At 41.3% G+C, this 57,671-nt stretch carries 56 protein-coding genes and 3 tRNA genes (2 of these 59 cut by a window edge); 35 read left to right on the top strand and 24 right to left on the bottom strand.

The genetic code is table 11. From position 1 onward, the window contains the following. Together ACFQZX_RS04120 and ACFQZX_RS04115 are read right to left on the bottom strand one after the other, a co-directional pair. On the bottom strand, positions 1 to 179 hold the beginning of the coding sequence (locus tag ACFQZX_RS04120) for a 3-keto-disaccharide hydrolase (protein ID WP_377111616.1). 526 nt of this gene lie to the left of the window's left edge; 179 of the gene's 705 nt are visible here — the first part of the coding sequence; the start codon lies at positions 177 to 179; the stop codon falls past the left edge of the window. A 1-nt stretch (position 180) separates the two neighbouring features. Continuing rightward, entirely contained in the window at positions 181 to 1,551 is a 1,371-nt protein-coding gene (locus ACFQZX_RS04115) for a Gfo/Idh/MocA family protein (RefSeq protein WP_377111614.1), read from the bottom strand. Positions 1,552 to 1,725: 174 nt separating this feature from the next. Here ACFQZX_RS04115 and ubiE point away from each other — a divergent pair, with 174 nt between their 5' ends. Together ubiE and porT are read left to right on the top strand one after the other, a co-directional pair. After that, on the top strand, positions 1,726 to 2,457 hold the full coding sequence (gene ubiE / locus ACFQZX_RS04110; protein ID WP_377111611.1) for a bifunctional demethylmenaquinone methyltransferase/2-methoxy-6-polyprenyl-1,4-benzoquinol methylase UbiE: 732 nt from the start codon (positions 1,726 to 1,728) through the stop codon (positions 2,455 to 2,457). Further along, complete coding sequence (gene porT, locus ACFQZX_RS04105) at positions 2,454 to 3,182, top strand: type IX secretion/gliding motility protein PorT/SprT (protein ID WP_377111608.1); 729 nt, start codon at positions 2,454 to 2,456, stop codon at positions 3,180 to 3,182. Before ubiE ends, porT begins: the two co-directional genes overlap by 4 nt. Here the strand turns inward: porT and ACFQZX_RS04100 are convergent. Both ACFQZX_RS04100 and ACFQZX_RS04095 read right to left on the bottom strand, forming a co-directional pair. Continuing rightward, complete coding sequence (locus ACFQZX_RS04100; RefSeq protein WP_377111606.1) at positions 3,163 to 3,681, bottom strand: GNAT family N-acetyltransferase; 519 nt, start codon at positions 3,679 to 3,681, stop codon at positions 3,163 to 3,165. The two genes, porT and ACFQZX_RS04100, sit on opposite strands and share 20 nt — an antisense overlap. Before the next feature lie 106 nt (positions 3,682 to 3,787). Beyond that, positions 3,788 to 4,480 (bottom strand): S24 family peptidase, encoded by a 693-nt coding sequence (locus ACFQZX_RS04095; protein WP_377111603.1) that lies wholly within the window; start codon positions 4,478 to 4,480, stop codon positions 3,788 to 3,790. 181 nt (positions 4,481 to 4,661) lie between these two features. On the opposite strand from ACFQZX_RS04095, the gene ACFQZX_RS04090 reads away from it, so the two are divergent. Together ACFQZX_RS04090 and ACFQZX_RS04085 are read left to right on the top strand one after the other, a co-directional pair. Continuing rightward, positions 4,662 to 4,844 (top strand): hypothetical protein, encoded by a 183-nt coding sequence (locus tag ACFQZX_RS04090; RefSeq protein ID WP_377111600.1) that lies wholly within the window; start codon positions 4,662 to 4,664, stop codon positions 4,842 to 4,844. 37 nt (positions 4,845 to 4,881) lie between these two features. Next, positions 4,882 to 5,280 carry a hypothetical protein gene (locus ACFQZX_RS04085; protein ID WP_377111598.1) on the top strand — a complete coding sequence of 133 codons (399 nt, stop codon included), beginning with the start codon at positions 4,882 to 4,884 and terminating at the stop codon, positions 5,278 to 5,280. An 86-nt stretch (positions 5,281 to 5,366) separates the two neighbouring features. On the opposite strand, the gene ACFQZX_RS04080 is transcribed toward ACFQZX_RS04085, so the two are convergent. From ACFQZX_RS04080 to ACFQZX_RS04065, 4 genes are all read right to left on the bottom strand, one after another. Beyond that, entirely contained in the window at positions 5,367 to 5,693 is a 327-nt protein-coding gene (locus ACFQZX_RS04080) for a hypothetical protein (protein WP_377111596.1), read from the bottom strand. Between the two features lie 238 nt (positions 5,694 to 5,931). Next, positions 5,932 to 7,272 (bottom strand): sensor histidine kinase, encoded by a 1,341-nt coding sequence (locus ACFQZX_RS04075; protein ID WP_377111594.1) that lies wholly within the window; start codon positions 7,270 to 7,272, stop codon positions 5,932 to 5,934. 152 nt (positions 7,273 to 7,424) lie between these two features. Then, positions 7,425 to 7,703 carry an RNA recognition motif domain-containing protein gene (locus ACFQZX_RS04070; RefSeq protein WP_377111592.1) on the bottom strand — a complete coding sequence of 93 codons (279 nt, stop codon included), beginning with the start codon at positions 7,701 to 7,703 and terminating at the stop codon, positions 7,425 to 7,427. Between the two features lie 118 nt (positions 7,704 to 7,821). Continuing rightward, the gene (locus ACFQZX_RS04065) at positions 7,822 to 8,406 is read right to left on the bottom strand and encodes a hypothetical protein (RefSeq protein WP_377111590.1); all 585 of its coding nucleotides are present in this window, start codon (positions 8,404 to 8,406) and stop codon (positions 7,822 to 7,824) included. A gap of 275 nt (positions 8,407 to 8,681) precedes the next feature. Here ACFQZX_RS04065 and ACFQZX_RS04060 point away from each other — a divergent pair, with 275 nt between their 5' ends. The 7 genes from ACFQZX_RS04060 to ACFQZX_RS04030 all read left to right on the top strand — a co-directional run bounded on the left by ACFQZX_RS04060 (position 8,682) and on the right by ACFQZX_RS04030 (position 16,143). Further along, positions 8,682 to 9,128, top strand: coding sequence for a terminase small subunit (locus tag ACFQZX_RS04060; protein ID WP_377111588.1), 447 nt, complete (start codon positions 8,682 to 8,684; stop codon positions 9,126 to 9,128). Between the two features lie 25 nt (positions 9,129 to 9,153). Then, a complete protein-coding gene (locus tag ACFQZX_RS04055) occupies positions 9,154 to 10,377 on the top strand; it encodes a PBSX family phage terminase large subunit (RefSeq protein ID WP_377111585.1) in 1,224 nt (407 codons plus the stop codon). 63 nt (positions 10,378 to 10,440) lie between these two features. Continuing rightward, a complete protein-coding gene (locus ACFQZX_RS04050; RefSeq protein WP_377111582.1) occupies positions 10,441 to 11,142 on the top strand; it encodes a hypothetical protein in 702 nt (233 codons plus the stop codon). After that, the gene (locus ACFQZX_RS04045) at positions 11,085 to 11,279 is read left to right on the top strand and encodes a hypothetical protein (protein ID WP_377111579.1); all 195 of its coding nucleotides are present in this window, start codon (positions 11,085 to 11,087) and stop codon (positions 11,277 to 11,279) included. The genes ACFQZX_RS04050 and ACFQZX_RS04045 overlap by 58 nt, the downstream gene beginning before the upstream one ends. A gap of 145 nt (positions 11,280 to 11,424) precedes the next feature. Continuing rightward, entirely contained in the window at positions 11,425 to 11,865 is a 441-nt protein-coding gene (locus ACFQZX_RS04040; RefSeq protein WP_377111577.1) for a hypothetical protein, read from the top strand. Between the two features lie 24 nt (positions 11,866 to 11,889). Further along, positions 11,890 to 13,983, top strand: a complete 2,094-nt coding sequence (locus ACFQZX_RS04035) for a hypothetical protein (RefSeq protein WP_377111575.1) — start codon at positions 11,890 to 11,892, stop codon at positions 13,981 to 13,983. 99 nt (positions 13,984 to 14,082) lie between these two features. Beyond that, entirely contained in the window at positions 14,083 to 16,143 is a 2,061-nt protein-coding gene (locus ACFQZX_RS04030; RefSeq protein WP_377111572.1) for a hypothetical protein, read from the top strand. Between the two features lie 64 nt (positions 16,144 to 16,207). Here ACFQZX_RS04030 and ACFQZX_RS04025 read toward each other — a convergent pair whose 3' ends face one another. Next, the gene (locus tag ACFQZX_RS04025; protein WP_377111570.1) at positions 16,208 to 16,873 is read right to left on the bottom strand and encodes a hypothetical protein; all 666 of its coding nucleotides are present in this window, start codon (positions 16,871 to 16,873) and stop codon (positions 16,208 to 16,210) included. 92 nt (positions 16,874 to 16,965) lie between these two features. On the opposite strand from ACFQZX_RS04025, the gene ACFQZX_RS04020 reads away from it, so the two are divergent. The 11 genes from ACFQZX_RS04020 (at position 16,966) to ACFQZX_RS03970 (ending at position 28,085) form a co-directional block, all read left to right on the top strand. Continuing rightward, positions 16,966 to 19,296: a hypothetical protein gene (locus tag ACFQZX_RS04020; RefSeq protein WP_377111568.1), complete on the top strand. Its 2,331-nt coding sequence runs from the start codon at positions 16,966 to 16,968 to the stop codon at positions 19,294 to 19,296. Between the two features lie 90 nt (positions 19,297 to 19,386). Beyond that, positions 19,387 to 19,617 (top strand): hypothetical protein, encoded by a 231-nt coding sequence (locus ACFQZX_RS04015; protein WP_377111565.1) that lies wholly within the window; start codon positions 19,387 to 19,389, stop codon positions 19,615 to 19,617. 521 nt (positions 19,618 to 20,138) lie between these two features. Then, positions 20,139 to 21,323 (top strand): head maturation protease, ClpP-related, encoded by a 1,185-nt coding sequence (locus tag ACFQZX_RS04010; protein ID WP_377111562.1) that lies wholly within the window; start codon positions 20,139 to 20,141, stop codon positions 21,321 to 21,323. Between the two features lie 97 nt (positions 21,324 to 21,420). Next, a complete protein-coding gene (locus ACFQZX_RS04005) occupies positions 21,421 to 22,629 on the top strand; it encodes a hypothetical protein (protein ID WP_377111559.1) in 1,209 nt (402 codons plus the stop codon). Between the two features lie 77 nt (positions 22,630 to 22,706). Further along, positions 22,707 to 23,291: a hypothetical protein gene (locus ACFQZX_RS04000; RefSeq protein WP_377111556.1), complete on the top strand. Its 585-nt coding sequence runs from the start codon at positions 22,707 to 22,709 to the stop codon at positions 23,289 to 23,291. A 66-nt stretch (positions 23,292 to 23,357) separates the two neighbouring features. Continuing rightward, a complete protein-coding gene (locus tag ACFQZX_RS03995; RefSeq protein ID WP_377111553.1) occupies positions 23,358 to 23,591 on the top strand; it encodes a hypothetical protein in 234 nt (77 codons plus the stop codon). 15 nt (positions 23,592 to 23,606) lie between these two features. Beyond that, positions 23,607 to 24,881 carry a hypothetical protein gene (locus ACFQZX_RS03990; protein ID WP_377111551.1) on the top strand — a complete coding sequence of 425 codons (1,275 nt, stop codon included), beginning with the start codon at positions 23,607 to 23,609 and terminating at the stop codon, positions 24,879 to 24,881. A 54-nt stretch (positions 24,882 to 24,935) separates the two neighbouring features. Further along, complete coding sequence (locus ACFQZX_RS03985; RefSeq protein ID WP_377111548.1) at positions 24,936 to 25,550, top strand: DUF6712 family protein; 615 nt, start codon at positions 24,936 to 24,938, stop codon at positions 25,548 to 25,550. After that, entirely contained in the window at positions 25,550 to 26,845 is a 1,296-nt protein-coding gene (locus tag ACFQZX_RS03980; protein WP_377111545.1) for a hypothetical protein, read from the top strand. Before ACFQZX_RS03985 ends, ACFQZX_RS03980 begins: the two co-directional genes overlap by 1 nt. Next, a complete protein-coding gene (locus ACFQZX_RS03975) occupies positions 26,845 to 27,279 on the top strand; it encodes a hypothetical protein (RefSeq protein ID WP_377111542.1) in 435 nt (144 codons plus the stop codon). The genes ACFQZX_RS03980 and ACFQZX_RS03975 overlap by 1 nt, the downstream gene beginning before the upstream one ends. A gap of 5 nt (positions 27,280 to 27,284) precedes the next feature. After that, complete coding sequence (locus tag ACFQZX_RS03970; protein ID WP_377111539.1) at positions 27,285 to 28,085, top strand: hypothetical protein; 801 nt, start codon at positions 27,285 to 27,287, stop codon at positions 28,083 to 28,085. Here ACFQZX_RS03970 and ACFQZX_RS03965 read toward each other — a convergent pair. Continuing rightward, entirely contained in the window at positions 28,082 to 28,951 is an 870-nt protein-coding gene (locus ACFQZX_RS03965) for a hypothetical protein (RefSeq protein WP_377111536.1), read from the bottom strand. The two genes, ACFQZX_RS03970 and ACFQZX_RS03965, sit on opposite strands and share 4 nt — an antisense overlap. Before the next feature lie 85 nt (positions 28,952 to 29,036). Between ACFQZX_RS03965 and ACFQZX_RS03960 the strand changes: the two genes are divergently transcribed. From ACFQZX_RS03960 to ACFQZX_RS03945, 4 genes are read left to right on the top strand one after another with little or no spacing between them, the layout of a single operon-like run. Then, positions 29,037 to 29,288, top strand: a complete 252-nt coding sequence (locus tag ACFQZX_RS03960) for a hypothetical protein (protein ID WP_377111534.1) — start codon at positions 29,037 to 29,039, stop codon at positions 29,286 to 29,288. Between the two features lie 50 nt (positions 29,289 to 29,338). Next, on the top strand, positions 29,339 to 29,914 hold the full coding sequence (locus ACFQZX_RS03955; RefSeq protein WP_377111531.1) for an N-acetylmuramidase domain-containing protein: 576 nt from the start codon (positions 29,339 to 29,341) through the stop codon (positions 29,912 to 29,914). A 3-nt stretch (positions 29,915 to 29,917) separates the two neighbouring features. Beyond that, positions 29,918 to 30,163 (top strand): hypothetical protein, encoded by a 246-nt coding sequence (locus ACFQZX_RS03950; RefSeq protein WP_377111528.1) that lies wholly within the window; start codon positions 29,918 to 29,920, stop codon positions 30,161 to 30,163. 4 nt (positions 30,164 to 30,167) lie between these two features. Further along, positions 30,168 to 30,557, top strand: coding sequence for a hypothetical protein (locus tag ACFQZX_RS03945; protein WP_377111525.1), 390 nt, complete (start codon positions 30,168 to 30,170; stop codon positions 30,555 to 30,557). Positions 30,558 to 30,571: 14 nt separating this feature from the next. On the opposite strand, the gene ACFQZX_RS03940 is transcribed toward ACFQZX_RS03945, so the two are convergent. Continuing rightward, positions 30,572 to 30,658 (bottom strand) — tRNA-Leu (locus tag ACFQZX_RS03940). 73 nt (positions 30,659 to 30,731) lie between these two features. Further along, a tRNA-Leu gene (locus ACFQZX_RS03935) sits at positions 30,732 to 30,815 on the bottom strand. 258 nt (positions 30,816 to 31,073) lie between these two features. Between ACFQZX_RS03935 and ACFQZX_RS03930 the strand changes: the two genes are divergently transcribed. Further along, on the top strand, positions 31,074 to 32,222 hold the full coding sequence (locus tag ACFQZX_RS03930; RefSeq protein WP_377111522.1) for a glycoside hydrolase family 130 protein: 1,149 nt from the start codon (positions 31,074 to 31,076) through the stop codon (positions 32,220 to 32,222). A 5-nt stretch (positions 32,223 to 32,227) separates the two neighbouring features. Here the strand turns inward: ACFQZX_RS03930 and ACFQZX_RS03925 are convergent, their stop codons facing one another. The 3 genes from ACFQZX_RS03925 to ACFQZX_RS03915 all read right to left on the bottom strand — a co-directional run bounded on the left by ACFQZX_RS03925 (position 32,228) and on the right by ACFQZX_RS03915 (position 36,904). After that, positions 32,228 to 33,289: a metallophosphoesterase family protein gene (locus ACFQZX_RS03925; RefSeq protein ID WP_377111519.1), complete on the bottom strand. Its 1,062-nt coding sequence runs from the start codon at positions 33,287 to 33,289 to the stop codon at positions 32,228 to 32,230. A gap of 33 nt (positions 33,290 to 33,322) precedes the next feature. Continuing rightward, positions 33,323 to 34,198 carry a glycerophosphodiester phosphodiesterase gene (locus tag ACFQZX_RS03920; protein WP_377111516.1) on the bottom strand — a complete coding sequence of 292 codons (876 nt, stop codon included), beginning with the start codon at positions 34,196 to 34,198 and terminating at the stop codon, positions 33,323 to 33,325. Positions 34,199 to 34,309: 111 nt separating this feature from the next. Further along, positions 34,310 to 36,904: a glycoside hydrolase family 2 protein gene (locus ACFQZX_RS03915; protein ID WP_377111513.1), complete on the bottom strand. Its 2,595-nt coding sequence runs from the start codon at positions 36,902 to 36,904 to the stop codon at positions 34,310 to 34,312. 244 nt (positions 36,905 to 37,148) lie between these two features. On the opposite strand from ACFQZX_RS03915, the gene ACFQZX_RS03910 reads away from it, so the two are divergent. Then, complete coding sequence (locus ACFQZX_RS03910) at positions 37,149 to 37,628, top strand: ankyrin repeat domain-containing protein (RefSeq protein ID WP_377111510.1); 480 nt, start codon at positions 37,149 to 37,151, stop codon at positions 37,626 to 37,628. 43 nt (positions 37,629 to 37,671) lie between these two features. Here ACFQZX_RS03910 and ACFQZX_RS03905 read toward each other — a convergent pair whose 3' ends face one another. The 4 genes from ACFQZX_RS03905 to ACFQZX_RS03890 form a co-directional block, all read right to left on the bottom strand. Beyond that, entirely contained in the window at positions 37,672 to 39,837 is a 2,166-nt protein-coding gene (locus ACFQZX_RS03905) for a catalase (protein WP_377111507.1), read from the bottom strand. Positions 39,838 to 39,839: 2 nt separating this feature from the next. Next, on the bottom strand, positions 39,840 to 40,391 hold the full coding sequence (locus ACFQZX_RS03900) for a YciE/YciF ferroxidase family protein (RefSeq protein ID WP_377111505.1): 552 nt from the start codon (positions 40,389 to 40,391) through the stop codon (positions 39,840 to 39,842). 153 nt (positions 40,392 to 40,544) lie between these two features. Continuing rightward, the gene (locus ACFQZX_RS03895) at positions 40,545 to 41,390 is read right to left on the bottom strand and encodes an ROK family protein (protein ID WP_377111502.1); all 846 of its coding nucleotides are present in this window, start codon (positions 41,388 to 41,390) and stop codon (positions 40,545 to 40,547) included. A 194-nt stretch (positions 41,391 to 41,584) separates the two neighbouring features. Then, positions 41,585 to 42,697, bottom strand: coding sequence for an acyltransferase family protein (locus ACFQZX_RS03890; protein ID WP_377111499.1), 1,113 nt, complete (start codon positions 42,695 to 42,697; stop codon positions 41,585 to 41,587). A gap of 160 nt (positions 42,698 to 42,857) precedes the next feature. Here ACFQZX_RS03890 and ACFQZX_RS03885 point away from each other — a divergent pair, with 160 nt between their 5' ends. Both ACFQZX_RS03885 and ACFQZX_RS03880 read left to right on the top strand, forming a co-directional pair. Then, on the top strand, positions 42,858 to 46,481 hold the full coding sequence (locus tag ACFQZX_RS03885; RefSeq protein WP_377111496.1) for an ABC transporter permease: 3,624 nt from the start codon (positions 42,858 to 42,860) through the stop codon (positions 46,479 to 46,481). 80 nt (positions 46,482 to 46,561) lie between these two features. Next, positions 46,562 to 47,506, top strand: coding sequence for a hypothetical protein (locus ACFQZX_RS03880; protein WP_377111493.1), 945 nt, complete (start codon positions 46,562 to 46,564; stop codon positions 47,504 to 47,506). Between the two features lie 573 nt (positions 47,507 to 48,079). On the opposite strand, the gene ACFQZX_RS03875 is transcribed toward ACFQZX_RS03880, so the two are convergent. The 4 genes from ACFQZX_RS03875 to ACFQZX_RS03860 form a co-directional block, all read right to left on the bottom strand. Beyond that, on the bottom strand, positions 48,080 to 48,421 hold the full coding sequence (locus ACFQZX_RS03875) for a hypothetical protein (protein ID WP_377111491.1): 342 nt from the start codon (positions 48,419 to 48,421) through the stop codon (positions 48,080 to 48,082). Between the two features lie 173 nt (positions 48,422 to 48,594). After that, entirely contained in the window at positions 48,595 to 48,906 is a 312-nt protein-coding gene (locus tag ACFQZX_RS03870; protein ID WP_377111489.1) for a DUF4348 domain-containing protein, read from the bottom strand. 116 nt (positions 48,907 to 49,022) lie between these two features. Then, positions 49,023 to 49,095: transfer RNA gene (locus ACFQZX_RS03865), tRNA-Lys, on the bottom strand. Positions 49,096 to 49,227: 132 nt separating this feature from the next. Beyond that, positions 49,228 to 50,259 carry a WD40/YVTN/BNR-like repeat-containing protein gene (locus tag ACFQZX_RS03860; protein ID WP_377111486.1) on the bottom strand — a complete coding sequence of 344 codons (1,032 nt, stop codon included), beginning with the start codon at positions 50,257 to 50,259 and terminating at the stop codon, positions 49,228 to 49,230. 113 nt (positions 50,260 to 50,372) lie between these two features. On the opposite strand from ACFQZX_RS03860, the gene ACFQZX_RS03855 reads away from it, so the two are divergent. The 4 genes from ACFQZX_RS03855 (at position 50,373) to ACFQZX_RS03840 (ending at position 55,935) form a co-directional block, all read left to right on the top strand. Then, positions 50,373 to 50,900 carry an OmpA family protein gene (locus ACFQZX_RS03855; RefSeq protein ID WP_377111483.1) on the top strand — a complete coding sequence of 176 codons (528 nt, stop codon included), beginning with the start codon at positions 50,373 to 50,375 and terminating at the stop codon, positions 50,898 to 50,900. Between the two features lie 235 nt (positions 50,901 to 51,135). Next, positions 51,136 to 53,628 (top strand): M1 family aminopeptidase, encoded by a 2,493-nt coding sequence (locus ACFQZX_RS03850; RefSeq protein ID WP_377111481.1) that lies wholly within the window; start codon positions 51,136 to 51,138, stop codon positions 53,626 to 53,628. Between the two features lie 110 nt (positions 53,629 to 53,738). Beyond that, the gene (locus ACFQZX_RS03845) at positions 53,739 to 54,767 is read left to right on the top strand and encodes a DUF2157 domain-containing protein (protein WP_377111479.1); all 1,029 of its coding nucleotides are present in this window, start codon (positions 53,739 to 53,741) and stop codon (positions 54,765 to 54,767) included. Further along, positions 54,754 to 55,935: a hypothetical protein gene (locus ACFQZX_RS03840; RefSeq protein ID WP_377111477.1), complete on the top strand. Its 1,182-nt coding sequence runs from the start codon at positions 54,754 to 54,756 to the stop codon at positions 55,933 to 55,935. The genes ACFQZX_RS03845 and ACFQZX_RS03840 overlap by 14 nt, the downstream gene beginning before the upstream one ends. Before the next feature lie 5 nt (positions 55,936 to 55,940). On the opposite strand, the gene ACFQZX_RS03835 is transcribed toward ACFQZX_RS03840, so the two are convergent. After that, positions 55,941 to 57,254, bottom strand: a complete 1,314-nt coding sequence (locus ACFQZX_RS03835; RefSeq protein WP_377111474.1) for a hypothetical protein — start codon at positions 57,252 to 57,254, stop codon at positions 55,941 to 55,943. Positions 57,255 to 57,421: 167 nt separating this feature from the next. Here ACFQZX_RS03835 and ACFQZX_RS03830 point away from each other — a divergent pair, with 167 nt between their 5' ends. Continuing rightward, positions 57,422 to 57,671, top strand: the 5' portion of a protein-coding gene (locus tag ACFQZX_RS03830; RefSeq protein ID WP_377111471.1) for a hypothetical protein. Its footprint extends 587 nt past the window's final position; 250 of the gene's 837 nt are visible here — the first part of the coding sequence; it begins with the start codon at positions 57,422 to 57,424; the stop codon falls past the right edge of the window.

Genomic DNA, 57,671 nt, shown 5'->3' with positions numbered 1-57,671 from the left:
GCACCGTTTTCAATTTCCCAGTTTTTAACCGGCCCTGTTTTGTTAAAGCTATGCCAGCCTTTTAAATCTCTACCATTAAATAAACTTACCCAACCTCCATTTTTACTTTGGGCAAAACTATGTGTGCTACCGGCACACATAGCTACTGCTATACATAAAACCGCAAAATGCTTTTTCATATTAACTATTTTTGGTCACTTTCATTTTTTCAGGGTCCCAAAACATCGGGCTGTTTTTGTAGTAGCTATCATTACATAGTAAGGCCGGAGCCGCGGCGCGGTAGCCAAAGATAGCATCCTCGGTGACCTTTCCGTTATTACGTATGGCAGTTATCCAGTTGTTCATGTGATCGTAAGGGCCGCCCTTGTATCCCTTTTCGGCTGAGTAGGTTATTTCATCGGGTGGCAAAATTTGCTTGCGACCGCTGTCTGACTGCCCGGCCTTTCTTAATTTTTCGATGTAAAACGGATCATCCGAAGCGATCGTTTTGTTTCTTTTCAATACCACGCTATCCCAGGTAATATCCATCGAGCCTTCGCTGCCCACCAGTTTAAGATAAGTAGTGCCGCTGGTGCCATCTACAAAGTTACAGCGCAGAGATAGGTTGAACGCAGGATGCGCGGCTGATTTACCATAATCAAAAGTACCTAATAACACATCAGGCACCTCACGGCCATCGTTCCAGTAGCGTAACCCGCCGGAGGCATATATCTTGTTGGGGCCCATTGAATCGGTTATAAAATGCAGGCTGCTAAAAAGGTGTACAAATAAGTCGCCCGCCATGCCCGTACCATAGTCGGTATAATTTCTCCAGCGGAAAAACCTTTTAGAATCGTACGGGCGCTTTTTTGTATTGCTTACATACGTTTCCCAATCAACAGTTTGCGGCGAGGCATCATCAGGTATGGGGTATTGCCAAACCTCTATGGGTGCCCTGCGCGCCCAAAAGCCTTCGGCATAATTCAATTCGCCAATAGCGCCGCTTTTGAGTAGTTCATGCGCTTTCTCGTTACCTAAGGACGATACTCCCTGGCTGCCCACCTGGAATATCTTGCCGGTTTCCTTTTGTGCTTTTATTACAGCCGGGCCCTCATCCACAGAATGCACCATCGGCTTTTCACAGTAAACATGTTTGCCGGCATGCATGGCATCAACAGAAATTTGCTGGTGCCAATGGTCTGGCGTGGCGATGATCACTGCATCCACGTCTTTGCGGTTTAATATTTCCTTGTAGATCTTTGTAGTGAATATATCGCTGCCCCAACGGGTTTTGGCGTCTTTTAAGCGGCCATCATACAAATCGCAAACGGCAACCAATTTTACTCCCGGCACCTGCAGCGCAACAATGGTATCTTGTGTGCCCATACCTCCGGCGCCTATCAAAGCAATATTTACCTGGTCATTAGGGCCATACTGATTATACTTTTGTTTAAGATAGTAAAAACTGTTCTTATCGGCAGCTATCAGGCTGTTTCCGGCGGTAACGGCGGCTGCAGTAGTAGCCAATTTTTTGATAAAGCCCCTGCGAGATGCTTCAGCGTTTTCTTTCATGGTTTAGTATAGTTTGATGAGATGATGAAAAGTGAAGATAGAAGTTTTATATCAGATGTCAATACTGTTATTAAAATCAGGTTATCTGAACTTATAATTCCAAAATCAGATTAATTATACTAATTTTTTGAATACCAAGTCATCAAACAAAACGCCTATCTTTGCCGCATACTCATGAGCAAAAGCGTAACACCATACCAGAACCAACAGGCTACCAAAAAAGAACAGGTGGCCGATATGTTTAACAACATCTCTAAAACTTACGACTTCCTGAACCATTTTATGTCGCTGGGCATTGATATCATCTGGCGGAAAAAGGCCATCAATGAATTAAAGAAAGATCAGCCCAAACTAATCCTGGACGTAGCCACGGGCACCGGCGACTTTGCCTTTGAAGCGCTTAAAATGCTTAAACCGGAAAAAATTATTGGCGTAGACATATCACAAGGCATGCTGGATATCGCGAAGCAAAAAATAGCCAAACGTGGCCTGGGCAGTAAGTTTGAAGTAAAAGTGGGCGACTCGGAAAAATTACCGTTTGAAGCTGAAGTATTTGATGCGGTTACTGTGGCTTATGGTGTACGTAATTTTGAAGACCTGCAAAAAGGCCTTACCGATATTCAGCGTGTTTTAAAACCCGGGGGCAAAGCTGTGGTACTGGAGTTTTCAAAGCCTAAGGCATTCCCGGTAAAACAGTTGTATAACTTTTATTTCAACTATATAACACCTTTTATCGGAAAACTTTTTTCTAAGGATGCAAGGGCATATTCTTACCTGCCAGAGTCGGTCGCTGCATTTCCGGATGGCCCAAATTTTACCGCTATAATGCAAAAGGCAGGTTTTAAACATACCAAAAGCCGTCCTTTAGCGTTTGGTATCTGTTCCATTTATACAGGTATCAAATGAATAAACTTCGCTACCTTGTCTTGATACTTTTATTATGCAGCAGCAACCTTCTGTTTGGCCAGGCATGGGGCGGTGGTGCCGATCAAAACGACCTGAGCTTTGGTTTTTTGTTCTCATACGTACAAAGCCACTATGATGTAGTAAAAAACCCTAACTGGCGCACCCCCTATTTTGATACGCAAACCAATGACTATGCAACCAGTTTTGGGAAAAGTATATCATCGCCTTCTTCGCCGGGCTTCGCTGTTGGCTTTCTGACACGTTACCGATTAACAGAGCACCTGGAAGCAAGGGTAACCCCGGCCTTGTTGTTTGCAGACAGGAAGGTTATTTATACTTACGAGGACGAATCACAGGATATTACTAAATCGGTACAAACCACAACAGTTGATTTCCCGCTGCAGTTAAAGCTTAAGTCGGACAGGATAGGCAATATGCGGGCATATCTTATCGGCGGCTTAAAATACTCCAACAGTATTGGCTCAAAAAAAAATAACGGCGAAAATATTGCTCCTACCGAACGCCTGCTAAGAAATGTTAAAAGTTATGCGTCCTACGAGGCTGGCTTTGGCTTTGACATCTACTTTGAGTTTTTTAAGCTCTCACCGGAGATCAAACTGTCTAACTCCTTTACCAATATGCTGCTTAAAGAGGATACCCCTTACGCCAATCCTTTAAGCAAGCTTGGCTTACGCACATTAATGTTCAGCTTATATTTTGAGTAGGCAGGCGCTTTTCAAAGCATACAAATTTTAGCCCCGGCCTGAATTTTAGATTCATTTCTCCTTTAAACTCATAACCCATTTTAGGAAAGAGTTTTTGTGTGGCCAGGTTTTGGGTGTTTGTATCAACACGCAATACATCTATTTGCAATTGCCTTGCCACCTCCTCTGCCTGCAGCATCAGGGCAGCTGCAATACCCTGCCCTCTAAACCGCGGACTAACAGCCAGGCGGTGAGTAACCACAGCTACCTCATTAATATCAAGGCCAACCTCAGCATATTCTGGGTACTGCTCGGTAGTTATGGCGCTTACACCAGCTATGTGGCTGTTGACTTCAGCTACCCATAGCTGCCCAAGTGCGATATCGTTTTCAAAAACTGCAGGATTAGGGTAAGTATCGTCCCACTGCAGATTGCCGCTTTCGCGCATGATAGGTACAACTTCTTTTATCAGCAGCATGATTTTAGGAATATCAGTTAGAGTAGCAAGGCGGATGTTCATTGGTGTCAGAATCAGAATTTGTTTAAGAATGTGCAAATTACAGATGTGCAGATTTCAAATTAGAAAAATCATGATGTAATCTTCACATTTAAAATCTGCACATCTATCAATGGTTATGTTTTTTATGGATATCCTTAACCAGGCAGAGTTTTTTAATTTCATCTATCCGGATAGGAAAAGGCGCATATTTTAACCTGCCGCCAATCATTTCGGTTACATTATCTGAGTGGGCTATTACCTCCTCAGGATTATCGCTGGCCAGCAGGCGTTTATACATGCGGTAGTCGCCCCATTCTATGTAATAAACCTCGCCAGGCAGTATTTTTTTATCATTAATGATTTTAAGCGCCACCCAACAACCGTTTTCCAGATACGGATACATAGAGTGCCCCCATACAGGCAGTGCAAAATCGCATTCCTCAATCCCCGGAAAATTCATGCGGCCCACCGGCTGCGCATCATTAATATCATTGTAAACCTCTACACCTGATGCTGTAGCAGTAACTTCATACATGGGTATCCCTTCTTCTGTACGAATATTTACAGATTTTTCCATAATTTTCCGTACCCCTAAAAACTCTGCATACTTTTCTTTAAAAACCTTTAATTTTTCCGGATCTATATTTTGCCTGCTTTTAATAATTTCGGTTATTGAACTTGCGGAATTAAAACCCAACGCCTCGGCTAATTCCGTATTGTTAATAAAAGCACGACCACGCAACTGATTATATAAAATTATAAACTCCAGTGTTTCAGGACGTACAATTTTGATTTTATTGGGTTTTGTCAAGTCTTCCATCTAAATAAAAAAAATTACAGATATTTCTTTATTAATATAAAGATAATTCTTTATATTTGTTATTCAATAATGGCTAAGTTACTGCATTATTTTAAATTATCAACACTTAACATTATACGATACAGAAATAACTTTATTATAAAAGGAATATAAAAACAGTAAAAACTTAAAAACCTTATAAATGCATATCGCTTACTCTGCACTGCGCATCACAAATAAACAAGGCAAAGCAATACCTTCCAATAAAGAATTTCAGCAACGTTACGAAGGCTATATAACTGCCTGCAGCAAGTACCGTAATGAAATAGCTGCCATACAAAAGTATATGCCGGGATGGGCACCAAAATTAGAGGTTGGCGGCTGAGCATTCCTATAATAATTATAAATAAACAATTACAACGATGATAAAACTTTCACAAAAATTGCGCGACCAGATATGGTGGCTCATCATTACGGTAGATTACAATTACAGTCGCATTTGTATAGCCGACCATGAATTAACCGAAAACACATTAATACTATGGCTGGAGGACAAGCAGGACTTCAAAAACTCACTCGAGGATTGCCTGCAATTAAATATCCCAGTAAAAAACTTTGCTAAACTTATAAAGGCCGAAAACCTTAACAGTTACGAAGGGCAAAAACTGCATCCTAACAAGCAATACGTTTATAAAACGCGCATCCAGATAAACGAGCCTGTTGAATGGTATAAACATGATGCATCATTAACCGAGCAGCAATGGGCGCGTGAGGCCATGCTTAAATCAGTACTAACGCAGTTGGTGGAAACAGAGGTATAAATGAACAAAGCCTGGATGTAAGTATGCCATTTAGCATTTGTTACATATTTATAGCCTTTATATTCTCAAGCCGGGTTTTACACCGGTCACTTAGTTTTAATAAGCTCATCCGCTTCAACAAGCTCTTCAACTTTGTCCAGCGCTTCGGCCGGGCTGCTGGCATAGTTAAGCTTTCTGAAACGCCATATTGCAAATGCAGGTTCCTGAAAACGATTAATGAGTTTGAAAAATTTAGGAAAGTTATGTACCTCTTCCAGCAGTACGCCCGTTACAATTCCGTTATTGTCAAGTATCTCGCGTATGGTATATTCTTTATCCCTGGTGATCCATATCTCAAAATCGCGCCTTATTTCTTCGCTTTTTTCGGGATCTATCTTATCATTAATGCAAACAACTTTATCACCTGGCCTCATATAATTCAAAATTAAGAAGTTTAAGGTAAAAAGTATAATGTTTTGATGTTACTGGTTGAATGGGGCGAGGAGCGGCTGTCGGGTCCGGGTTACTGGATATGGTTGCGAAGTACAAGGAGAAAGACACGTTTAGAACTTAGCTTAAATTTATTGCTTACAGCTTCGAGCTAATTGCTCTTTGCTCCGGCATTCGGCTTCCCGCAACCGGCAACACTAACCAACCGGCTTCCTGTACCACTCAACTCATAGCCTGCGCCGGCATAGATACAAAAAAGGCGGTTCCTTCTTTAGGTGTACTTTCAACCCATATCTTGCCACCTTGTAATTCTGTAAATTCCTTACATAGCAACAGCCCGAGCCCTACACCCTTTTCGTTTTGAGTACCAACAGTTGAGGCGGCATGTAACGAAAAAAGTTCTGCCTGCTTATCTGCCGACATGCCAATTCCGTTATCCCTTACTATCAGCCAGCACTCGGTACCTATTTGTTTTGCTTTAAAACTTATCTTACCACCCCGCTGTGTAAATTTAATGGCATTACTTATCAGGTTGCGCATAACCAGTTGAAGCATATCTGTATCAGCTATTATGCGTATGTCCCAGTCCAATTCAGCAAACAGAGTGATCTCTTTTTTGAGCGCAATCGCTTTTTCAAGCTCAACGGTACTGTACAGCGCATCCCTTAGCCTTATATATCCAAGTTTGACATTAACCCCATCCATTTGCGCTTTAGACCATATCAGTAATTTGCTTAACATGTCCAGTGTGCGGCGCGTAACTTTCAGCAGGTCGCCTTCAACCATTTTGCGCTCTTGTGTTTCCAGCTCATACTCGGTAATCAATTCCAGATAATTCTGAATATTACTCAACGGTGAGCGCAGGTCATGCGCTATGATAGACATCAGCTTATTTTTTTCAGAATCAACGCGTTCAAGCTCGCGGTTTTGTTTAACTATCTGTTGATTTTTCAGCTCAATGGCGGCCGCTTTTTCATCAGCCGATTGCTTTTCATTATTGTAATTTTGCCTGAAATACGTAATAGTATAATAAATAACTATAATAACCACCGCGTAGGCAGATGAAAGGTCCCAATAGCGGCTTTGCCTGTTAGTGTAGGTATAAGGCACTAAATGAGGGTAATTATACTCAATGTAGTGTCCTGTAAGTATAATGGTGATATTTACTGCCATCCAAAACCTTTGCTGATTTTTAGGCACCACACACAGTACAAGCAATATGCAAAGCCCCATTAATAGATCTGTAGGGCCAAACGTACCAGAGTTGAGATAGAAATTAACAGCAAAAAGCAGATTACCAATGATTGTAAAAATCACAATAGTACTCTTGGTTAACCCCTTATACCTGGACAGGTAGTATAACACAGAGAACAGCACAAGTGTTACAAAGCTGATGAGGGCAACAACCGGAAGATGTATAAAATAATTAAAGGGAACATTGTAAGCCAGCGCAACGATAGCGATCAGGCATAGAGAATGGAATATTCTTACCTCTAATGAAAAATCGGATATGTTTCCTGTAAGGCCTGTCCAAAGGCGACTTATCTTTCCTAAAAAGTGCAATTGTATTGTAATTCAGGTTATACAAGATTAATAAATAAAATGATATACCACAAACCAAAGCACATTTTTTCTTTGAAACTAAATAATTTAATACCCAAAGGGCAAAAAAAAAGCCGGAAACTTTCCGGCTCATCTTTGCAAATAAATATGGTTTAGTTGCGGCTAAATCCTCCACGGTTAAAACCGGGGCCTTTATCTTCAGCAACATTTACAGTAATACGTTTGCCGTAATAGCTTTGGCCATTCATACACCTGATGGCTTCTTTTGCTTCATCTTCATTAACCATCTCAACAAAACCAAAGCCTCTGCTTTCTTTTGTTTCGCGATCTTTAATGATCCTGAGCGATTTAACAGGCCCAAAATCTTCAAAAACTGCATTTAGTTCGGCCTCACTAACCTCAAGCGGAAGGCCGCCAATAAATACTTTCATTAATCTCCTTTTTTATACAAAAGTACAAAAAAAAGTGCGTTTTTTTGCGTCAAAAACATCCAAAAAAGCAATGTAAGCGGTTTTTTACAATAACGTGTCAATAGTACACGAAGCTGTGTCAGGGTTGTTTCATCTGCAGCTCAAATGTCCCTTCAACCCGATAAAATGGTGCATTTGCTTCATCATCCTTTGATAAAAAGGTAAAGAAGCTGCCCCGGGCAAGCGTATCATTTTTTAGATAAGATACAAGTTTAATATTACCTACATCTCCAGGCTTTGCATATTGGGTAAGCGTATACTGCTGGGTGTGTATGGCATCATTAATAATAAGCAGTTGCCCGCCTGCAATTGCCTTGGTAAGGCTATCACCGGCACTGCCTTTAGAGCTGATACCGAAACTTAAATTATGAGCTTTATTTATAGCAGTGATGCCAAAATAACGATTATCGCCCATGTTGAGGTTAACAAATGCGACAGAGTCTTTTGCTGCGTCAAAAGTATAAACGGAATCCTCAAGTTTTAAAGTAAGTATACCTCCTGTAGCCAGGAAATTGCTCGGTGCAGTTGAGTTTAAAGCACTATCTGCATTTATGGCAACTTTTTTATTTTCAACTGCCTGCTCACCCGTGTCTTTCTGACACGACGTGGCAAGCACCGTTAGGAACATTACCAATAAAACACACCAATGAGTAAACCTTTTCAAATACATAGGTACAGATGCGTAAAACTACAAACTTTTTGTTTAATTATTCCCTGACGCCCCTTAACAACACATCATTTTAACATTTTTTAACGTTACTGTTTTAACAACCGTGTTGGGATTTAAGTTTTAGCTAAAATAATAATTTTCATCAAATTTTCATTTTTGATCGCCATATTATTGCATGCATTAATTTCTAATATTTTTAGCAATTCATAAAATTTTTTCGTATATTTGTATGAAAATATGCCATTCGGCATTTAATACATACCTAAGTTATGGTTTCCTTATTAAAAACTCGCCCATATGGTGTACGTATTGCAAAATATTTTGATTTCATTAAAGGCACGCCGGCCATTTCATCATTAGATACAAAAGAAACAGGAGGTAAAACTTTAAATAAGCAGGACCGCGAGCCCCAGCCTCCTACTCTTGCTGGTTTGGCCCTATTTTTAGGCTTTGATAGCCGGGAGCAGTTTGAGCATTACGAACGCAATGGCAGGTTTCGCAATCAGTTAAAGATGGGGCGCTTAATGATTGAGGCCGAATATGAAAAGCGTTTACATCAACAATCGGCCACCGGTGCCATTTTTGCCCTTAAAAGCCTTGGATGGAAAGAACCGGCAGACGATACTTTGAAAAAAGCATTTCCTGCAACGATACATATAAAAGTTACCGCATCTGGCCCTAAAATAGCAACACACGAAAAGGACGTGGAGCTATGATCTGATAAACACATACACCCAACCTATGTACCCTCAAACTTCCGTATTGTTTAAATATAATTATGAAGCCAAACAGCATATTGTCATTAATCAGGGCGGCACCAGTTCAGGCAAAACATTTGCCATATTGCAGGTAATCTTTTGCCTGGCAGCGAAAGCTGAAAAGCAGGTAATAACTGTTGTTGGCCAGGATATCCCTAATTTAAAAGCTGGTGCCCTGCGCGATGCCTTAAGTATACAATCCTCATCGGAAACATTAAAACGCCTGATAAAGACCTATAATAAAACAGACAGAATATTTGAGCTATATAACGGTAGTATTATTGAATTCAAGAGCTATAGTAACGGGCAGGATGCGAAATCAGGTAAAAGGGATTATCTTTTTGTGAATGAAGCCAATGGAATTGAATGGGAAGTATTCAATGAACTTGCACTCCGGACAAGAAAACGCATTTATATAGATTATAACCCTAATACCGGTTTTTGGGCTCACGAAAAGTTAATAGGTAAGCCGGATGTTCTTTTGTTGATATCCGATCACCGGCATAACCCTTTTGCCGATGAAAATATGCGCAAAAAGGTTGAAGCGCTCAAAAACGAAGATATTGAGCTTTGGAAGGTTTACGCACGCGGGCTTACAGGCAAAATAAGCGGACTGGTTTTTAACAACTGGCATTTATGTGATGACATACCCAATGGCGCCAAAATGATAGCGGCAGGCCTTGATTTTGGCTTCAGTAATGACCAAACCGGCTGCCTGTTACTCTATAAACAAAATGGCGAGCTATGGGCAGATGAAATGTTTTACGAAACCGGCCTTACCAATGCGGATATCTCCAAAAAACTGCAAAGCGCCGGCATTGGACGCTCAACGGAAATCATAGCGGATAGTGCCGAGCCAAAATCCATAGAAGAGCTTAAACGCCTGGGTTGGCAGGTTAATGCCGCAAAAAAAGGGGCCGATAGTGTAAAAAACTCCATAGATATTTTAAAACGCTACACCATCAATATTACCCGCCGAAGCATAAACCTTCGTAAAGAGTTGAGTAAGTACAAATGGAAGACCGATAACAGCGGCAAAGCCATCAATCAGCCTGTGGATGCTTATAACCACCTTATAGACCCGTTGCGGTACATTGCATTAAACAAGCTTAAAATACAGTCGCTTAAAAAGTGCCATAGTAAGTTGCCGGTCACAGCTGATCTGCCTGGCAGGGGCATTTTTGAGGAAATTATCGGCATAGCCTGATTGCAATAGTTACAATAGTCCCTCCACATTTTATGTAGCCGGTTTATCCGGCAGTCATCTTTTATGATACAAAAAACGATAAAAACCACAAACGGAAAGCTGCAGGTAAAAATCCCCTCGCAGTTAAGCGAATTAACACTCGGGCAGATGATAGCCCTGCAGGAAAAGAAAGATCTAAGCGACCTGGAAGCTATAAGCATTTTATCAGGCATCCCTGTTACTACGCTACAGCAGATTGCAAATGGTGATGATCTGTTAGAATTTGCTGATAATATAATGGCCCTTTCACGACAGATAAGCAATTTGTATAACAGCGACGATATACCTAAACATATCACTCTGAAAATTGGGGAGGATAGTGTTAAAGTAAACGTTATACGCAATTTATCTGTAGAACCTGCCGGGGCCTTTATGGCTGCCCGCGATATAATTGCAGAGGAGATAGCCAGGCATATAGATATTTACGGGCAGGAGAACTGGCAGGATTACTTTAACCCATCGCTTACCGCCTGCTGCGATATACTTGCGCATTACTTTTATTGCCGTGCAACCAGCAAAGCTTATGATGAGTATGCCATCATTGATTTTACGGACACCATCAAACAACTACGGGTAACGGAGGCGCTGCCCATTGCCAAACATTTTTTTATGCGTTATCCCAACTTATCGAAACGGAAAACACCCTTCTGGCATCGGATGTCAGCGTTTTGGAAAAACGGTCGGGTATTCAAAACTTTGAAAAATTTAAATATATCAACACCGTAAATGCACTTGCAGGCGGCGATATCACTAAATGGAGCCTGATACTTGCCATGCCGTATGAACGTGTGCTTACCAAACTACTCCTTAATAAAACTGAAGCCCAATATCAAAAACGTTATAGCGAACTAATAGCGCAATAAGCAGTGGGCAGTGGGCAGTGAAAAACAACTCATGTCATGCTGAACTTGTTTCAGCCTCTCTTTTGCCCGGAAATGAGTTTAGGCCGTTGAACGACAATTTACAATCAAGCAAATTCCAGTAATTATAACCAGTAATTTTTAGCCAATGCGCAACCAGATAGAAACCATAACACAAGCACTTGATGGCAACCCGTCATTTTTGTACGGTGCAGAAAAAGAATTGAATGCCCTCGCGGACAATGTTTTGTTCCCGTGTGCATTCTTGTATCCCTTGCAACCAATAACCATATCTCCGCAGGTGAACGGATCGGTAAACAACTCATTTACGCTGTATATAGAGTTTTTATTTAAAACGGAGTTTGGCCAGTTCACTGCCGAAAACGAAATTTATGTACAGCAGGCACTTAAGATGGCCAACCAGTTTATAGTGAAGGCGGCAAACTACCGCGACGAAGATGGGAGATTTTTCCGCGTCAAGGCGGGTGAAAAAGCCAAATGCGTACCCGTATACAATAAGTTTGATGTAAATACAACCGGAGTTGGCTTAACACTTACGCTAAACACCATGTATCCCGGCATATTTTAACCCGTCCCTGTAATATAACAAATAATGAATTTAACAGCCCGAATAGAGGTAGAACATCTGCCCGCTACTATTTTAGACGACTATGGCAGCATGTCCACCTATGCATTAGTTTTCATCGCTATAGTTAACCCACTTACCGGTGAGCTTACCGACGGCAACAATTGCACCGTTACTTATACTGTTGATGATGGTGGCAATATCACCACCCGCCAGGTTACAGTATCCGGCATGCGCCAGCTTGTTTATAAAGGCGAGGTCAGTCGCGTTATTTTTAACAGCAACCATATTGTAACGTCGTCGTCATATAAAAATTTCAATATTAAAAGCTTAACCGGCGGCAGTATTGATACACCTAAGCCCATACCGCAGCAAAGTCATCTGCAAATTATCAGTATAACGGTTAACCAACCAGAATCTGCCCCGGGTGCAAAAAACGGCCGGATAACCGTTAATGCAACATCTGATTATCTGCCGCTTACTTATAAGCTGAACGATACATTAACATCAGCATCACCTGTATTTACTGAATTAACCGGAGGGAACTATACCATAACCGTTTTTGATGCTGCTGATAACGCTAAAAGTCAGGACGTTTTTGTTCCGACGCTTAGCAGCCTGTTACAATCAGCCCCTGCAATAACCTTACCCGGCAATAACATTTCACGCTGGAATGCAGCTTTCAACCCGGTAGTGTTTACTTATCAGCGAAAAGATTTTGATGTTACCCGTTTGGAGCTGAATACCGCTGATGGGAATACGCGTGTGTTCATCAACAAAGATGTATCTGCTGTATTAGCAGGCGATCTGATATACCTGTCAACAGAAATTTGTACAGGTACTTATAAGGTTTTATCAAAGTATTCAGACTATACGTTGGTAATAGATACACCTTTTAAGGGAAATGGAACAGGTTTCATTAATATCAACCGATTGAAGCCTTACTATAAACTACTTACACGAATTACTTATGATGATCAGCTGACTGGCCAGGAAAGCACTATCACATCGCAAAACCGGCCGGATAATACCGGCGTTATCAAAGCCAACATCTCTAACTTTTTGCAAAGCCTGTTAAGGCCTACAGATGAAAGCGATTATGCACTGCAAAATTTCAGGGACGCTAACCTTAGCGCTTCTTATAAAGTAGCTTATGCCGAAAAATGGGACAATGATACGGCTGAAGGTTTCACAACGGCATATCATGTTATTGAAGAACCTTTTTATGTGATTTATGCTGCCAAACAATTGGGCGAACGCTTTGGCGGTAACCTTGCTGATTATGTACCTTTTGCAAGCACGCCCGCCGGTGCCGATAAAGCTAAATGGATAACCGATTTTAAAGAACCAGCCTTTAGCAATGGTTATCCGTTTGACATAGCTTTTATTTATAGCGAGGATATGATAGGGCGAAATGTGTATGCCGAATTTACCTTGCTTGATATTAACCGCAACGCATTGCCAGGCGGTTTGCAAACAGGTTATCTGCTCAACGATGACGGATCGTGGCTACTGAACAACGATGGCGGCAAAATGATAATTGCCGGGCAGAGCACCACCATACCCATCCCCCAGCAGTTAGGTTTAAACCGTTTACTGATCGAAGGGCCGTTTCCAGGCAATGCCTATTATATAAATGTGGTTTTAAAGTATGATGACGACGAAGATATTACGCATACGCTCACCCAAACCCAAACCATACGTATTGATGATGCAGTGGACGATCAGTCGGTTTACCTGCGATGGATAGGCCTAAGCGGCAGCTGGAATTACTACCGCTTTGTAATGAATCAGGAGATAAGCCTCGACGTGCAAAACGCCGTTATCATTAAAAACTACGTTAGCGACTGGCAGAACCAGGAAGGGATTGATGAGGTGATCAGCAAATCGGCCGGGCAAAAAATGAAGGTAATGGCCGAAGATCTTTCTGTAAATGATGTAAAAGGGTTGCAGTCTATTAAATACTCACCAAAGGTGCAGATGCTGGTAAACCGCAACCCTGTTAAATGGCAAACGATAGTAATCAATACGGCTACATACAGCGAGTATGAAACCCGTAACGGGCAGGCGCCATTCAGTATAACGTTCAACCTGCCGGCAATAAATATCCAGGCGCAATAAGTAATACAACGTCATTGCGGTCATTTGCTTTGCTGTCATTGAGTCATTATAGGCTCAGTTAGCTTAATGACCCAATGACTTAATGACCCTATGATAACCATGACCCAATTACAACTATATATAAACGATCAGTTGGTTGACCTTAGTGATGATAATCCTGTAGCCCTTACTTTTCAGATCAACAACTTGGCCGAGGTAAAAAATCAGCAGGGCAACACCAGTAACCAGTTTAAGCTGCCGCTGACGCAACGTAACAGGCAGATTTTAGGTTTCCCGGATGATATTGCTTTTACCACCAACCTGCCTTATGATAATTATCAGGCAAAAATCATTCAAGATGGTTTGGAGATTGTCCCGTCGGGTATAGCGGTTTTAAACAGCGTTGAAAATGATACCGCAGCAATTACCGTTTTAAGCGGCAATGTCGATTTTTTCGACTCGCTTGATGTGAAGATCTACGACATGGGCGATAGCACCACTGATATTGGCCAGAAAAAAGCTTTTGCGGATTTTAATCATCCGTGGAGTCTGGATAACGTCATTAATTCGCAGCGCAATACGCAGGGCTGGATATGGCCGGTGGTTGATTACGGATTGATCGGTACCGACTACGCTACCAACCCGGTTATTGATGTAAGGTATATGCGCCCGGGTTTTTTTCTTAAAACCGCCATTGATATGTTTGTTAAGCTGGCCGGTTATAAAACAGACCCATCATCATTTCTGCTTAAACAGCCCATGTATGATAAGCTGATCGTGCAATTTGCTAATGACAGCTTTGAGCATGGTATCGATTATCAGAAATCGCCGGACACTCAAGGGGTATCAGCAACCTTAGGTTACAGTTATAAAGAAACACATCCCAATATAAAAGACCCGGACAGAGGGAATATTCCGTTTCACAATGTTGTAAGAAATAAAGATAATAATTACAACCCATCAACAGGTATTTACACGGCAACATCGGTTACAAAGGTGAATATCTCGCTTAAGATCCCTCAGATTTTTGTGTACGGGAACATGAAAAAACCCGGTGAATACAGCTCAAGCGTGGTGATACTGATAAAATCAACTGACCCTGTACATGGCGAGCTGGAACTGGCCTCTAACGAGTTTAACCTGATAGACGGCACGCCGATGCCCACTGCACCCTTTAGCTCATTTGGCTTTAAAAATTATGATGACCCGGTCACGCTTTCGGCAGAGGCATATCTTGAGCCCGGGCATCAACTGATGATAAGTTACCTGTTTAAAGGTTACACTGGTAGCTACTTTATTTTGCCTACCGATACAGAGCTTACCATCACCGCCGATAACCATGATGTTTTGTACGGCCAGCAGGTACAATGCGAGCGCATATTCCCGGATATTACGCAAAAAGATTTGTTGAAAGACACCCTGCAGCGTTTTGGTATCATCTGCCAAACCAATAATACCACGCGGATGGTAACCTTCTCATCCTTCAGGGATATTGTTGAAAATATACCGCGTGCGCTTAACTGGACCCATAAATGCCTGGACCATGGCAAGGCCATAAGCTTTCAACTGGGCAGCTACGCACAGGTAAACAAGTTGCTGTATAAAGAGGACGAGGCTATCTTTCCGCAAAAGTTTGGTAACTCGGAGATCAGGATAGCTGATAAGACCCTACCGCTGAGCACTGACCTTTTTGAGAGCCAGTTTGCCCCTACCCTTAACAGGCCTTATCTCAATGGAAGCATAGCGCAAATTTTAAAGGTTGATACCAAAGATGACCCGGACAATACCGATTTTAATACAGGTACCCAGCCCCGCATTCTGATAAATGAGCAATTTAATTTAAGCCAAGGTGACAACCCCAAAAAAATAACTTTTACCGACGGCCAAAATAGCCGTGTAATTAACGATGTGATCTCGGTGCCATATTTCTGGAAAAGCAACGTAAAATATAGCCTTTTATGGGATGACCTGCGAAAGGCATACTACCCCGAACTGGAAAAGATATTGCAGCAAACAAAAAAAGTAGAGCGGTATTTTTTACTTACACCGCGCGATATATTAGAGCTGGACCTGCTTATACCTATCTACCTGGAACAGGACAGCGCTTACTATTACATCAACAAAATTGACAGCTGGCGCAAAGGCCAGCCGGTAAAGGTAGAATTTGTGAAACTGGGGTAGTAATAATGTTATGACTATAATTCTTGCTTAATATATTTATTAGTGAACTCAACCATTTTACTGATTATTTTACAGAAGGATTCGCCTTTTTGCGAATTTCACTAACGATCAGGTCAACATTCCATGGGAGATATTGATCATAAAAGGGTGCAAAATTTATTTTTCCTTTATCATCAAGATGTGTCACCGCTCCAGAGATAATTATTGTATCTCCTTGATTTAAATCCTTTATAACCATCAGTTGCTTTTTAAGCGATGCTCCCTTAGGAGATTTCGGAATAGTGTATGTAAAATCAACTCTGTTATCGATAGCTATCGTATCAACCGAATTATCAATCTTTATAGGGGCAACCAACTTTAAATTATAAATTGGATTAACATTAAACCCAAGTATTTTGCTTACAGTATTTGCCTCATAATCATTATCATTTACTTCATCTACAACAAATTGCCAGTCTTTAAATTCTTTTAAAGTATCTTTTGCATACTTATTAAAAGCTTCAATATGCGCGTCTTTTTTTATAGAATTTGATGTAATGTCATAATCAGATTCAGCCTTTACTTTATTTAAAAAATAGGTTTGATCTTTTGGACGGGGATCAGAACTATCTAAAGTTTCTTGAGGTTGAACATTTTTAGTTTCATTTACCGCTTTCTCTTTAGATTGATTTTGACAGCCAAAAAATGTAGTAATTAATAGAATAGCCGAAAGTGGCTTAATATATCTCATGTGATAAAGTTTATCTTCAAAAATGCTAATTTAATTGGCATACCAATAATTAAATTGAAACTATTATTCCATATAACATAATAAACATATTTATGAATACAAATCCACTTGACAATGATATTGAAAGAGCTAAAAAATATAAGGAAGCGCTCGATAATTTAAAGGCTTCGATAATTGGTCTTAACAGCAAACTTCCAGAATTTGCCGATGGCATAAAAGCAGGGCTACAAGCTGTTGGAGAAAAATTGCCGGCAGTTGTAAATGAAATAATTAAACTAAATGCGCAAAACAAAGAATTAGCAGCAAACGGACAAAAGCCCAAGAGCATTTTAAAAGAATTAGCGGGCTCTTTATTTTCATTGAATTCAATGGTGTCTCTTGGAGTTACACTTTTAGCCTCATACAGTGGTGTTATAATTGACTGGATAAGTGATATGGTAAAGGGGCAAACCACTTTAACAGCATTGGGTAAACAATTAAAAGACACCAAACTTGTAATAGAGGCACTAAACGAATCAAAATCAGAAGGCGATAAAAATGCGCAACAAGAATTAGTGCATTTGAAATTAATATATGATGCTACCCAAAATCAAACACTATCTTTATTAGCCCGAAAAGAAGCAGTGAATGAATTAAAAGACCAGTATCCAAATACATTCAGTAATTTAACAACTGAAGAAATATTAGCTGGGAAAGCAAAAAAAACCTACGACGAACTTACGCAATCAATTATAGCATCGGCTCGTGCCAGGGCAGCTGAAGATATAATCGTTAATAATGAGAAAAGAAAACTTGGAAACGAGGATAGGCTTAAAACCTTGAATAAACAATTAGAATTGCGCGAAAACGAGTTAAAAGAAGCCCAAAAACGAAATGAAAATTTACAAAAACCACAAATTTTAGGTGGCAGTTCATTTACTGTCGGAACAGAATCAAAAGACACGGTTAACCCTGCAACAATTAATAGATTAACTCGGGAACGCAATGTTTTACAAAAATCAATTGCAGATTTAAATACAGATACAGCTATCCTTAACAGAAGGAACGAGGCATTGACAGCAGCAATAAACAAATCCAGAGAACAACAAAGTAAATATAAAGGTATATACCCATTGCCTACCCCAGCCAATAATTTACCTCAATACACACCACGCCCTACTCCTAAACCCAATCACACCCACAGCGAAGATTTACTTGCAGCCCAATCTATAACCATAGCCCAACACTTTGAAAATGAGAAAAAAGCCTATGATAATGAAGTTTCTTTGTTGGATGATCAGCTAAACAAAAAATTGATCAGCCAGGCAGAATACCACAAACAGAGCCAGGCTTTGCAGGACAGATACCACCAGGGTATTGGCAGCAGTTTAACAACTTTTGCCGAAAAAAATATGGATGCTACTGTTAAGCATCTAAAAGATATTGCCGAGGCAGAAGGGAAGCTTAAATATGACGAGAACAATGTTAAAAAAGCCATTCTCCCATGGAAAAAATTTGAGGCAGAAAAAAAGCTTATAGAGGATAAGTACAATTATGAAATACTGCAGGCGCAAGGCAATGAGGAAAAAATAAAGGAGATAAAGGAAAAAAGCCAGCAAGAGCAAAGTGAACTGACTAAAAAGTATGAGCAGCAACGCAAAGAGTTTATGCTGAATACGGCTAAGCAGGTAGCAGATAAGGCATTTTCAATAATTGGCAGTAACATTCAAAAATCCAGCGACGCCAAAATAAAAGGTCTTGAAAAAGATAAAGCGACCGAGTTAAGTAATAAAAACCTAACTGAGAGCCAGCGCAAGGCTATAGAAGATAAATACCAGAAAAAAGAAAACCAGGAAAAGGTTAAGGCTTTTAAGGCTGAGCAGCGTGCATCGGTATTACAGGCAGTAGTGAATGGCGCACTGGCCGTCACTAAAGCTACAGCACAAACGGGTGTATTAGCACCTTTAGTTATCCCGGGAATAATAGCTTCGACCGCTATGCAGATAGCCACCATTGTAGCCCAAAAACCACCTGCATTTGCTAGGGGTGGCCGCTTCGTGTCCGACGGGCGTGGCGCAGTATTAACTGGCTACAGTCGCACAGACGATACCAACGCATACCTGCGAAGCGGCGAAGCTGTAGTAGTTTCTGAAGCTATGCGTAACCCATGGGCACGTAACCTGGTGAGTGCCATTAATGTAGCACATGGCGGCAGAGATTTCTCGGTGCCTAATACCGGCAGGGGTTATGCTATAGGCGGTATATTTACTGATGGAGGTAATGCTAACCGTTATTACAATCAGCCTGTTAATGATGCCAAGGAGTTGGCAAACACGCTGGCCTACCAAATGATCAATAACTTTCCTCCTATTTACGTAGACGTTAAAGACGTAAACACCCAACAGGGCATACTTGCCCAAACAGTTAACAGGGTTAACCTTTAGTAGCAAGTAGTTAAAGTCCCTCTCACTTGATGCTATGGCTTTCTCACTACTATTTATTGATACTTGATACTAATTACTTGATACCAAATCATGAATATCCAACTTGCTAATAACCTTTTTGACGAAGGTGCACTTACAGCGCTGTACAAAGCCGGTTTTATAACTACCAAAGTATTCACCTACCGGGAAATTTACCTTTGGGTAAACGCACAGATACAAACACGGGGTATCAGCAAAAACCAGGCGGTGCTGGAGGCCGAGCTAAAATTTGATAAAGATGAGCGAACCATCTGGCGGGCCTTGAATTCTTTTTCGGAGTAGTCGGAATCAGAATTTACAGGATTTGAGAATTAAAAGAATTATAAGTAAGCATCCTGAATATTTATTAAATTCTGTAAATCCTGATTTACTGACAAACCTCTGTCACCATCATAACGAATTATTCTACCGATATTTGTATAGTTCAAATGGTCGGAATCAGGATTTACAGAATTTGAGAATTAACATAATTATAAGTAAGCATCCTGAAAATTCATAAATTCTATAATTCTGATCCACTGACAAACCTCTGTCATCATCATAATGAATTATTCTACCGATATTTGTAGTGTTAACCAACCAAGGTCATGCTGAACTTGATTCAGTACCCCACATGTCGGCATTAAAGATCCCGAAATAAGTTTAGGATTACGAATTCGATGAATTCACAAATTCTTTTAATTCGAGTTCAAATTCACTGAAACTATGCCAATCGGCATTTAAATCAAAAGGCTAAAATAGCCTTTTCAAGCAGCAAGGTTCACGAATCCCGCATTCATTACTCTTTTAAGTAATCACATCAAATGAAGATATATTTATACGATACCGAAACGGATTGCATAGGCTCAGGCAGCCTGTCATCCGCTTACATTAAAACCCAATTAGATGCAGCTGCCGGTGCCGATGTAGAGGTGCACATCAGTTCTGTAGGTGGCTCGGCCTTTGATGCCATTGCCATTTACGATCTACTTAAGAAATACCCGGGCGTAGTAACCACTTATATAGACGCTTTAGCGGCGTCGGCAGCGTCGGTAATAGCTATGGCAGGCAGCAAAATTGTAATGAGCAAATATGCCTTGCTCATGATACACAAACCCATGGTAGGCAGCGGCGGCAATGCCGATGAGCTTTTGAAAGATGTACAGATGCTGAATGTAGTTCAGTCGCGCCTGGCGCAGATCTATATGGACAGATCCGGCCTGGATGAAGCTACCGTTAACAGCCTGATCAACTCCGTTACCTGGATGACTGCCGACCAGGCCCTCGATCTTGGCTTTGTGGATACGATCGAGGATTACAGCCAAACCATTATCAATAGCGCACTCATCAAAAAATACACCGATACAGCACCGGCGGTTTACCAGCGCTGCATCAATAAAATCTTAACAAACAAAAGCAATATGAACATGGACAACAGAGAACTTATCGAACGCACCACCTCGGTTCTGGATAAGATCATGAACTTTTTTAAGCGGGTGGTAAACAAACAGATAATTACCGATAAAGGCACTTTGCATCATGCCGGCGAGATGGCCGAGGGCTGCGATGTTTACCAGGATGAGGAACTAACCGAACCCGCCGTTACCGACACTTACACTACTGCGGAGGGGAAACAATTGAGTGTTAAGGACGGCAAAGTACAAAAGATTGCACAGGTTGAGATAGCCGACGATGATGAAAGCGAAGAAGACATGCCAATATCCCTATTCAAACCATCTAAAAAGCCTGCAGAAGTTCAAAACAAGCTGAAGCAAATAAAAGCACGTTTGCACGCGCAAAACGCCTTACTAAATGAAGCAAAAGCGGCATTGGAACATGCCCAGGCACGCCTTAATAAAACACACGAAGAAATAAGGAATGAAATAAAAAGCGACTTTAAGCCCCAGGGCTCTAAGCGCAGCAGCAAGGCAAAAACAGAAACTCAACCCTTTTTTGCACCTCAAAGCACTCTTGCACAAAACGCGGTTAAAAGGGCGGTAGGGAAATAGTAGTAAGTACTCAGTACCAAGTATCAAAACAATCATTTTTTTGAATACTTGCCACCTGTGACTTGATACTTCATAATTAATACTTCTAAAACAAAAAATGGCTCAATTTACATTCACAAACAACACCTATGCCGGCGAAGCGCTGGCGGGTTTCATGGCAAGCACGCTGCTGGAGGCCGACTCCGTAAAGCGTGGACTGCTGACCGTTATTAACGACGTAAAATCGCGCAAAGTTATCCTTGATGTAGACGACGATGTGGTATTGCAAAATCCATCTGGCATGTTTGCAGATCAGAGCACAACCGCTCAACAGGTGGAAAGCTACCTGGACCCGGTGGTTTACGAATTCATGAAGCAGGAACAATGGGATAAACTGGTGCAATCATGGGAAAGTCAGCAATTAAAGCCCGGCGCTTTTCTTGACTATGAAGGCGTAGTTGACCTAAGCGACTTTATGGTGCAGCGCTACCTTACCAAAATTCAGATAGCTAATGAACGCCTTTACTGGCTGGGAAAAGGCGCCACTAAAGAAGCTGCCTTTACTGCCCCGTTTGCAGGTCTGTTACCATCCATTGCGGCTGCAAGCGGCGTTTACAAAGCTGGACTGGGCAAATCAGATACCTCTATGGCTGCAACCGCTATCAGTGCATCAGGAGTGGTAACCGTAAGTAGCACCAGCACCCTTAAAGATGGCGATGTGGTAACCATAACCGGCGTAACCGGCAGTATCAAAGACACCACCAACGGCGGCAGCGGTATAGATGTAGCAGGGCAATCGTACTTTATACAGGTAGCCAGTGCAACAACCTTTAAGCTGGTGCGTAATTATAACGAGATCAACACCCGCAAAGCGGCCATTTTTAGCGGCACTGCCACGGCAGCTACAGTTAGCTATATCAATGCAAGTAACGTTTTAGGTGTATTAAGCGGCATCTATGCACAGCTTGACCCTGCGGACCGCAGTCAGGATGACTTTAATTTGCAGATACCTTTGCATGTAGGTTATGCTTATGCCCAGGCACAGGCAGATAAAGCTACCAACGTTTTAAATGCCTTTACTGATAAAAAGAAAATGGATTATCTGGGTTTGCCGTTGCAACTAATGAACCACTGGCAGGCTAATACCATTCTTGGCGCGCGTTCATCAAACCTTTTCCTTGGTGTGGACTTGTTGGGCGATGCCTCAGAACTATCAACCGTTTATATGAAGCCTTATACAAACGATAACGTAGTACGCATGAAAGCCCGCATGAAAGCGGCGGTAAGCTTTAAATTCGCTAACGAGCTGTTTTACTTATCAGCTTAGTAGTAAGACAGCTGCAACACAAGACCTGATCCCTGCACTTTATCCTTTTCACTAATTCAATTATTCCACAATAATCTATGTCAATTTACAATAAAATAAACGCGGGTTTTGCGCTTGGCGCAGATACGCCCATTACCTCAGGCATTGAGGATGTAATATACATCTTTAACCAGGATGACATCACCCTTACCTACGATGCTGCCAACCCTTTAATTGTGACCGGCCTTACTGCAGTAAGCACTGCAAAGGTCTATAAATTTGAAGGAACCAATAACAGTTTTAACGCAACAAGCAAACTGGCTAAAACACAGGTTGGCCCACGATATACTGAAGAGATTGACTTTAACATCGCGGGCTTATCTACCGATATTAAAACTCAATTAATGGCCATGGGATACGGCCGCGTGAAAGCCATCATCGTAAATAATTATAAAGACGGCGACTCTGCAATTGAGCTTTTTGGCGCGGTAAATGGCTTAATAGTAACCGAAGCAGAGCGTAATGCAGCTGACGAAACCCTGGATGGCGGTTACAAGATTAAACTAACCAATCCTGATAAGCTAAAAGAACCATACCCTCCGCGCGCTGTATCCATTGCTCCGCAAAGCGGATCAGCTACTTATGCAAGTACTATTGCAGCGTTAGAAGCTTTGGCAGCATAATTCAATCATTAATCATTGGGTCATTATAATATTTTAATGACCCAATAACTGCCCAGCAATAACTCAATGAAAAAATACATTTTAAAACCTGGCATGCATCAATTTACGCCTGGCTCTCCCGCTATCCATAGCAATGATAACCTGACAGATGATGAAGCCGAGTGGTATTTACAGTGCCATCCACACATAGCAAAGTTATTTGTGGAAAGGCCGGAAAATGGTGAGTCGGAAAGGCAGGCAGGCGGAACACGACGGAAAAGAAGGGCACGACGTATATCCGGCTCATTCACTAATCAATAAACCAATCATCAATTAATGAAAACCTATCTCCCACAAATAGAACGCCGGATACTGGTAAGGCCTAATCAAACCTTCGGCATCCTGAACTTTGATATGGATAATGCCTACCCGCAACGCATGCTGGAGTTGGTTGGCCAATCGCCCACAGCAAAAGATTGCTGGAACAAACGGGCAAAATTTATCGCTGGTATCGGTTTTGAAGAAGCATCGTTAGGCAAGCAGGTCATTAACAACAATGGCCTGACACTTGCGAAGCTTTTAAAGGCTGTTGCTACAGATAAAGCATTATTCCGTGGGTTTGGCATACATATCAACTACAACGCTAATTTTAAAGTAGTAGCTGTAAACTACGTAAAGTTTGAGGACATACGCATGGGTGATGCTGATGATCCTGCAACTATCGGTAAGTATGCTTTATATAACGATTGGGGACGCAAAACCTGGAAAAACATCACCCGCAGCAAGGTTACGTTTATTGACCCTTACAATCCAGACTCGGAAGTTATTAAGGCCCAGGTTAAAGCAGCCGGCGGATGGCATAGGTACAAAGGCCAGTTATATTATTTTAACCCGGAAGTGAATGATTACCCACTGATAGAGGCCGACGCCGTTTGGGAGGATTTTGAGACCGAAGCGGGAATCAAAACATTCAACAATCGTGAGGTGACTACCGGCTTCCTCCCTTCTACCATGTTATTCATGCAATCGCGCCGGGAGGAAGCTGATAATGTTACAGATAACGGCGGTTATGGCAATGTACCGTCGCAATTGGAACGTGATCTGGGTACTTTCCAGGGAGCTAAAAGTGCTCAAAAGATAATTGTCATTGAGTACGAAGACGAGAATGCGAAACCAGAGTTTCAGCCTTACGCTATACAAAATAACGATAAGCTTTTTGAGAGTACCGAACGCTCTGTTGAGGCCCGTATCATCAAAGGATTTTCTGTACCTAAAGAACTAATCAATGCAGAAAAGTCATCTGGCCTTAGCAATGGCGGTGAAAAAAAACAGGCCATAAGCGAATTTAACGACAATACCGCGCCAGACAGGCAGGAAATAAGCGAAGTATTCGCTGAAATATTTAGTCACTACGCCAAAACCATCAACCCATCCGGCAATTGGGCCATAACTCCTATACCAGCTCTGGTCACCGAAGATTGTATGGGCGTAAAAGCGGGTAATAGTCTTAACCAATTATTACAGGCACCTATCCCCACCAAAAATAAAATTGCCGCCTTAGTACATGCTTATGGTTTTAAACAAACCGAGGCCGAAGCCATGTGCAGCTAATAACGATTCAATTATCATTACCCCTATCCTCGTCCACGGAAACAGGAATACATCATGAAAAAGTTAATTATACCCGCCGCACTGCAACAGTATGAAGATATTGCGGCAAACATTAAGCCCGAACGGATTAATATATTCATACAAAAGGCCCAGGAGCTCGACTTAAAACCATTTCTTGGCTACGCTTTATACTATGATCTGATAACGCATTTAGAAGCCGACGGCACTTTACAAGAATCTGCGCCGCAGCATTATAAAGATCTGCTGAATGGCAGCGAATACCTGGATGAGCAGGGATACGTTGTACTTTACCAGGGGTTGATGCCTGTACTTGCCTATTTTGCCTTTGCAAGATTTATAGAAGCTGATTCGGTACATTTTACACCAACAGGCCCTGTTACCAAGCGCTACGACAACGCGGATGCTTTATCATCTAAAGACATTGTTAAGCTTGTTCAACAGCAACGGAGCACGGCAAACGCTTACGCCAATGAAACGGAAAGGTATCTGCGTGATCATAAAGAAAGTTTCCCTGCATGGCATTACAATCATGAAAACAAGCGCAGCCGCCAGCCAGGGCCACGCATACGCAGCGTGGATAAAACGGAATTTAATTATCCGTCGGAACTGTTAGATATGGACCTTTTTATCACCGATTTTTTTAATTAATGGCAACAGATAAAAAAATAAGCGAATTGCCTCTGCTGAGCAGTATAACATCGGCCGATACTTCAGTTGTTATACATAACGGTGCAGATTATCAGTTTACCTTACAAACCTTACTGAATTTTGTTAGTACAGGCATAATAACCGGTGCAAATATATCGTTTGGCACAACGCTTCCTCAGAATCCCTCCGGCAAGAACGGAGACATTTTTATTAACACTGCCAACAACTCGTTCGCTCAAAAAGTAGCCGGAACTTGGGCTATACGCTACACCATTCCGACAGCAGATGCGGCAAAAGATGGGACTGTGCTCTATGGGAACGGAGTGCCCGGCACAGGAATAGGTAAAGATAATGATACTTATATCGATACCACAACCGGCATATTTTATAATAAAACGTTAGCCACGTGGCACCAGGTGTTTTCGATGCAAACAGGTCCGCAAGGGCCAAAAGGCGACAAGGGTGATACAGGTGCTCACGGAACTGCGGGCAGCACTATCCTTAATGGAACGGTAAATCCATCCAACTTAAGCACCGGCACTAATGGCGACTTTTATTTGAATACCAGTACGCAAATACTTTTCGGGCCAAAAACCAATGGCGATTGGGGCGATGGTATATCTGTAATAGGCATACCAGGGGAACAGGGCCCTCCGGGTGAACCCGGGCCCGCTGGCCTTGATGGATCTCCTGGACTGGATGGCTCGTCAGGCCCGGGAGTTGCGGCAGGTGGCACCACCGGGCAGATACTGACTAAATTAAGTGATGCCGATTATGATACCGAATGGGTAGATAAGCCGACGGGCGGCGGTGCAATAGCAGATGGCCTTGTATCGGGAGGTGCCGCTTCTGTAACTTCAAATGTGCTGACCATACAACCTGCGATTTGGCGTCTAAGTGGTATTGAACATAATACAACAATAGCGCAAGACTTTACACTGACAGCAGCAGATACTGTCAATAGCCGTTATGATATAATATACGGAGCAGCAGATGGATTACATCTTTTAGATGGTTTGGCTTCGGCTAATCCTGTAAAGCCTACGCTACCGGATTATACGGTGGAAATTGCATTTGCATTTATACAGCCAGGAAGTATCAGTGCCGGAGAAGTAATTCCTGCTAACTACGCCACAAAACAAGAAGTAGAAAATATTACAGGCAACAAAATGCAGCTTGCAACCGATGCAAAAAACAATCTCACTGAAGCAATTAATGAAGTTAATACTAAAATCGGAAGCATTAATCAGGAAAACGTAATTCTTAAAATCTTTAAAAAATCAAATTACAAATAATGGCAACTTATAATGAAATAGTCGCTTTTACTAAAGGTGTTGGTGTACGTCCAGTATCTTTTACTAATGCAGATAACATAAATGCAAAACAAACTTATGCACCTGCAGACCCTGCCAGCCGAATTAATTTCTTAGCAATAAGCAGCACATCTGCAACTCAAAAATATATGTTGATGCAGCTCCATAATCTCACTACAGGTGAAATTGCTACTTTGGGGACTATCACCGTTCCTGCAAATGCTGGCACCAACGGTTCTGTGCCGATAGTATCAGGACTGAATCGGGGAAATCTGCCGTGGTTGCAGATTGACAGCGATGGCAACCCATTTATTGATCTTAACTATAACATGAACATAGAAATGAGATTGCTTAGTGCGCTAAACGCAAGTGAAACTATTACTGTAACTACAAGCGGCGGCTCATACGCAGCATAATTATTATGGCAAGCAGAAATGGGTTAAACCCTAAAATAAGAGGATTAAAAGGTGTTGGATTCAATAGGGCTTTGCCTTCATCTTTTGGTTGGGGTAATGGGATATGGCCCGATGGTACTAACGATTATTTAATCGTACCTAAACTTATAGGTAAAATTATACCGCCCCAATTCACTGTAGAATATTGGAGTAAGTTTCCTGACATTTTGAATGACCTTTGTGGGGTATTCAGGTTTTATGGTTCTGGCAACTCAACTATTATGATAGCACGTGCTCAAAAATCGCCGATGCAACTACAGATCACAATTGCAGAGCAAGGTGGTGCGGATTATTGCAACATACCGACCGACACAAAGAAGACAATGATTGCTCACTCGATAGACATGTTAAGCGGTACTGCCAGTTTCTATAGCCCTAATACACCTGTAAGCGTAAGGAGCTACAGCAATCTGATACCAAAGGCAGGAACGACTATCGAGAACTTTGAATTTTTTACGCCCGGCAGGTTTACAACGAGCTTTGGCAACACAGCATTAGATGAATTTAGATTTTATAAAAAGCTAATAACACAAGCTGGTTTTGACACAAATTACAACGCAGGGTCTGGAAATAATCCATTCGAAACTGAAAACCTCATGGTCTGGTTTAAATTTGAAAAATTTGAAATGTTGGATTTTTCAGAGTTGCAAGATGGTAGCGATATGCGATTAGGGATTCGCGATCACAGTGGTAATAATTATCATGCGCAACCTTTCAACATGGATACAAATTCAGCGTCTCCAACATATGTTTTAAAACCGTTTTAATTGTAAAATGCATCGCGCCAAAATAAATGGCGAACAGGGCCAATATAATGACGTGCTATCCATTCTTTTTTTGCTCTGAAGCGTATTTCAAATTGGTCGTCATACTTCAAAATGTATTTGTCAGGAGTCAATCCAGAAGCCCCAATATTCTTTTGTAAATAGGCGAAAATGGTTTGCTCACTTAAATGCCCAGACTTTTCAACTAATATTGGCAGCATATTATTAACAGTATCAAGCTGTTCTTTATTAAGCCGATTAATTAACATAAGGCCAGCACAATAGTAGGGCTCGTGATATAAAGATAATAGTTGAGCTTTCTCTATAAGATTAAAGTCATACCCAGGTTGATAATCATATTGCATGTGTATGTTGTAAGAGCTATTTAATAGCCCTTCAATATCATCGATAGGGTCGTTTAACCATAAAACATCAGTATCGGCATAAACAACCGGGACCTTTAAATCAACGGTTTGTAATATGGCGGCCAACTTTAATCCCATTGGATTTTTAGACGCAAATTCTACAAGTTGTTTATTGCCTCTTTCTTGATGAAACTTAATGCAATCTGCGGCAAAAATTATCTTAAGTTTGGACTTAGGATATAACAGTTGAATATCACTTATCAGCTTTTCAGGAAATCCAAAATCAAGGTAAACATACATAAAAGGAAGCTTGCGAAATCGCTTTTGGACAGATAAAAGTTCCTGTTTCAAAAACGAAAAGTGCTTCTTGCCACATAAAACAGCATAGTTAAAAGACGCGAGCGGTTTATCATTCAAACCTGAGGAACTTTTAAAAGTTAGCCAATTTTTGTAAAACAAAACAGGGAAACGAAAAGCAAAACTGTTATGTAACCTCTTAAACATTTGCGAATATAATAACGAAAATTTAGCTACGCAATCAAATCACCATAGCGGAAAGCTTAATAGTTTCCTTACCCTCTCCCCTCCTATGACATCCATCGAACATCGCCAGCTCAAGGGCATTACCATAAAAAATATTTTTATCACTATAGCCAGTACTGCAAGTATTGTTGCTACTGTAATGGGTTCATTTTATCAGTTAAAAAATGATCTGCATGAAATGAGCCTACAGCAGGATGCGCAAAATCGAATTACAGACATTCGCCTGAAGGTACTTGAAGGACAAGTAGCCATTCTTCAACGACAGATCGATCAGATCAACGCCGCTCCGGGTCGCTAATATCATCGGCGCTTACTTCTTGCGCAATCTTTTAAGACACTTTTTACTTTATGAACCTTAAATTAAATAACGCCCAGTTATACGGGCTTGCCATGGCTTATGGTTACGATTATCGCGCTTTAAAAGCCATTATACAAGTAGAAAGCGGGCAAACCGGTTTTTCAAAAGAAACCGGTCGCCTGATCATCCAGTTTGAACCCGCCTGGTTTAAACGTTTTAAAACCGACTGGCAAAAAGATACGTCTCATAAAACCTGGCAGGCCAATAAAGTAGGTAACCAAACAAGCGAATGGATAGCTTTTAATGATGCATTTGCTTTAGATGCTGATGCCGCTATGAAAAGCACGTCTGTAGGTATGATGCAGATCATGGGCTTCCACTACGCCGAACTTGGGTTTCAAACAGTAGGTGAAATGTGGGACTTTGCCAAGGTGAGCGAGTATAACCAGGTAGAACTGGCCCTTAAATGGATCAAGACCATTCCCGCACTCGATAGGGCTTTGCAAAGTAAGAATTGGCAAAAGGTCGCTTACTATTACAATGGGGCCGGTTACAAACGATTCAATTATGATAAAAGGCTTGCAGATGCCCACAGTAAGGCAAGCGCCTACTTATCAAACAACTGACTTATGAAACAGAAAAACGTAGTAAAATTTGGCGCTATAAACGCCCCTAAGCCGCAATGGGCAACCTGGTTATTCCGTTCGGTAGCGATATTAACCACTGTTGCATCCTTTTGGATCGGCTCCACTACATTGTTAAAAGAACATGTTAAAGTGGAGGTAGTGCTTGCGCTAAAGGCGATAGACATGCTGGTGCTTGGGTTAAGCAATTTGTTTGGAATAATAATCCCTGAAGAAACTACTAATAACTAATTATATGCTTAAAAAATTATGGCAATGGCTTACAGGCGTTGCTGATAAAATCAAAAACTCACTTTCATTCGGGAAGGACATAGCTAATGATGTTAAAACCATTACAGACAGCACTCTGCTGGATATTATTGTTAAACTCACTCCATCCGAGCTGGATGATGCTGCATTAGCTGCTTTCCGCCTGTTTATGAGCAATTTGCTTACTAAATTGAACTGGGCTGATAAATTACTGGACAATGCAGATCAGGATGAAAAGACAATCATCCTACACACGTTATCTGCCGCAAGTGCTTACTGGCAATCACAACAAAATGAAAGCGGGTTGAGTTTGCAAACCACACTCAGTACATCCCAATTGGTTTACGATAAATCAAAAGTAAATATGTCGGTATAACTGATAGATAGGATTGGTGCCCGGGACGAGATTCGAACTCGTACATCCTTACGAATGCCACCCCCTCAAGATGGTGCGTCTACCAATTTCGCCACCCGGGCATGTATAAAAGGTCTTAAACAAAGTAAAGTATTTTACCACCTTCCTTCAATTTAAGACCTTTTGCTATCGGCGTGCCCGGAGAGAGACTCGAACTCTCAAGAGACAATTCTCAACGGCTTCTGAGACCGCAACGTTTACCAATTTCGCCATCCGGGCAGTAAAAGCCATCTGCATGAGATAGATTTTATTTTAGTGGCGCAAATATATACAAAATACATAAATAGAAAGCCTATTTTTAAATATAGCCAATATGTTGTATCCAGCTATCGAAACATTGGCTATCACTATTGTCAATATATACTGCGACGTTTATATTTGTATTAACCACTTATAAACGCCACCATCTTATAGCAAAAGTTTACGGTTAGTATTATACCTTATACGGGATGCTACAAGTGATATATTGATAACCAAATGAAGATTTTTTCCTTAATAATTAAATACACCCTTACATTACTTCTGTTAACAGGCTATAGCTTTGCACAGGAAAATCGTTTACCTGCCTGGGCTCTGGGGGGATTCGAACGGGCGTCAGACATTAATCCTATTATTTCGCCTGATAGCACTACCCGTTTTTTCGATCCTGTTTTGAAGAAGTATGTGGGTTGGGAATCAAACGACACATTTAATCCGGGCGCAGCCCTGTATAAAGGCAAAGTGATTGTGTTATATCGATCTGAGGATAAATCGGGTGTAGGGATTGGCTACCGTACCTCTCGCCTTGGCTATGCAGCAAGTAGCGATGGCCTGCATTTTAAACGTGATAAAGCACCGGTTTTTTATCCGGCAAACGATGATCAGAAAAAATATGAATGGCCGGGAGGATGTGAAGACCCCAGGGTTGCTGTTACAGTTAATGGCACTTATGTTATTTTTTATACACAATGGAACCGCGAAACGCCACGTCTTGGCGTTGCTACCTCAAAAGACCTGAAACACTGGACAAAGCACGGGCCTATTTTTGAGGACGCTTATAAGGGCAAATTTTTAAACATACCGCATAAATCAGCCTCTATTCTCACAAAAATTGAAAATGGCAGGCAAGTAGTAGTGAAGGTTAAGGGCAAATATTGGATGTACTGGGGCGAATTACATGTTTATGCGGCAACTTCAACCAACCTTGTCGACTGGAAACCTGTTATTAACACTGATGGTACATTAAAAGAGCTCTTCTCCCCACGTAAAGGATATTTTGATAGTGAGTTGACCGAGTGCGGCCCACCTGCAATAATGACAAATAAAGGGATTGTACTTTTATACAACGGCAAAAATAAATCAGGCGAAGATGGCGATAAACGCTTTACCCCAAACACCTACTGTGCTGGCCAGGCATTGTTTGACAGCCAGGACCCTTTAAATTTTATTACCCGATTAGATGTGCCTTTTATGCGCCCGATGGCTTCGTTTGAAAAAAGCGGACAATACCCGGCCGGTACAGTGTTTTTAGAAGGGATGGTTTATTTTAAGAAAAAATGGTTTTTGTATTATGGTGCGGCTGATTCGAGAGTATGTGTAGCTGTGTATGACCCCACTCATCCGTCGGCACCTGATGCTATAAATTAATACCTTTAAATGGGCTTGGTAATATTGAATGTATCTGCAGGGTTTGCAGAACCTTCGGCAGTATAGTAATCTCCGTTAAGGTTTAGATGATCATCATTTCTTTCAATGGTGATTTTTAAGAAACCGTGTTGATTATCAATAAAGGCTTCCAGGTGAACGTTATCGGTTTCGAGAGCTGCGAAGCGGCTATCATCTGTTTGAGCAATACTGTGAAGCTCTTCAAATCCACCTGCTCCGGCAATAATAAATGGTAGATTTTCTCCGTCCTCATAGCGTCTGGTAAAACGCTGATAATTATGAACATGCCCGCTAAAAACAACATCCGGTCTTACTTTTGTATTTTCAAATACATCATTAATCAAGTTTATCATACGCAAACTGGAACCGTGGTTGGTATCTGCGGAATAAGGGGCATGATGCATACACAAAATCAACATTTTGTTTATTGGCGCATTTAGCAGTTCATGTTCAAACCAATCCTGTTGCTCAGGTGTAACAACACCATACTTAGGTACATTTGTATGCAGGCCGATAAAAGTAGCCAATGGTGTATCCAGCGTCCAGTAAATGTTAGGCTGTATCATACTTTTACGCCGACTATTGTCACTAAAGGCTACCGGTCGAGGAATGGAATCGCAAAAAACGGCCCTAAACCCGTCAAGGCTGTTATAAGGCATCAATGCAAAAGGGTTTACATCGCTATCATGATTACCCGCAATAGCAAAAACAGGACCTTTAAACTCATCAAAAGGTCTAAAAAATTGCTCAGCATACTGTTCCGCTTCGCCATGATGATAAACCAGGTCTCCTAAATGATATAAGAAACCACCCTCAACAGCCTGCCCTGCCATCAGTTCAATTATACCTCTTCGGGCTTCGGGTCGGCCCAGCCCGCCGGTATCACCCACCATAAGAAAAACACAACGGTTTTCAGCAGGCGGTGTTGCTAAAACATCCTTTAGGGATAAGTGATAGGGGTATTTACCAGACGGAGAAGGTAATTCTTTAAATTTGCTACGATCATCTGGTTGATTTAATTTGATGACAGGCCTGTTATACTTCATCATTTTCATTAAATTTATCCTAAACTATCTTTATAATTATAATCGGTCAGGATAATCAGAAATTATTCCATCTACTCCAAGCGTTTTCAAATCTTGTATTTTTTGGGGGTCATTAACGGTCCACGGTATGACTTTTATGCCCCTTTTATGGCATGTGATTATATCTTCTGAGGTAACCATGCTGTGTTCAGGGCTATAAATAGATGGAGTAAAAGTAAGCGCAGCAAGGTTTTGATTAAGTGTCTTTTTATTCGATACCAGCCATGCAGTTGGCACATCCGGATATGCATGGTGTACAATCTCTAAAGTCCGGGAATCAAACGACTGTATAATTACTCTTTTCAAAATGCCTTGCTTTTCCAAGACATCAATCAACCGGTCTACAAACTCCTGTGGCGCCGGATGTTCAATATTATCACCTTTAGGGCTGGTTTTAGTTTCGATATTATAATGGGGAGGTGGCAATCCCCTTTGCCTGGCATAAGCTTCCACACTATCTATCAACGCTGATAAAAGAGGAATGTGAGCTGGAATCTTTTTTTGTTGAGGAAATTGCGGGTAAAATTTACTGCCTACATCATAACTTTCAATTTGCTGATAGGTTAAATCATACAGTCGTGCTTTTTTTGCTTCTGCAAATGTTAGTGTATCGCCGTTGGCTTTTAAAGAAAATTTTGGATTGATATACTGATCGTGAGATACAATCGGTAACTTTTCTTTGGTGAACGATATGTCCATCTCCAGCGTAACGCCAAGATCTACTGCTTTTTTCATAGCAGCTATTGTATTTTCGGGCATTAAGCCGCGGCCTCCGCGGTGCCCCTGCTTATCAAAAGTTTTTTGCGCGCAACTTATCTCTGATATTCCGGCAAGAGAAACTAATAAACATACACTCACAAACCAAATCCTCATAACTATAATTAACCGCCACAAATATAACCACGCTCCTTTATCGGTATATCAATTTACCATTACGTTAATTTTACTTACAAATAAGCATTTTAAATAATAAGCTTATTTAAATTACTCTATATTAATAAACCGTTCAGGAACATTCCAACCATAGATTTGTATTTGTGGCCGCCCGCTTATATTTTTTTGATAATCCATAACTACTTTTCGGGTTTCACCAGGCATAACTGACAGATAATTATCTGTTGCAAAAGCGGGTAGAATACGCTCATGGGTGTCAGCGCTAACCAGTGCTAAACGGTTAAAAAAAGCTACAGGCGATTTGGAAGGATTACTTAATACTACCTCAACCTTTCTAATCCCTGAATATCTTGCTGACACATTCAATGAAGCCCTTTCTATCTTCTGCAAGCCTGAATAATTACCTTCCTCATTTGGCAGCCAGTATACATTACTGCTTTTTACATGTTTGCCCTGATCAAGCAGTTGTAAGCTCAAAAATATCCCTTCTTGCTTACGCAGTCCTTCTATAACACGCTTAATAGATTGGATTTTTTGATAAGATGAAGCTCCAATAGAAATAAACGCCTGACTGATAAGCGAATCCCGCCCGGTCATATCATAAGTCTTAATTACCAGTATCAAATTATTCGCATTGGTAAAACCATTATTTACTCCGGTAATGGTACCATCAACCGGATTATACATAACGTGCAGCGGTTCAGATCCTACACGCAGTCCATATAAGCAAGCATTGGGATCCAAATAGTAGTCGTACATCTGTCCACGCAGTGCTGTCCATGGGTTTTGTGTTTTCCAGATTATTGATCCTGTATACCACTCCCACATGTGCGCACTAAAGCCTTCCATTAATGCCCGGTATTGATCATAATTTACCAATTGCGCTTTCATTGCAAAATCGCGAAGGTCCTTTGGTTCACCGTAAGGCATTAAAAAGTCCTGATATCCTATATATTTGTGGTAATCCCATACAGAGTCTGCTTCTTCCTTTCCCGATTTAAGCTTCGGCATGGTACGATTTACAACTGGAAGAAAGCGTACCAGCGACGCATAATCTCCCACACCTACGGAACCAACTTCAGAGTTAAAGGGATAAGTTTTGTGTTGCCAAAAACTATTAATATTTTGTATACCATACGGCCCGTCACCATTACCGCCTTCTGTATTGTAAGACATATCGCTGGAGTTTGAGTAATCAATAAACCATCTTGTGCCGTCCAGTTTAGGCATCAGACTATCCCGAAGTGCTATAAGAATATCATCAGGTGGCGGAATTTCGTTACCACCGCACCAGATGGCAAGCGAAGGATGATTGCGCACCATTTTGATCTGGTCTGCTGCAGAAAGCAGGTATAGTGAGTGATCATCGGGATATTGGCGCCGAACCCATTGATCATCTTTTTTTGCCGGGTCTGTCCAACGACCGTTACAATCGCCCGACATCCAAAAATCCTGAAATACTAACATACCATACTTATCACAAGAAGCATAAAATTCAGGACGTTCTACTATAGCGCCACCCCAAACCCTTATCAAATTAATATTCATGTCACGGTGATAACGTACCTCAGCATCGTAACGGGCATCGCTAAACCTAAGCATAGCGTCGGATATTATCCAGTTACCTCCTTTAATAAATATTTTTTGTCCGTTAACAAATATTTGTCGGCTATGCGTATGTTCGTTCCATTTGGTGTCAATCTGTCTTATCCCTACCTGTACGCTGTCTTTGTCAGAAACATCCTTTCCAACAGTAAATTTGAATTCTGAGCCGTATAAATGTTGTGCGCCGTAGCCGTTTGGCCACCATAACTTTGGGTTAGCAATGGTTATTGGTGGTAAAGTTATTTCTGTAGTGGTGTTTGCAGTCAGCTTAACACGTTGGGTAACTACTTGTCCATTGATCACCCAATTCAATACGCCTTCTACAGACTTTCCCAGCGTATTTTGCAATTCAGCAGATGCCTTTAAAATAGCTGGCGCCTGTATACCTTCAGGTTTACGTGTGCCAGGCACCAGCGTTACTACATGCGGATTAATTACACGCACAGCTCCTGTTTCCTGCAATGTAACTTTATCCCAGATACCCGTATTTCTATCATGCACAGGCTGTATCCAGTCCCACCCGGCAGTATATTGCATAGCTACGTTACGGGCGATGGTGCCATCGCCGCCTTGGCCGCCGTTTGGCTTGCCTGCAACAGGTGCAGGATGCACAAGAATGGCAAGGCGGTTGTTACTATTGTTAGTTAAAAATGCGGTGATATTATAGGACTGCCTTAGAAACATGCCCTGGGAAGCGTTAACATTTAACTTTTTGCCGTTTATATATATATCATTGCTGTAATTAACGCCACGCAGGTTAAGAAACACCGACTTACCGGCAGCGGGTTTTGTGAATTTAAAATCTTTAACAAACCAATAGGTATAGAAGGCATTGCCTTTATCATATATATCAGGTATCTGCTTGTTATTCATCCCATAAAATGGATCAGGCACAAGATGATTATTTAATAAAGTAGTAAGTACCGTACCGGGAACGATGGCCGGCATCCAGGTGTTTGTGTTATAAGTACTGACACTGATCTGGTTACCTGTTAAAGCTACATCTTCAGCTTTAATACACCGCCAGCCGCTGTTTAAGTCAACAGAGTTTTGTGCCTTTAAAATCAGAGGAAGAAACATTAATAACAATGACCAACAGAAAGTTTTATTTATCATGAAAAAACATATATGCTTGGCCACGAATATACAGGACCGTATGATTGTTATAAGAATTATATTTAAATGAATTAGTTTGAGAAGAGCCTAAATATATAACCCTTACTAAATTTCCAAATTGATCTGATCTGGAAATCATACTTAGTTGAATATTTATGAGCCAGGCTAAGAAATACAAACTATCTGTAACGTTTCATGTTAATAGCGCATGACCATATACAATTACAACGAAGTATTAATCCAGGCGGCACGTAAAGGCGAGGTTGCTGTAATGGTCGAATTGCTTGACCATCAAGTAAATTTGAATTATCAGGACGACAAGGGCTATACACCGTTGATTATTGCCTGTTATAATAACCAGCCTGATGCCGTGATTTTTTTGCTGAACCACGGGGCTGATATCAACGCTACGGATTTTGGTGGCAATACTGCACTTATGGGCGTATGCTTTAAAGGATACACACCTATAGCACAAATGTTAATAGATCGCGGCGCTAACCTTAACCAAATGCATGGTAACGGCGGCACAGCATTGATGTTTGCAGCCATGTTCGGTCGTAATGACATCATTGAAATGTTGTTGGCGGCCGGAGCAGATAAAACTCTAACCGATAGCCGCGGCTTGACAGCTTATGATATTGCAGCCCAGCAGGGCAATGAAACTGGAATGAAAATTTTAAGCATATAACAACAAAGCCCCGTTTGGGGCTTTGTTGTTATATGCAATTATATTACGCGGGAATTTTTCGGGCCTTCTCTCTTTCCCAAAAGCGATGTTGCTTTATAGCTTCAATGAAGTTGTTAGCCAAATCCGTGGCCTGCCCGTTAACAATCACCCCTTTATCGGATGGTATTTTTTTGAAGAAATAGGTTGCTTCTAATACCTGCATCGCGCTGGCATCCGCCGCTATTGGTTTGCAATGTTTAAATGCTTCATTCAAAAAATGCACTGCATCAGCATCTGCCTCAATGGTTGCGACACTATTAGCCCCCCCTGGCACATATATGGCATCAAACAATACTGAGGCTGTAGTTAATGTAGTATCATCAACATGTATCTGTTCGTCATTTAAAGAAGTGATGAAGCCTAAATGTGTCGATACTATCTCTACAGCACCGCCTTCAGCTTCAATAAGCTGCTTTACTGTATTTAAAGCTTTCTCATCCACGCCGTCAGCGGCCAGGATAGCAACCTTGCGTGTTTGAATAGAATCCTTTACAGTGTTAGCCATACTTAGCGTCGGCGATATCTTGAGATCGCCTTCCCTGTTCACCGGTTCATAATTTTCCAATGCACCATCGGCAGGTACATTTTTATTAACGGGTTGTTCTGGCGGATGTGGCACATGCAAGCCAAGCGCTACAGCAACCTGGGCAGCTAATCCTTTGTCAATAAGTGACAGTATACCCAGCATACGCTCACGTACAGCAACGGTTTTCACCTTACCTAACTCGAAGCAAAGCGCCTCAACCAAGTGATTTTTTTCAGGATCTGACTGGCTATTAAAAAATAACCGTGCCTGGCTAAAGTGATCCAAAAAGCTTTTACTGCGTGTCCGGATCTTATAACCTTCAACGCGCTCGGGATAAGTTGTATAACCACCCTGTTCGGCCCTTACCTGCTCAGGATAATTATTGCCTAATGAATTAGGACTGTAGTTAGTTTTACCGCTGTCGATGTTCTGACGGGAAAAACCATCCCTTTGGTTGTTATATACCGGTACTACAGGTTTATTTATTGGTAACTGTTGAAAATTCGGCCCGCCTAAACGCAGTAATTGTGTGTCGGTATAAGAGAACAAACGCCCCTGTAGCAATGGATCATTGGTGAAATCGATACCAGGAACAATGTGCCCCAGGTGAAAAGCGATCTGTTCTGTTTCTGCGAAAAAATTATCAGGGTTTCGGTTTAGTGTAAGCTTACCTATACGCTGAACAGGAACCAGTTCTTCAGGTATGATCTTAGTTGCATCCAGCAAATCGAAATCAAATTTAAACTCATCCTCTTCAGGAACAATCTGCACACCTAATTCCCATTCCGGAAAGTTACCGCTTTCAATAGCATCCCAGAGGTCGCGGCGATGAAAATCAGGATCTTTGCCAGAAATGTTCTGCGCCTCATCCCATGCTACTGAGTGTACCCCTAATAATGGCTTCCAATGAAACTTTACGAATGATGCAACACCCTGTGCATTAACAAAGCGGAAAGTATGTACGCCAAAACCTTCCATCATCCGGTAACTGCGGGGGATAGCACGGTCGCTCATCACCCACATGATCATGTGGGCAGACTCGGGTGTGAGCGAAATATAATCCCAAAAAGTATCATGTGCCGAAGCTGCCTGTGGTATCTCATTGTCAGGTTCGGGCTTCACCGCATGAATAAGATCCGGAAACTTAATAGCATCCTGTATGAAGAATACCGGCATGTTATTGCCAACCAAATCAAAGTTACCTTCCTGAGTATAAAAACGAACAGCAAAACCCCTTACGTCCCGCGCCAGATCTGTAGATCCGCGTGATCCTGCTACAGTTGAAAAACGAACAAATACGGGTGTTTCAATTTCCGTATCATTTAAGAACTGCGCTTTTGTGTATTCTGCCATTGGCTTATACACTTTAAATACGCCATGCGCACCAGAACCCCTTGCGTGCACAACACGTTCTGGTATGCGTTCATGGTCAAAGTGAGTGATCTTTTCACGCAGGATAAAATCTTCCAGTAACGAAGGCCCACGCTCACCGGCTTTCAACGAATTTTGATCATCGTTAATAAAAAGCCCTGTATTAGTGGTCATTTTTTTACCCTGAGCATCATCGGTATATGGCTCAAGCTTCCTTCTTTTTTCATTAGTTGGCTCAACTGCCGGCTTTTCTGCTTTCTTTTTTGCTGCCATCTTTATGCCTCCTGTGCTGCCTTGTAATTAATATCATTCTCTGCAACGCCTGTTAACAACTCATCAGCATTCTTTTCTTCTGCAAGTGTTTTGGAAAGAATATCTGCCGCATTGTTCAAGCCCAGTGTCATAGCCAATTGCACTAAACCGCCGTAAGTGGCAATCTCGTAATGCTCAACTTTTTGAGAGGCCAGGATAATACCTACATCACGCGTAGCGGTGTCAGGTTCTGTCGATTCCACAATTTCTTCACCTTCCATTGTCAGGCCCTCCATTGCATCGCATTTTTTAGCAAGCGGTTCTTCACCAAGCAGTTCAAATACCTGCTCAAGCCGGCTCACATGGCCTTTGGTTTCTTCCAGGTGAGTGGTGATGGTTTGTTTTAACTGCTTTGAAGATGCAGCTTCGATCATTTTAGGCAATTTTTTCACCAGGTGGTTCTCTGCCCAATAGATATCCATAATGCTGTCTTTAAATAGCTCCACTAAAGCGGGCTCTGCCTGGGGTGAGGTCTTTGTAGCGAATTTTGGATCGCTGCCGGTATCTTTTTTCATAATATACTTAATCTGATAGATGGTATATTACTGAACCTGCAGATGGACTATTTGTTTGCCTTAAACATTATAATAACAACAATTAATTTCCAATTAATTAAATTTTAAAGACTTGATTTAAGTTCTTTTTAAACCGCACTAAAGGTTGATACATTATTGGTTGCTATCCATATATAATGCGGCAGCACCTATGATGCCGCTGTTATGCATTTCTGATACTTCAATTTTAATTTTTTTGACAGAGCTTGAAAAAGCGAATGTATTTATCTCTTCCCACATTGTTTCTTTAAAGTATTCATAACCATGCCGGGCAGAACCACCCAGCACTATCATTTGCGGGTCGTAAGTATACATCACCATCTTTATGGCATACCCTACATGTTTGCCAAACTCTTTAAACAACTGCAATGCATAAGCTTCACCATTTTGCGCATCCTTAAAAACCTTTCCTCCGTTTATACCATTTGTCAATGAAAAAAAAGAACCGCTGGCATAGTACTCTAAAAGATTATTACCATAAGGCAGAAAGCCGAATTCGCCGGCACCACAGTTAAAACCGGCATAAAGGTGGTGATTGATAATAACACCGGCCCCAAGACCGGTACCCATTGTAAGGCCAATCATTGATGAACTACCCTTTCCTTTACCATAATAATATTCCCCAACGGCAAAGCAATTTGCATCGTTATTTATATAAACAGGCAGGTTATACTTTTCCTGCATTAGTTTTTTGAGGTGCACCTCTTTCCATGAAGGTATATTTAACACATCATAAACAATTCCTTTCTCCACATCCACAATACTGGGTACCCCTATACCGATAGCCGTAATATCGCCTGAAAGTAAAAGCTCATCTACCACCTGGTAAATGTCTGCCAGAACATCTTCAACACTACCATTGCTTTGTATAGGAATGCCAATTATCCCGGATATTTCTCCTCCAGCTAAAATTGCTCCCCTAACATTGGTTGCACCTAAATCAATACCTATAACACGCATGCTTTTAATCTTACTTACTGTGATTAGTTATTCCTTTTTAAAAATCTTCGGAGTTTCGTTATTTCTGGCTACACGTTTATAACAGCCTTTTCTGATTTTAAGTTGTTTATAATTCGCACTTCCTCCTGCAAACGCATACCTGCACTACCGGGCGGCGCATAGCTAAAGCTGCGGCTTTTACCAAAAATGCTGTTTTACCCGAGCTTTTTTCTCAGCCATCTACGAACCGGCTCATCATACCACTTTAAACTGGCGTATGCTAAAACAATAGCACCTATCAATATCAGCAAAGCATAAGGCCAGGCCTGTACAATGGTTATGCCTTTATTGTTACTGATCCAGGCGACGTAAAAATATACCAGCGGATAGTGCACCAGGTAAAGCGGATAGGATATATCACCTAAAAATTTGCATATCCTGCTTTCAGTATGGGTTTCAACCACGCCACTGGCACCCAAATAAACAATCAGCGGAAAAACAAAAATTATAGCTACCGATTCATAGATGCCATTCATCCAAACATGCTCCGCACCGCCTATGCGGGGCATATATAATACCAGGGCTATCAGGAGACTACACCATAAAAATGCATGCTTAATACGTGTAGGTTTGGCTATCCGCGAGAGTAATAGACCTGCAAAAAAGGGGTACATCGTTCGGGTAAAACCTACGCGTACCTGCTCAGCATTTAATGTCCAACCGCCGCTTACATCACCGCTGGGGCTGGTAATGGCCAAATGCGCAAGCGCTATGGCTGCAATCAACACCAAAATACTGAGTGCTGTTTTTGAGAACTTTCTGATGCCGACGGCATACAGAATATTTGCTATATATTCAAAAAACAATGACCATCCTACGCTATTCAGCGGGTGCATTTCTTCCCAACCCCTTATATCCAGTGATAAGGGAACAGGAAGAATGGTGTAACCTATGAGCATCACCAGCAGCATTTTCCACAAAGGGATAGTGTGGATGAGCGGCCAAATGGTTGAATCTGTAAAATAAAAACCGATTGCCCCGAGGGTCATCCCTAATACTACCATAGGCTGAAGCCGTTCTATACGGCGCTTAAAGAAAGTACCTATACTCATTTTATGCCAGCGGTCGTCATACGCATAACCGATCACAAAGCCGGAGAGCAAAAAGAAAAAGTCGACAGCCAGATAGCCGTGGTTCACCAGGATATCCAGGTGACCGGTACCTAAAGGCTCGGTGAGGTGAAATGTTACAACAATAATGGCTGCAACACCACGTAATCCATCCAGTATAGGGTAATGCGGTTTGGTAGATAGGCTGTTATTATTCATTATTGTTTTGGAACAGGGCATAGGATTTACATAACTGCTTTAACAGGATAATGCCTAAGTGCCCGATCTTTGCGCGTTTGTTAGATTGTGTGTTTATAAATGCTATTTACTGAATTTTTAAAATTAAATAAATAACTTATCGGCTGAAATAACAAATAATTTGAATCCGTATACTTTTCATATCAGTCTTTATGACCTTGCTTTCATAGGAGCGATATTCATCGGATTGAATTTTTCAATGCTGTTATGGTTCAAGAAGGGAACCCAGCAGGCTGCTAACCGGTTTCTTGCCTTGGCATTGATAACCATTGTTTTATGGATGGTAAAAATGTTATGTTTTGATATCCGGCTGGAAACCTATTACCCACGCTTTAACTGGCTACCGCTGCAATTCTCGCTGGCCCTTGGTCCGTTCATCTACTTTTACGTGCTGAAGACAACCCGGCCTAACCATAATTTGAGTTGGAAAGATTTGTCGCATTTCATCCCGGTGCTACCGGAGCAATTTATACTGATATTGGAGATAAGGGAAAGTATAAAAACCGGCAAAAGCACTTATGATACCCTGATCTTTCAACAAATGAGCCCGATAATACATCTGGCTGCATTTATTTCAGTAATCACCTACCTGTACTTATCCGCCAGGCTGATTGAAAGCTACTATCAGAACCTGGAATTCAACAGTTGGGGCGACCGTTACAGGCTGCGGTTACAATGGCTTCAACGCTCATTAAAAGTTTTTGGCGCATTATGGTTATTGTGGATACCTTTTACTGCAATAAACTATTTGTATTACCATAACTCCCCAGGTATTTACGCATACTATCCTTTATACTTGCTTTTTACAGTAGCAATGATCCGGATAGCGGCTACCACTTTTTTAAAACAGGAGAACGCAGCTACTATTGAGATGCAGGTACCGCCAAAGCCCATATACCCTGCCGCTATTAAAGAAAAAGGAAGATGGTTAAAGAAGGCTATGGAAGATGGCCGTTTTTACCTTGAACCGGACCTGACCCTGAGCTCACTTGCTGAAAAGCTGAATATACATCCGCACGAATTATCAAAGATCATCAACATGAGTTTGAAGAAAAACTTTAATGATTTTGTTAATGAATACCGCATCAGGGATGTGACGGAGAAAATGCAGGATCCCGATTTTGACCGGCTAACGCTTTTGGGTATCGCCTTCGATTCCGGTTTTAATTCCAAATCTACTTTCAACCGCACTTTCCGGGAAATAACAGGAAAAAGCCCCGCGGAGTATAAAAGCAACCTGAAAAAAGGTGGCCCAACTTATCATTTGAGACCTTTTAACCGTTCCGCTGCAATAATTTCGGCCAAGCAAGCCACCATTAAATGGCCCGCCGAAAAATTAAGCCGGAATTATATGTTCAATAATTATTTTAAGATCGCATGGCGCAACCTGGTACGCCAAAGGTTATACAGCCTGATCAATATTTCAGGGCTTGCCATTGGCCTGGCAGTTTGCATGCTCATCATGCTTTACGTTGCCCATGAAAACAGCTATGATCACTTTCATAAAAATGCAGATCGCATATTCAGGCCGTATGCCCAAACAACGGTGAACGGCACCATCATGAATATGGATCGTATGAGCTATGCGTCCGGGCCGATCATTAAACAATCGCAACCGGCTGTTGAAGATTATATGCGAACCCTGCATTATTCAATGCCATCGGTTGTAATCAATCCTTCAAAACCCGAACAAAAGTTTTCTGAAAATAAGCTGTTGTTTGCTGATGCGGGGTTCTTTAACTTCTTTTCATTTAAGTTATTATCGGGCAAGGCATCGCGGGTTTTATCCGCTCCGTTTTCAGTAGTGATATCACAGGCAATAGCCAAAAAATATTTTGGTGATGAAAACCCTATAGGCAAGCCGCTAACCATCAGGACAGACAGTGCTTATACCTACCAGGTAACCGGGATCGCTGAAAATTGCCCTTCCAACTCTTCTATTGAATATAACATCGTTGCTTCCAACAGCGGTTTATTAAAGACAAAAATTTCTGAAAGATTTATCGGACAGCAGAATGTGGGCGGTGGAGCATTTGACACTTACCTTCTGCTGAAGCACCGTGCAGATACAGCAGCGCTTAAACGCGGCCTCTTATCTTTTAATGCCGGTAAGGAAAACGACCCCAACATAAAATATTTACTGTTTCCGTTCCTGGATCAGCACTTTAAAAGAGCATTTGATAACTCCAACTTTAAATACCTTTCCATATTTCCGCTGGTAGCTTTATTGATACTGCTGCTGGCCTTATTTAATTATATGAGCCTTTCAACGGCAAGGGCTACATTGCGCGCAAAAGAAGTTGGGGTACGTAAAGTGTCCGGTGCAAGCCGTAAAGGCATCGCCATTCAATTTTACGTTGAATCAGCCGTTTTCTCAACCATATCGTTCGTTATCGGTTGTTTGCTCTGCTTTTTATTTAAGCCGGTACTTTTTAATATTCTTCAACTGCAGATAGACACTGCTTTCCTTTTTAGTCCAGTTATCATATTTCCCCTGTTCGGGCTATTGGTTTTAACTATTTTGATAGCAGGCAGCTATCCATCCTTGGTATTATCGGGCTTTAAACCCGCAGTTACGCTTAAAGGGAAAATGAGCAAACAAACCGGTGGTGTTATCATCAGAAAGATATTTACCACGCTGCAATTTTCCATATCTGTAGGGCTTATTATATGTGGCATTGTGATAGACAGGCAGCTTTATTTTTTCAGGCATACCCAAACCGGTGTCGACCGCGATAACATCATTATGATACCTGTTAGCAATACGTTAAAAGGTTATTCTGCCTTTAAGCAGGAAGTACTGGCCATGCCTGGTATAAGCAAGGTGGCTACTTCACGTAACGGCATGTTTGGTAGTTTTGCTATGATCGGCATAAGCGGTAATCCCGAAGATGAAAGTGTAATGCTGCACGGGTTGACGGTTGATACCAATTTTATCTCGATGTTGGGGCTAAAATGGAAAATCCCTCCGATACCAAATAGTCGATTAGATGCGGGCCAAAAACTAATTATTAATCAACTGGCGGCAGAAAGACTACATCTGCCTGTTAATCCCATAGGAAGTTTCATAAGATCGGGCCCGGATAATATGGAGATAGCCGGTGTGATCAAAAATTTTAATTACGGCTCGTTAGAAGATGAGATTCAGCCACTGGGGATTTTTATAAAATCCGATACTTCAAAATCATGGGAACAGAGTGCAGGCGGGCGCTATCTTTTGGCTAAAATTAAACCGAAAACCAATTTGCCAACCCTGATCAGTTCGATACGAAACACGTTTAAAAAGTATGATAACGATACCCCGTTTGAATATACTTTTATGGACGATGCTTTTAACGCGCAATATAAAGCCGAAGATAAGCTGGCTGCTATCTTCAGCATCTTCACCATCATAACTGTTTTTATAGCGGCAATGGGCTTATTCGGCTTAGCGGCATTCACCATTGAGCAACGTACAAAAGAGATAGGCATACGGAAAGTTTTAGGTGCCAGCACATCTTCAATCAACGGCCTTTTGTCTAAAGATTTTTTGAAACTGGTTTTGTTATCTGTTATCCTATCTTCCCCAATAGCATGGTGGGCTATGCATAAGTGGCTTCAAAGCTTTGCTAACCGTATAACTATACAATGGTGGATGTTCGCGTCAGCAGGGCTGCTGGCAATTATTGTAGCTGTGATGACTATCAGCTATCATGCGGTAAAGGCAGCCATTACAAACCCGGCTCAAAGTTTAAGAAGTGAGTAATCAACTCACTTATGCATTGCTACAAGCAGCTATCGTGGTACATCCTTCTGGTTACTCATTAGATTTTCCGGGCATCTATTATGAATTCAGATTCTGTAATTAAAACATATAAACCCACTTTATTTTTTCTTTTGATCCTCATTTGTTTAATAAGTTGTAAACAAGGGGCTATAGTAAAACACGATGGCGAAAAAGACCGGATCTCTTTTAAGTGGGTATTTGGTATCCGTTACATAGAAGTAGCCCGGAGATTAGATAACGGCCTTTCGTTTAACGAATATGGTTACCAACTGGAACCTAACTGGCAAATTAAATTCATCCCAAACGATTCGGCCTCTATATATAGCCCTAAGAAAAAGCAATACATCAACTTTCCCCTATCCAGAGGTTATGATTCTATTTTTGTAACAGCCGGGTCCTTTTTCAAGGTAAAGAAACTGACTCGGGACAGCATGTTGTTGCAGCTTGTAGAAACCAATGCAGACTCAATTGATTTAAGAGGAGCTAACGTATACATGACTTTTTATTCTGATAAATTCATAAAGAATGTGCTTCACAAAGACACTGCAGCTATAAAGGCACCCAGTAAGAGAGACACCATTTTCATAAAATCTCTTATAGATTCTGCAGAAAAAGACTATCAAAAAGCTTTTTTTGCACGTCAGCCTGCAAGCGTTACAAGTAAAAGCAGTTTCATAAAAGTTAAGCCCCGTAAGGTTGTACCCGACATATATAACAACTTTCAAACAACCGATGATTACATGTATCCTACTTTCAATATTACGATTGAAAGAGTACCCGCAGACTTCTATTATTCATTTTCTGTAGTTGTTGATAGCAAGGGCAAATTACATTACGATAAACCGATGATCCCGGTAAGGGATGATGATATTTACACTTTGCGTTCAAAAGTAGTAATGAATAAATATTTGAAACGATATTTGAAAGCCCGGCCGGGGACTACCTTAGGACTTAGGCACCCAAGCAACATTTATTTTCATGTAGAAGGATTAAGCCACCCTTAACCTCGGGTAAATAATTCTCTTAACTTCAAAAGGCCCATCAACTAACCGATAATAATTGATTTTCGCCTTGCGGACATTTACATCTAAGGCGTTCAAGTCGGCTTTATACTTAGCCATATTTGCGGACAGCATTTCGCTTAATTTGAGGTTTTGTTCCCGCAACTCCTTTAACTTTGTAATGGTGGATATAAGATCTGGATTCACAGCACTTGGTCAATTGTATATTATACAATAAAGCTAAAAGTTTGTTTGCTTCAAATTTACTTGTGGAAAGGGTTGGGAGTTGGTTTTACGCAATTTATTTTTATGTCAGACAAGGACCTACATAAACTTTAAATTGTCAATAAATGGGATTTTTGCCCCATAAAAATATTTGTGCCTAAACAGTGAGCTTTATTGCTGCAAACAACTTAAAAAATTATGGCAAGGCTATGGGTAAATACTGTCTTTATAATTTGTCAACAAGGTGTACCGATGAATCAATGATTATTTTAAATAGATAAATTTTTTAGATATGATATCCGCACAATGAATTTTTTCCATTTACCATCTCAATTAAATGTTACACCCATTTTACTTAACATGATGTTTTTCCACAATATCTCCAGATATTATATCAACAGTTATTACAGTGTCGCACCAATTGGTTAAAGTAATGGTGTTATCTCTTAGTTTTGCTATACCTATATAGGGGCAATCTTTTGACTTTTGGTAGAGATCAGTAGGCTTTATGCGCCAGAAAAAATCGCCATTAACATCAAATGCATATACATTCAAATTATTGCGTGCTTGAGGAGGTATATTCAACAACACAACTATTACACCATTTATTACTAAGGCATCTTTAATATCGTGTTCAAAGACTATTGGCTCGGCATTTTTAAGATACAGCAGATTCTTTTCAATTTCACACATATTGTTTTATCAATTGGAGTTACCTCTTAGTCGGACTCATCTTTTATTAGTGTAAGCATGCACAAACCGTGTACTTTTTTGAAGATGTGATTGACAAAGACTCCCGTTTCTTTAACTGTAAACTCAACATTATATGTATTATTATCAATTTTCCTTATAACAAGTAAGGACTTTTAATTCTTATGAAAGTCAGTATAATGCCATTTCCTTTTTTGTATAATCCTTTTTGACTCTACGTCGTCTTGCAAATGTTCTACAGTAAGCGGAAAAGAAATCCTATATATTTGAAAAGACTGACTTGACTCAAATTTTTTGAAAAAATTATTAAATGACTCCTCTTTATCAGCCCTGAAATTGGAAACGGGTGTTTGCTTAAGAACAGTAATTATTTTTTCCGAGGTTTGATCTTCCCTTGAACTACAATTGGTGCAGTTGTTAAAAGCGACAATTGTTAATATGTATCCAATTTGATTTAAGAGATTCATCTTATTTAAAATTTTAATGGATCAGTGTGTTCAGGTCTCCAAGAGAGATGTTTTAACAGAATAAAAAAAAGCCCTGTAAGTGTGTTGACTTACAGGGCGTTATGATTTTTTTTAAGTGATCCCGCTGGGACTCGAACCCAGGACCCCAACATTAAAAGTGTTATGCTCTACCGGCTGAGCTACGGAATCATCCTTTAACTTGTTTGAATTGTTATATCCGTTTCCGTTAAAGTGGTGCAAATATAGGATTAATAACTATTGCCTGCAAACCATTTTTAAATAAATTGTAAACTTTACAATAAGTGCCTAAAACACAAAAAATTAAATTTTATCTAAAGTTATCAAACTTACTTTCCCACCATCTCCGGCTAATAAAATGAGGCTGCCATTTTTGGCAATGCGACAAACATTGTAACTATCATCACCAATTTTGCGCCAGGTTTTACCCCCATCCAGCGTAATATTGGTGCCGGACGTTCCTGTCGACACAAAAATGCCGTCTTTGATAAACTCAACGCCCGACTGGTAACCCGCCGGACCTGACGAAGGAAACGCTCCTTTTTTAAAATCGTGTTTTGATGCAAAAATATAAGCTACAGAATCTGTCGCCTTATTTCTTACATAGTCGCCCCCAACCACAATTGCCTGCTTCTTGCCATAGGCAATGGAGAAAGCGCCCTTGCTGGCCGCTCCGTTAGTCAGAGGCAACTTATTATAACTCCAGTTTAATTTGTTGATGGGCGATGTGATCACGTGGCTATCTCCCCCGCCGGTCACAATAGTTATCCTTTTATCCGCAACACGCAGGCAGGTGCCGCTGGCTGCAAAGGCAGCTTCGTTTTTCTGAGCCGCGGGGGCATCGTTTACCTGCGCCCAGCTATTGCCGCCGTCTTGGGTTTCTAATAGCAGAAACTTTCCGTTTATAGGGTCGCCTAATACAAAGCCATGGCGGGGGTTTTCAAAATCCATCGCGTCTAAAAAATAAACGGTATCTGCCTTTTCATACTTCACGCTCCAGTTAATTCCGCCATCGGTAGTTTTTAAAATATAGGCCGGGCTGCCCGAACTAATGATCACAGCCTCTTTATCAGAAAAAGCCTCTATATCCCTGAAGTCTGCTTTTTCAAAACCTTTTACCTGTTGCCATGTCCAGTTATTACCGCCATCCGTAGTAATACCAATATGTCCACCGCTACCGCTTACCCAGGCAACCTTGTCATTTAATACCGATAAGCCCCTGATGCTGGTACGCCGGCCCTGCTGTAAGGCAACAATACTTTGCGCAGAAACACTGGTGGCTACAAACAAAATCAATACAATCAGCCAAATATTTTTCAGTTTACTCGGTAGCATAAATACATTTTTATAAGTTAGCCCCTAATTTACAAAATAGGCAGGATATTAAACTGAATAACAATATCCCGCTTAATTCAGTCGTTTTTCTGTTTAACTAAAACTATTCAAGCATGAAGCATTTAAAGTCTTATTGTTTACCACTTATAATCATATTGTCTGCAGGGGTGTTACCGGCATGTAAATCAAAAAAGCCGATTGTTAAACCCCCTCCTCCCGTTGTAGAAACTAAACCAACACCTCCGCCGCCAGCCCCAAAACCAGCTCCGGCCCCAACGCCGCCGCCACCACCACCGGCACCAAAACCCGATTACAACTTTAAAAACATACAATTTGAATTTAACTCAGGAATATTAAAAACTGATGCCTACCCAATTTTGGACAAGGCTGTAGTTGAAATGAAAAAAGATCCATCGGTTAAATTTCAGCTTGATGGTCATTCATCGGCCGAGGGTACCGATCAGCATAACATGGAGCTATCGGTTGAAAGAGCTAATTCTGTCAAAACCTATTTGGTTAACAGTGGCATAAGTGCCGATAACCTGTCTGTTAAAGGCTATGGCGAAAGCAAACCTGTGGCACCCAACACTACCGAAGAAAACCGCGCCCTTAATCGCCGCGTTGAAATACATAAACAATAGTTGCAATAGCAATTGATCAACATAATGCCCAGCCTGGAATTCGGGTTGGGCATTTTTATTTTAATTTACTAAGGACTTTTACAAGATTTTCACCACTCTTTGGAAAGAAGTTACATCTATGATTTTTGCAACATACCAATGATTTTTGTAAAAATATTGTAGACGAATGGTTTATTAAATACAATTTATTTAAAAAAGAAATATCTTACGCCTTTATCCGATCAATACATAACAAATGAAAAAAAACTACTCCTGTTTTCTGTTGATACTATTTTTTACACTCATTTTTAAAGAAAGCTTTGCCCAGCCCTTTGCAGGCGTTAAGGAAGGGAAAGGCTACCGCGAAACGCCCGAGCGGATCAATGATCTTGTTGATACCAAACTTGATGTAAGGTTTGATTATCAGAAAGCCTATTTATACGGTAAAGAATGGGTAACGCTTAAACCTCATTTTTACGCGACAGATTCATTAAGGCTGGATGCCAAGGGTATGGACATCCATAAAATTGCTATAGTAAAAGCCGGTAAATTGCAGCCGCTTACTTACACGTATGATGATAGCCTTACGCTGAATATTAAGCTTGACAAAAAATATCAGGGAGGCGAACAATATGTAGTTTATATCGATTACACCTCAAAGCCTAACCTGCTGCATGATAAACCCGGGCATAAACTTGATGGCAAAGGTTTGTATTTTGTAAATCCGAAAGGCACAGAAAAAGACAAACCTACCCAGATCTGGACACAGGGCGAGGCAGAAGCTTCATCGTGCTGGTTCCCAACCATCGACGTGCCCAACCAAAAAACCACCCAGCAACTTAGCATGACAGTGCCGGCCCGGTATACCACTTTATCCAACGGCTTACTCATCAGTCAAAAAAACAACGCGGACGGAACCAGAACTGATACCTGGAAGCAGAAGTTGCCGCATTCGCCCTACCTCTTTATGATGGCCATTGGTGAATTTAAAATATACAAAGATAAATGGCGCAATAAAGAGGTGAATTATTACCTGGAGCCAAAATATTTTCCGTATGCAAAAGCCGTTTTTGGGCAAACGCCAGAGATGATGGAATTTTTCTCGAAGGTACTTGGTGTCGATTTTCCGTGGGAAAAGTATTCGCAGGTGGTTGTAAGGGATTATCCACTTGGCGCAATGGAAAACTCTTCGGCCACGTTACATGGCGACTACGTGCAAAAAAGCCCATGGGAATTGGTAGACGACCCTAACGGAACAGGCGGTACCACCATAGCGCACGAATTGTTTCACCAATGGTTTGGCGACCTGGCCACCTGCGAAAGCTGGAGTAACGAAACCTTGAACGAATCTTTCGCCGTATTTGGCGAAAAGTATTGGAACGAGAAAAAATATGGCAAAGACGATGGGGATGCCAAGCGGTACGATGAACTGCAGGCTTACCTTAATAACAAAACAGCCGCGAACCAAAACCTTGTGCCTTTTTATTATTCGGATGCCGAAGGTATAAACGGTTCTAACATTTATGATAAAGGCGGCCTTGTTTTGAACATGCTGCGTAATTACCTGGGTGATGATGCGTTTTTTAAAGGATTGGGGCTTTATCTTAAAAACCGCTCGTTTAAAAGTGCCGAAGTGCAGGACCTGCGCCTGGCTTTAGAGGAAGTATCCGGCAAGGACCTTAACTGGTTCTTTAATCAGTGGTATTACGGAGCAGGCCATCCTGTATTGGATATTACCTATAAATGGGATGATGCTACAAAGACAGAAAAAGTATTTATAGCGCAAAACCAGCAAGGACAAATATTTCAATTGCCTGTAGCTATAGATATCTACACAAACGGAACTAAACAAAGGCATAAGGTTTGGTTAAGCCACGCAAAAGATACCTTAAGCTTTAAGTTACCTGCCAAACCATATCTTGTAAACGTTGATGCTGATAAAATACTGCTTACAAAAAAGACCGATCATAAAACACCTGCCGAATTTTTATATCAATACCAGCATGCCCCGCTTTATATGGACCGTTTTGAAGCTTATCAAATGGCAACAGAGCAACCTGGAACTCCTGAGGGTAAACAAATATTGTTGGCTGCGTTAAAAGACAAATATTATGGCTTGCGCATAAGGGCGATCAGAACAATAAAAACAGATGATAAAGATCTGATGGCATCTGCTTTGCCAACTGTTATTGACCTGGCAACAACAGACCCTAAGTACCCCGTGCGCACCGCGGCAATTACCTTGCTTGGTAAAACTGGCTCGCAATCCTATAAACAGCTATATACAGCGGCGTTAAACAGCCCATCTTATAATGTACGTTCGGCCGCTTTAACCGCCCTGAATAACGTGGCGCCCGACGAAGCTTTTAAAACAGCCAAAACTTTACAGCCAAAAGCCGAAGGCCCGGTGGCTATTGCTATCGTTGGCGTTTATGCCATGAACGGATCTGACGCGGAATGGCCTTTTGTGATCGAAGCATTTAAAAACGCATCGGTGCAGGTTAAGGTTGATAACGCTATTAAAACAATGCCTAAGATCATCGGCCGCATGAATAACCGCAGCTATGTTGCCGAAGGTATTACTACCATTCGCGACCTGGCAGTTACTTATAAAAGGTACGGTATAGCCCCAAGATTGATCACATCCCTTGAGGAAATAGCTAAGCAGCGAAAAGACAAGAACGACGATGAGTCGGCCAATCTTGCGCAGAAGGCGATTGATTATATCAAGGACGCTAAGAGTAATTAAACTTAAATCATTTCTACTGCAAAGGCAGCCTAAAACAATAGCTTGTCTATTTAAGGTGAACCGGCCGGCATTAATATGCCGGCCGGTTTGTTTTTGTTAATCAATGGTGTTTGCTATCTTTAAAACTCAACAACCCTAAACCATTGGAACAGGACATCTACTCACAACTTAAGGACAAAGGCTTACTAAGCGATGAGTCTTATCAAAAGCTCAAGACCAAAAGCAATCACAGTTTATTTTCTGTACACTGGGAGCTTAACCTGTTACTTTATTTGGGTGTGCTGATGTTTACCGGCGGGCTTGGCATACTGGTTTATAAAAATATCGATACCATTGGCCATCAGGCGGTACTTGCCTTAATTGCTGTGGTAGCTATCGGTTGTTTTTTTTATTGCTTTAAGCATAAGGCGCCGTTCAGCAGGCTGAGGGTAAAATCGCCCAATATGGCCTTTGATTACGTTTTGCTTTTGGGCAGCATCCTGCTGGTTACATTTATCGGCTACTTACAATACCAATACAATTTATTCGGGAATAATTACGGCCTGGCCACCTTTATCCCAATGGTGCTACTTTTTTATATCGCTTATGATTTTGACCATTTGGGAATCCTTAGTATGGCTATTGCTAACCTTGCTGTTTGGATGGGCGTATCCATTACGCCCAAAACCTTATTAATGGCAGGCAGTTTTAGTACCGAAAAACTTATTTATACTTACCTCGCTTTAGGTATCTTATTACTTGCCGCCGCTTATCTTACGCATCGTTTGGATTTTAAAAGGCATTTTAAATTCAATTATCACAATTATGGGGCACACATAACTTTCATAGCATTGTTATCAGGCTTTTTTCATTTTTTCGATAGTGCTGCTTGTGTGCTTTGGGCATTTGCCTTGTTTGGAGTGGCCGCTTATATTTATTTAGACGGGCGTAAGCACCGCTCTTTTTATTTTATTTTGATTGCCCTGCTTTACAGTTATATAGCATTATGCGGCCTGGTAGGAAAAGTAATTTCAAGCACCAAATGGCATGATATAGAGATTATATACTTTGCAGTTATGCTTTTTATTGCATCGGCAGTCGGCTTAATTATTTTACTCATCAACATCAATAAAAATTTAAAGGCCGATGATCATATATAACAAAGAGTGGCTTTACAACCTGCGTATAGTTAAACAATTACAGGCCGATCAGGAAGATGGATACGTTAGTAAAGATGAATTAAATGCTATTAAAGCACATTACCCGGTAGGTTTTTATCTGCCCGGAATTGTTGCTCGGATAGGCTTTTTCATCCTAACCTTAATTGCATTATTGCTTTCATCGGGCCTTTTGAGCCTGATTGCAGCGAGCGGAGACTTTATCGAATCCCCGATCTGGCCCTTATTCCTTGGGGTACTATGTTACTTAGGGCTGGAGTGGATCACTAAAAACGACAGGTACTTCCATTCGGGTATAGATAACGCTTTTTTATATTACACTGCCATTTTATTAATAGTGGGTATCACCTGGCTTACCAACAGCGGGCAATACGGGGGCATGGGGTTTATAACCGAGTTTATGATATTGCTGTTGGTCGCTGTCTACCTAACACTCCGCTTTGCCGATGTGGCGATGGCCTTTGGCAGTTGCGTATCGTTTTTTTGTTTGATTTATTTTTTATGGGCCAAGCTGGGCAACTTTGGTTTAACTACCATGCCTTTTGTGATGATATTAGCCGCAGGGGGAGTTTATGCGCTGCTTGATAAAATAGCTAAAAGTAAAACTGACATTAACTATTGGCTTTGCCTTGAGGTGGCCAAAGTTACAGCATTAGTTACATTGTACTTTGCAGGCAACTACTTTGTAGTAAACAAGCTTAATAACCTTTTACACGGCCTGAATGACAGCAATACGCACGTTCAGTTAGGTTTTTTCTTCTGGATGTGGACCACCATGTTGCCGCTGGCCTTTATTGCCATAGGTATCAAAAAAAGAAACCGGGTAATGTTACGGCTCGGTATGCTGCTTACAGCTGTTGCTGTTGCTACCTTCCGGAATTACTATCACTTGCTGCCTGTTGAGTTTATGCTCACATTGGCCGGCGCCATCTTACTACTGTTAGCATATACATTGATTAGATATTTCAAAACACCTAAGCACGGTATTACCTATGCTGAACCTGTTAAAGCCACCGATTGGGATAAACTCAATATAGAAGGGTTTGTGATAGGGCAAACCGCCGCGCAGGTTCCTAATACGCATACGCGTCAACAAAGCCCGTTTGGTGGAGGTACCGGCGGTGGCGGCGGCTCCAGCGACAGTTTTTGATCTGCTTACTTCTTTACCAGGTCAGCCGGGTTTACCGGGTTGCTCAACAAATGGGTGAACAGTTCCCAGCGTTTTTGCGGATTTTTAGTGCTTCCGCCGTTGCGTTCGATATAATTTTTGATCAGATCCTGACCGTAGTTGTAATTAATAACATAACTACGGTATTTTTTAATAAAGCTGATCGATTTATCTGCTGTCTCATCGTTCATCAGGCAGTATTTACGCAGATAACTGCGCGCCTTGCTCGGGCTCATGGTATCGTTTATCAAACCACGGGCAGCTTCGTTACGGGCGTAGTTTAACTGATTTTTTATTGCCAAAGCTTTAAAGTAAGTATCTGCCCCGGCAGTATCTAACCCTGCCATTGGCAGCAATACATTTTTAGCGAACTTTACTTTTTCATCCCCGGGGAAAACCATCTCGATACCAAAGTTAGCGCTACCCTCGGCAATAAGCGATTGCGGGCTGAACAGCGGATATAAAGATACTTCAACCCAGCCCCTGTCATGGTACAGGTTTTTCTCGAGCATCATGTTGTACACATGGTGGCCCGGGTAACTTTCGTGGCTGCCCACATCTATGGCACGGTCAATAAATATCTTGATATCCGTATTGATCTGCACCTCGCTTTTATAATTGCCTTTATACCAGTTGTAACCGTTCCAGGGTTTATCGTTTACCAGTTCCAATGTCAGGCTTTCGGCAGATGGCAATTTCAGGTGGCTGATGGTACGTTTACGTGCTTCAGCAATGGCTGCCTTAAATACCGTATCCAGCTTATTTTTGGGTATGATAAACTTATTGGCAAGCTTCTGAAAGCGGTCATTAACATTCCCTTTTCCTGGCAACAGGCTGTCAAGTTTATCCAGTTCGGCTTTAAAATTTTCTTCGCCATAAGCCGGTGCGGCTACTCCAAACAATTCGCGCGATTCTTCGTCAAACGACCGCTCATCACCTGTAATCAGCCTTACCCTGCGGCTAAACGCCAGCAGTTGGTTGTACATCCACGTTGCACGAGTTTTATTTGAGTCGATATCTGCATCATCGCCAACCACCTTAACGGCATTCATCAGTTCATTGATAGATGCGAGTATGCTATCACGTGGAAAATCAGCTTTATCACTAATTTCTTTCGGTTTCAGGGAGTCGGGGCCATAGTAGGCATCTACAAAGTTATTATCATACTGGCCAATAGTAAGCCCAAGTGTAACGTACTGCTGTGCATACTTATTCAGCTTCTTTCCATCGGCAGAGTCAGCGGCTTTTTGCTTGCACGAAAGCATAAACAACACAGGGATCAACAACAATAATTTTTTCATGCGGCAGAAGATGTAAATGTGCCGCAAGGTAACAAATAGTGTTTAAATTAGGTTTTGCATAGCCCTTTTGATTATTTGCTGCTTTATAGATATATGCAGCTCATTTGGTAGTATTTATTTGACTATCAGGTATTTTGTTGCATATAATTTATGGTAAATTTGTTTATATGCTTTATCACGATAGGTTATCATACCGCAAAATCAGCCTGTTATACTTACTGTTGGTACCGGTAATAGTAACCGTACTTGCATTTGTTATAGGGCATGTGAGTTATAAAATATATATTCCATCATGGCTTATCAACGCAAGCATAATGATAGTAGCGACCCAAACCATACAAGGTAAATTAATTACGGACAACCACAGAGCTACCTGGTTTTTAATTGCCCCCTGGGCGCTTGTTTCCATTTTTGGAG

This window comes from Mucilaginibacter litoreus (assembly GCF_042676805.1).
GTDB classification, from domain to species: Bacteria; Bacteroidota; Bacteroidia; order Sphingobacteriales; family Sphingobacteriaceae; genus Mucilaginibacter; species Mucilaginibacter litoreus.
The sequence above is the reverse complement of the archived record's forward strand: the minus strand, read 5'-3'. Positions and strand labels throughout refer to the sequence as shown.

What these genes read in the sequence shown, in the direction of transcription:
- ACFQZX_RS04055 (WP_377111585.1), top strand. Translation starts at nt 9,154, where the DNA reads ATGTACCCTCAAACTTCCGTATTGTTTAAATATAATTATGAAGCCAAA.
- ACFQZX_RS04015 (WP_377111565.1), top strand. Translation starts at nt 19,387, where the DNA reads ATGAATATCCAACTTGCTAATAACCTTTTTGACGAAGGTGCACTTACA.
- ACFQZX_RS03855 (WP_377111483.1), top strand. Translation starts at nt 50,373, where the DNA reads ATGAAGCATTTAAAGTCTTATTGTTTACCACTTATAATCATATTGTCT.
- ACFQZX_RS03905 (WP_377111507.1), bottom strand. Translation starts at nt 39,837, where the DNA reads ATGGCAGCAAAAAAGAAAGCAGAAAAGCCGGCAGTTGAGCCAACTAAT.
- ACFQZX_RS04010 (WP_377111562.1), top strand. Translation starts at nt 20,139, where the DNA reads ATGAAGATATATTTATACGATACCGAAACGGATTGCATAGGCTCAGGC.
- ACFQZX_RS03985 (WP_377111548.1), top strand. Translation starts at nt 24,936, where the DNA reads ATGAAAAAGTTAATTATACCCGCCGCACTGCAACAGTATGAAGATATT.
- ACFQZX_RS04050 (WP_377111582.1), top strand. Translation starts at nt 10,441, where the DNA reads ATGATACAAAAAACGATAAAAACCACAAACGGAAAGCTGCAGGTAAAA.
- ACFQZX_RS04005 (WP_377111559.1), top strand. Translation starts at nt 21,421, where the DNA reads ATGGCTCAATTTACATTCACAAACAACACCTATGCCGGCGAAGCGCTG.
- ACFQZX_RS04060 (WP_377111588.1), top strand. Translation starts at nt 8,682, where the DNA reads ATGGTTTCCTTATTAAAAACTCGCCCATATGGTGTACGTATTGCAAAA.
- ACFQZX_RS04020 (WP_377111568.1), top strand. Translation starts at nt 16,966, where the DNA reads ATGAATACAAATCCACTTGACAATGATATTGAAAGAGCTAAAAAATAT.
- ACFQZX_RS03900 (WP_377111505.1), bottom strand. Translation starts at nt 40,391, where the DNA reads ATGAAAAAAGATACCGGCAGCGATCCAAAATTCGCTACAAAGACCTCA.
- ACFQZX_RS04030 (WP_377111572.1), top strand. Translation starts at nt 14,083, where the DNA reads ATGACCCAATTACAACTATATATAAACGATCAGTTGGTTGACCTTAGT.
- ACFQZX_RS04040 (WP_377111577.1), top strand. Translation starts at nt 11,425, where the DNA reads ATGCGCAACCAGATAGAAACCATAACACAAGCACTTGATGGCAACCCG.
- ACFQZX_RS04025 (WP_377111570.1), bottom strand. Translation starts at nt 16,873, where the DNA reads ATGAGATATATTAAGCCACTTTCGGCTATTCTATTAATTACTACATTT.
- ACFQZX_RS03880 (WP_377111493.1), top strand. Translation starts at nt 46,562, where the DNA reads ATGAATTCAGATTCTGTAATTAAAACATATAAACCCACTTTATTTTTT.
- ACFQZX_RS03870 (WP_377111489.1), bottom strand. Translation starts at nt 48,906, where the DNA reads ATGAATCTCTTAAATCAAATTGGATACATATTAACAATTGTCGCTTTT.
- ACFQZX_RS03995 (WP_377111553.1), top strand. Translation starts at nt 23,358, where the DNA reads ATGAAAAAATACATTTTAAAACCTGGCATGCATCAATTTACGCCTGGC.
- porT (WP_377111608.1), top strand. Translation starts at nt 2,454, where the DNA reads ATGAATAAACTTCGCTACCTTGTCTTGATACTTTTATTATGCAGCAGC.
- ACFQZX_RS03875 (WP_377111491.1), bottom strand. Translation starts at nt 48,421, where the DNA reads ATGTGTGAAATTGAAAAGAATCTGCTGTATCTTAAAAATGCCGAGCCA.
- ACFQZX_RS04000 (WP_377111556.1), top strand. Translation starts at nt 22,707, where the DNA reads ATGTCAATTTACAATAAAATAAACGCGGGTTTTGCGCTTGGCGCAGAT.
- ACFQZX_RS04085 (WP_377111598.1), top strand. Translation starts at nt 4,882, where the DNA reads ATGATAAAACTTTCACAAAAATTGCGCGACCAGATATGGTGGCTCATC.
- ACFQZX_RS03890 (WP_377111499.1), bottom strand. Translation starts at nt 42,697, where the DNA reads ATGAATAATAACAGCCTATCTACCAAACCGCATTACCCTATACTGGAT.
- ACFQZX_RS03850 (WP_377111481.1), top strand. Translation starts at nt 51,136, where the DNA reads ATGAAAAAAAACTACTCCTGTTTTCTGTTGATACTATTTTTTACACTC.
- ACFQZX_RS03965 (WP_377111536.1), bottom strand. Translation starts at nt 28,951, where the DNA reads ATGTTTAAGAGGTTACATAACAGTTTTGCTTTTCGTTTCCCTGTTTTG.
- ACFQZX_RS04035 (WP_377111575.1), top strand. Translation starts at nt 11,890, where the DNA reads ATGAATTTAACAGCCCGAATAGAGGTAGAACATCTGCCCGCTACTATT.
- ubiE (WP_377111611.1), top strand. Translation starts at nt 1,726, where the DNA reads ATGAGCAAAAGCGTAACACCATACCAGAACCAACAGGCTACCAAAAAA.
- ACFQZX_RS03835 (WP_377111474.1), bottom strand. Translation starts at nt 57,254, where the DNA reads ATGAAAAAATTATTGTTGTTGATCCCTGTGTTGTTTATGCTTTCGTGC.
- ACFQZX_RS03925 (WP_377111519.1), bottom strand. Translation starts at nt 33,289, where the DNA reads ATGATGAAGTATAACAGGCCTGTCATCAAATTAAATCAACCAGATGAT.
- ACFQZX_RS04115 (WP_377111614.1), bottom strand. Translation starts at nt 1,551, where the DNA reads ATGAAAGAAAACGCTGAAGCATCTCGCAGGGGCTTTATCAAAAAATTG.
- ACFQZX_RS03860 (WP_377111486.1), bottom strand. Translation starts at nt 50,259, where the DNA reads ATGCTACCGAGTAAACTGAAAAATATTTGGCTGATTGTATTGATTTTG.
- ACFQZX_RS04100 (WP_377111606.1), bottom strand. Translation starts at nt 3,681, where the DNA reads ATGAACATCCGCCTTGCTACTCTAACTGATATTCCTAAAATCATGCTG.
- ACFQZX_RS03960 (WP_377111534.1), top strand. Translation starts at nt 29,037, where the DNA reads ATGACATCCATCGAACATCGCCAGCTCAAGGGCATTACCATAAAAAAT.
- ACFQZX_RS03930 (WP_377111522.1), top strand. Translation starts at nt 31,074, where the DNA reads ATGAAGATTTTTTCCTTAATAATTAAATACACCCTTACATTACTTCTG.
- ACFQZX_RS03950 (WP_377111528.1), top strand. Translation starts at nt 29,918, where the DNA reads ATGAAACAGAAAAACGTAGTAAAATTTGGCGCTATAAACGCCCCTAAG.
- ACFQZX_RS03895 (WP_377111502.1), bottom strand. Translation starts at nt 41,390, where the DNA reads ATGCGTGTTATAGGTATTGATTTAGGTGCAACCAATGTTAGGGGAGCA.
- ACFQZX_RS03955 (WP_377111531.1), top strand. Translation starts at nt 29,339, where the DNA reads ATGAACCTTAAATTAAATAACGCCCAGTTATACGGGCTTGCCATGGCT.
- ACFQZX_RS03970 (WP_377111539.1), top strand. Translation starts at nt 27,285, where the DNA reads ATGGCAAGCAGAAATGGGTTAAACCCTAAAATAAGAGGATTAAAAGGT.
- ACFQZX_RS03990 (WP_377111551.1), top strand. Translation starts at nt 23,607, where the DNA reads ATGAAAACCTATCTCCCACAAATAGAACGCCGGATACTGGTAAGGCCT.
- ACFQZX_RS03840 (WP_377111477.1), top strand. Translation starts at nt 54,754, where the DNA reads ATGATCATATATAACAAAGAGTGGCTTTACAACCTGCGTATAGTTAAA.
- ACFQZX_RS03980 (WP_377111545.1), top strand. Translation starts at nt 25,550, where the DNA reads ATGGCAACAGATAAAAAAATAAGCGAATTGCCTCTGCTGAGCAGTATA.
- ACFQZX_RS03910 (WP_377111510.1), top strand. Translation starts at nt 37,149, where the DNA reads ATGACCATATACAATTACAACGAAGTATTAATCCAGGCGGCACGTAAA.
- ACFQZX_RS04070 (WP_377111592.1), bottom strand. Translation starts at nt 7,703, where the DNA reads ATGAAAGTATTTATTGGCGGCCTTCCGCTTGAGGTTAGTGAGGCCGAA.
- ACFQZX_RS03915 (WP_377111513.1), bottom strand. Translation starts at nt 36,904, where the DNA reads ATGTTTCTTCCTCTGATTTTAAAGGCACAAAACTCTGTTGACTTAAAC.
- ACFQZX_RS03920 (WP_377111516.1), bottom strand. Translation starts at nt 34,198, where the DNA reads ATGAGGATTTGGTTTGTGAGTGTATGTTTATTAGTTTCTCTTGCCGGA.
- ACFQZX_RS03945 (WP_377111525.1), top strand. Translation starts at nt 30,168, where the DNA reads ATGCTTAAAAAATTATGGCAATGGCTTACAGGCGTTGCTGATAAAATC.
- ACFQZX_RS04080 (WP_377111596.1), bottom strand. Translation starts at nt 5,693, where the DNA reads ATGAGGCCAGGTGATAAAGTTGTTTGCATTAATGATAAGATAGATCCC.
- ACFQZX_RS03975 (WP_377111542.1), top strand. Translation starts at nt 26,845, where the DNA reads ATGGCAACTTATAATGAAATAGTCGCTTTTACTAAAGGTGTTGGTGTA.
- ACFQZX_RS04090 (WP_377111600.1), top strand. Translation starts at nt 4,662, where the DNA reads ATGCATATCGCTTACTCTGCACTGCGCATCACAAATAAACAAGGCAAA.
- ACFQZX_RS04095 (WP_377111603.1), bottom strand. Translation starts at nt 4,480, where the DNA reads ATGGAAGACTTGACAAAACCCAATAAAATCAAAATTGTACGTCCTGAA.